The sequence below is a fragment of the Stenotrophomonas sp. 1278 genome (assembly GCF_029892765.1).
GTDB classification, from domain to species: Bacteria; Pseudomonadota; Gammaproteobacteria; order Xanthomonadales; family Xanthomonadaceae; genus Stenotrophomonas; species Stenotrophomonas indicatrix.
In genome coordinates, this window is record NZ_JARXWD010000003.1 from 1 (window position 1) to 55389 (window position 55389).

At 66.5% G+C, this 55389-nt stretch carries 57 protein-coding genes, 1 tRNA gene and 1 pseudogene (1 of these 59 only partly in view); 25 read left to right on the forward strand and 34 right to left on the reverse strand.

The features are described 5' to 3' along the window. The first annotated feature begins 227 nt into the window (after window positions 1-227). From fabD to M2299_RS03920, 10 genes are all read left to right on the forward strand, one after another. Entirely contained in the window at window positions 228-1172 is a 945-nt protein-coding gene (gene fabD, locus M2299_RS03875; RefSeq protein ID WP_105163530.1) for an ACP S-malonyltransferase, read from the forward strand. Between the two features lie 82 nt (window positions 1173-1254). Continuing rightward, on the forward strand, window positions 1255-1998 hold the full coding sequence (gene fabG, locus M2299_RS03880) for a 3-oxoacyl-ACP reductase FabG (protein ID WP_025874078.1): 744 nt from the start codon (window positions 1255-1257) through the stop codon (window positions 1996-1998). A 152-nt stretch (window positions 1999-2150) separates the two neighbouring features. After that, window positions 2151-2390, forward strand: coding sequence for an acyl carrier protein (acpP, locus tag M2299_RS03885; RefSeq protein WP_025874077.1), 240 nt, complete (start codon window positions 2151-2153; stop codon window positions 2388-2390). Window positions 2391-2535: 145 nt separating this feature from the next. Continuing rightward, window positions 2536-3798 carry a beta-ketoacyl-ACP synthase II gene (gene fabF / locus M2299_RS03890; protein ID WP_025874076.1) on the forward strand — a complete coding sequence of 421 codons (1263 nt, stop codon included), beginning with the start codon at window positions 2536-2538 and terminating at the stop codon, window positions 3796-3798. A gap of 92 nt (window positions 3799-3890) precedes the next feature. After that, window positions 3891-5255 carry an aminodeoxychorismate synthase component I gene (locus M2299_RS03895; protein ID WP_280883912.1) on the forward strand — a complete coding sequence of 455 codons (1365 nt, stop codon included), beginning with the start codon at window positions 3891-3893 and terminating at the stop codon, window positions 5253-5255. 129 nt (window positions 5256-5384) lie between these two features. Continuing rightward, a complete protein-coding gene (gene mltG / locus M2299_RS03900) occupies window positions 5385-6446 on the forward strand; it encodes an endolytic transglycosylase MltG (RefSeq protein ID WP_223484770.1) in 1062 nt (353 codons plus the stop codon). After that, window positions 6443-7108 carry a dTMP kinase gene (gene tmk, locus M2299_RS03905; RefSeq protein WP_280883913.1) on the forward strand — a complete coding sequence of 222 codons (666 nt, stop codon included), beginning with the start codon at window positions 6443-6445 and terminating at the stop codon, window positions 7106-7108. Before mltG ends, tmk begins: the two co-directional genes overlap by 4 nt. Further along, window positions 7105-8061 carry a DNA polymerase III subunit delta' gene (locus M2299_RS03910; protein ID WP_025874072.1) on the forward strand — a complete coding sequence of 319 codons (957 nt, stop codon included), beginning with the start codon at window positions 7105-7107 and terminating at the stop codon, window positions 8059-8061. Before tmk ends, M2299_RS03910 begins: the two co-directional genes overlap by 4 nt. Next, window positions 8058-8411, forward strand: coding sequence for a PilZ domain-containing protein (locus M2299_RS03915; protein ID WP_025874071.1), 354 nt, complete (start codon window positions 8058-8060; stop codon window positions 8409-8411). The genes M2299_RS03910 and M2299_RS03915 overlap by 4 nt, the downstream gene beginning before the upstream one ends. 133 nt (window positions 8412-8544) lie before the next feature. Beyond that, window positions 8545-8619 (forward strand) — tRNA-Val (locus M2299_RS03920). A 54-nt stretch (window positions 8620-8673) separates the two neighbouring features. Here M2299_RS03920 and M2299_RS03925 read toward each other — a convergent pair. Then, the gene (locus M2299_RS03925; RefSeq protein WP_099783038.1) at window positions 8674-9102 is read right to left on the reverse strand and encodes a hypothetical protein; all 429 of its coding nucleotides are present in this window, start codon (window positions 9100-9102) and stop codon (window positions 8674-8676) included. Between the two features lie 560 nt (window positions 9103-9662). Here M2299_RS03925 and M2299_RS03930 point away from each other — a divergent pair. Then, a complete protein-coding gene (locus tag M2299_RS03930) occupies window positions 9663-10043 on the forward strand; it encodes a tautomerase family protein (RefSeq protein WP_108266915.1) in 381 nt (126 codons plus the stop codon). A gap of 82 nt (window positions 10044-10125) precedes the next feature. On the opposite strand, the gene M2299_RS03935 is transcribed toward M2299_RS03930, so the two are convergent. From M2299_RS03935 to M2299_RS04050, 24 genes are all read right to left on the reverse strand, one after another. Continuing rightward, the gene (locus M2299_RS03935; protein ID WP_280883914.1) at window positions 10126-11199 is read right to left on the reverse strand and encodes a contractile injection system protein, VgrG/Pvc8 family; all 1074 of its coding nucleotides are present in this window, start codon (window positions 11197-11199) and stop codon (window positions 10126-10128) included. Beyond that, window positions 11190-11405 (reverse strand): tail protein X, encoded by a 216-nt coding sequence (locus M2299_RS03940; protein WP_099842002.1) that lies wholly within the window; start codon window positions 11403-11405, stop codon window positions 11190-11192. The genes M2299_RS03935 and M2299_RS03940 overlap by 10 nt, the downstream gene beginning before the upstream one ends. Continuing rightward, a complete protein-coding gene (locus M2299_RS03945; protein ID WP_105163537.1) occupies window positions 11389-11856 on the reverse strand; it encodes a phage tail protein in 468 nt (155 codons plus the stop codon). The genes M2299_RS03940 and M2299_RS03945 overlap by 17 nt, the downstream gene beginning before the upstream one ends. 2 nt (window positions 11857-11858) lie before the next feature. Further along, a complete protein-coding gene (locus M2299_RS03950; protein ID WP_099842004.1) occupies window positions 11859-14300 on the reverse strand; it encodes a phage tail tape measure protein in 2442 nt (813 codons plus the stop codon). Between the two features lie 120 nt (window positions 14301-14420). Next, complete coding sequence (locus M2299_RS03955; protein ID WP_280883915.1) at window positions 14421-14711, reverse strand: phage tail assembly protein; 291 nt, start codon at window positions 14709-14711, stop codon at window positions 14421-14423. 83 nt (window positions 14712-14794) lie between these two features. After that, window positions 14795-15298 (reverse strand): phage major tail tube protein, encoded by a 504-nt coding sequence (locus M2299_RS03960; RefSeq protein ID WP_099842006.1) that lies wholly within the window; start codon window positions 15296-15298, stop codon window positions 14795-14797. 2 nt (window positions 15299-15300) lie between these two features. After that, complete coding sequence (locus M2299_RS03965) at window positions 15301-16503, reverse strand: phage tail sheath C-terminal domain-containing protein (protein WP_099842007.1); 1203 nt, start codon at window positions 16501-16503, stop codon at window positions 15301-15303. 106 nt (window positions 16504-16609) lie between these two features. Next, window positions 16610-17269 (reverse strand): hypothetical protein, encoded by a 660-nt coding sequence (locus M2299_RS03970; RefSeq protein WP_100435884.1) that lies wholly within the window; start codon window positions 17267-17269, stop codon window positions 16610-16612. Between the two features lies 1 nt (window position 17270). Continuing rightward, window positions 17271-19043, reverse strand: coding sequence for a tail fiber domain-containing protein (locus tag M2299_RS03975; protein WP_280883916.1), 1773 nt, complete (start codon window positions 19041-19043; stop codon window positions 17271-17273). 205 nt (window positions 19044-19248) lie between these two features. Continuing rightward, window positions 19249-20028: a phage tail protein I gene (locus M2299_RS03980; protein ID WP_345782454.1), complete on the reverse strand. Its 780-nt coding sequence runs from the start codon at window positions 20026-20028 to the stop codon at window positions 19249-19251. After that, window positions 20021-20917, reverse strand: coding sequence for a baseplate J/gp47 family protein (locus M2299_RS03985; RefSeq protein WP_099842010.1), 897 nt, complete (start codon window positions 20915-20917; stop codon window positions 20021-20023). Before M2299_RS03985 ends, M2299_RS03980 begins: the two co-directional genes overlap by 8 nt. 2 nt (window positions 20918-20919) lie before the next feature. Beyond that, window positions 20920-21258 (reverse strand): GPW/gp25 family protein, encoded by a 339-nt coding sequence (locus M2299_RS03990; RefSeq protein ID WP_089239202.1) that lies wholly within the window; start codon window positions 21256-21258, stop codon window positions 20920-20922. A gap of 52 nt (window positions 21259-21310) precedes the next feature. Beyond that, window positions 21311-21901 (reverse strand): phage baseplate assembly protein V, encoded by a 591-nt coding sequence (locus M2299_RS03995; RefSeq protein WP_099842011.1) that lies wholly within the window; start codon window positions 21899-21901, stop codon window positions 21311-21313. Then, the gene (locus tag M2299_RS04000) at window positions 21898-22452 is read right to left on the reverse strand and encodes a hypothetical protein (protein WP_280883917.1); all 555 of its coding nucleotides are present in this window, start codon (window positions 22450-22452) and stop codon (window positions 21898-21900) included. The genes M2299_RS03995 and M2299_RS04000 overlap by 4 nt, the downstream gene beginning before the upstream one ends. A 119-nt stretch (window positions 22453-22571) precedes the next feature. Next, window positions 22572-22850, reverse strand: a complete 279-nt coding sequence (locus M2299_RS04005; protein WP_157804327.1) for a hypothetical protein — start codon at window positions 22848-22850, stop codon at window positions 22572-22574. Then, window positions 22825-23181, reverse strand: coding sequence for a hypothetical protein (locus M2299_RS04010; RefSeq protein WP_280883918.1), 357 nt, complete (start codon window positions 23179-23181; stop codon window positions 22825-22827). Before M2299_RS04010 ends, M2299_RS04005 begins: the two co-directional genes overlap by 26 nt. A 17-nt stretch (window positions 23182-23198) precedes the next feature. Beyond that, the gene (locus tag M2299_RS04015) at window positions 23199-23684 is read right to left on the reverse strand and encodes a glycoside hydrolase family 104 protein (protein WP_099842014.1); all 486 of its coding nucleotides are present in this window, start codon (window positions 23682-23684) and stop codon (window positions 23199-23201) included. Then, the gene (locus M2299_RS04020; protein WP_093817511.1) at window positions 23681-24031 is read right to left on the reverse strand and encodes a hypothetical protein; all 351 of its coding nucleotides are present in this window, start codon (window positions 24029-24031) and stop codon (window positions 23681-23683) included. Before M2299_RS04020 ends, M2299_RS04015 begins: the two co-directional genes overlap by 4 nt. Further along, entirely contained in the window at window positions 24028-24456 is a 429-nt protein-coding gene (locus tag M2299_RS04025; RefSeq protein WP_238379047.1) for a Mor transcription activator family protein, read from the reverse strand. The genes M2299_RS04020 and M2299_RS04025 overlap by 4 nt, the downstream gene beginning before the upstream one ends. 361 nt (window positions 24457-24817) lie before the next feature. Beyond that, a complete protein-coding gene (locus tag M2299_RS04030; protein WP_223484784.1) occupies window positions 24818-25201 on the reverse strand; it encodes a hypothetical protein in 384 nt (127 codons plus the stop codon). Between the two features lie 167 nt (window positions 25202-25368). After that, window positions 25369-25905, reverse strand: coding sequence for a hypothetical protein (locus M2299_RS04035; RefSeq protein WP_099842017.1), 537 nt, complete (start codon window positions 25903-25905; stop codon window positions 25369-25371). 41 nt (window positions 25906-25946) lie between these two features. Next, entirely contained in the window at window positions 25947-26174 is a 228-nt protein-coding gene (locus M2299_RS04040; protein ID WP_099842018.1) for a hypothetical protein, read from the reverse strand. A gap of 76 nt (window positions 26175-26250) precedes the next feature. Further along, window positions 26251-26520 carry a hypothetical protein gene (locus M2299_RS04045; protein WP_280883919.1) on the reverse strand — a complete coding sequence of 90 codons (270 nt, stop codon included), beginning with the start codon at window positions 26518-26520 and terminating at the stop codon, window positions 26251-26253. After that, window positions 26520-28856 (reverse strand): VapE domain-containing protein, encoded by a 2337-nt coding sequence (locus tag M2299_RS04050; protein WP_280883920.1) that lies wholly within the window; start codon window positions 28854-28856, stop codon window positions 26520-26522. Before M2299_RS04050 ends, M2299_RS04045 begins: the two co-directional genes overlap by 1 nt. 487 nt (window positions 28857-29343) lie before the next feature. Here M2299_RS04050 and M2299_RS04055 point away from each other — a divergent pair, with 487 nt between their 5' ends. The 5 genes from M2299_RS04055 to M2299_RS04075 all read left to right on the forward strand — a co-directional run bounded on the left by M2299_RS04055 (window position 29344) and on the right by M2299_RS04075 (window position 34271). Further along, window positions 29344-29568, forward strand: a complete 225-nt coding sequence (locus M2299_RS04055; RefSeq protein ID WP_280883921.1) for a hypothetical protein — start codon at window positions 29344-29346, stop codon at window positions 29566-29568. An 11-nt stretch (window positions 29569-29579) separates the two neighbouring features. After that, on the forward strand, window positions 29580-29834 hold the full coding sequence (locus tag M2299_RS04060; protein WP_089239227.1) for a hypothetical protein: 255 nt from the start codon (window positions 29580-29582) through the stop codon (window positions 29832-29834). Between the two features lie 183 nt (window positions 29835-30017). Beyond that, window positions 30018-30407 carry a DUF2946 family protein gene (locus M2299_RS04065; protein WP_099842022.1) on the forward strand — a complete coding sequence of 130 codons (390 nt, stop codon included), beginning with the start codon at window positions 30018-30020 and terminating at the stop codon, window positions 30405-30407. A gap of 118 nt (window positions 30408-30525) precedes the next feature. Continuing rightward, complete coding sequence (locus M2299_RS04070) at window positions 30526-32664, forward strand: TonB-dependent receptor (protein ID WP_280883922.1); 2139 nt, start codon at window positions 30526-30528, stop codon at window positions 32662-32664. 11 nt (window positions 32665-32675) lie between these two features. Next, on the forward strand, window positions 32676-34271 hold the full coding sequence (locus M2299_RS04075) for a PepSY-associated TM helix domain-containing protein (protein WP_280883923.1): 1596 nt from the start codon (window positions 32676-32678) through the stop codon (window positions 34269-34271). On the opposite strand, the pseudogene M2299_RS04080 reads toward M2299_RS04075, so the two are convergent. After that, window positions 34187-34549 (reverse strand): annotated as a pseudogene (locus M2299_RS04080) (MFS transporter); the annotation flags it as partial. The gene M2299_RS04075 and the pseudogene M2299_RS04080 sit on opposite strands and share 85 nt — an antisense overlap. A 154-nt stretch (window positions 34550-34703) precedes the next feature. On the opposite strand from M2299_RS04080, the gene smqnr reads away from it, so the two are divergent. Continuing rightward, the gene (gene smqnr / locus M2299_RS04085) at window positions 34704-35351 is read left to right on the forward strand and encodes a SmQnr family pentapeptide repeat protein (protein WP_025874060.1); all 648 of its coding nucleotides are present in this window, start codon (window positions 34704-34706) and stop codon (window positions 35349-35351) included. 15 nt (window positions 35352-35366) lie between these two features. Here smqnr and M2299_RS04090 read toward each other — a convergent pair whose 3' ends face one another. Continuing rightward, a complete protein-coding gene (locus M2299_RS04090) occupies window positions 35367-36050 on the reverse strand; it encodes a class I SAM-dependent methyltransferase (RefSeq protein WP_100435895.1) in 684 nt (227 codons plus the stop codon). Between the two features lie 117 nt (window positions 36051-36167). Here M2299_RS04090 and M2299_RS04095 point away from each other — a divergent pair, with 117 nt between their 5' ends. Beyond that, window positions 36168-36641, forward strand: coding sequence for a hypothetical protein (locus tag M2299_RS04095; RefSeq protein ID WP_280883925.1), 474 nt, complete (start codon window positions 36168-36170; stop codon window positions 36639-36641). Between the two features lie 11 nt (window positions 36642-36652). On the opposite strand, the gene M2299_RS04100 is transcribed toward M2299_RS04095, so the two are convergent. Both M2299_RS04100 and M2299_RS04105 read right to left on the reverse strand, forming a co-directional pair. Further along, a complete protein-coding gene (locus M2299_RS04100) occupies window positions 36653-37354 on the reverse strand; it encodes a hypothetical protein (RefSeq protein WP_280883926.1) in 702 nt (233 codons plus the stop codon). A 73-nt stretch (window positions 37355-37427) separates the two neighbouring features. Then, window positions 37428-38816 (reverse strand): PLP-dependent aminotransferase family protein, encoded by a 1389-nt coding sequence (locus M2299_RS04105; RefSeq protein ID WP_280883927.1) that lies wholly within the window; start codon window positions 38814-38816, stop codon window positions 37428-37430. Between the two features lie 133 nt (window positions 38817-38949). Here M2299_RS04105 and M2299_RS04110 point away from each other — a divergent pair, with 133 nt between their 5' ends. The 3 genes from M2299_RS04110 to M2299_RS04120 all read left to right on the forward strand — a co-directional run bounded on the left by M2299_RS04110 (window position 38950) and on the right by M2299_RS04120 (window position 41701). Then, a complete protein-coding gene (locus tag M2299_RS04110; protein WP_280883928.1) occupies window positions 38950-39813 on the forward strand; it encodes a DMT family transporter in 864 nt (287 codons plus the stop codon). Between the two features lie 79 nt (window positions 39814-39892). Continuing rightward, window positions 39893-40774: an SDR family oxidoreductase gene (locus M2299_RS04115; protein ID WP_049467249.1), complete on the forward strand. Its 882-nt coding sequence runs from the start codon at window positions 39893-39895 to the stop codon at window positions 40772-40774. 39 nt (window positions 40775-40813) lie between these two features. Next, entirely contained in the window at window positions 40814-41701 is an 888-nt protein-coding gene (locus M2299_RS04120) for a LysR family transcriptional regulator (protein WP_099783056.1), read from the forward strand. A gap of 541 nt (window positions 41702-42242) precedes the next feature. Here the strand turns inward: M2299_RS04120 and M2299_RS04125 are convergent. From M2299_RS04125 to M2299_RS04135, 3 genes are all read right to left on the reverse strand, one after another. Further along, entirely contained in the window at window positions 42243-44336 is a 2094-nt protein-coding gene (locus tag M2299_RS04125; RefSeq protein WP_280883929.1) for a TonB-dependent siderophore receptor, read from the reverse strand. Window positions 44337-44434: 98 nt separating this feature from the next. After that, entirely contained in the window at window positions 44435-45820 is a 1386-nt protein-coding gene (locus tag M2299_RS04130) for a HAMP domain-containing sensor histidine kinase (protein ID WP_218788817.1), read from the reverse strand. Beyond that, a complete protein-coding gene (locus tag M2299_RS04135) occupies window positions 45798-46481 on the reverse strand; it encodes a response regulator transcription factor (RefSeq protein WP_025874050.1) in 684 nt (227 codons plus the stop codon). Before M2299_RS04135 ends, M2299_RS04130 begins: the two co-directional genes overlap by 23 nt. A 152-nt stretch (window positions 46482-46633) precedes the next feature. Between M2299_RS04135 and M2299_RS04140 the strand changes: the two genes are divergently transcribed. Beyond that, window positions 46634-47800 (forward strand): efflux RND transporter periplasmic adaptor subunit, encoded by a 1167-nt coding sequence (locus M2299_RS04140; protein WP_345782457.1) that lies wholly within the window; start codon window positions 46634-46636, stop codon window positions 47798-47800. A 4-nt stretch (window positions 47801-47804) separates the two neighbouring features. After that, window positions 47805-50906, forward strand: coding sequence for an efflux RND transporter permease subunit (locus M2299_RS04145; protein WP_025874048.1), 3102 nt, complete (start codon window positions 47805-47807; stop codon window positions 50904-50906). A 275-nt stretch (window positions 50907-51181) separates the two neighbouring features. Here the strand turns inward: M2299_RS04145 and M2299_RS04150 are convergent, their stop codons facing one another. After that, on the reverse strand, window positions 51182-51586 hold the full coding sequence (locus tag M2299_RS04150) for a GFA family protein (RefSeq protein ID WP_032977314.1): 405 nt from the start codon (window positions 51584-51586) through the stop codon (window positions 51182-51184). A gap of 164 nt (window positions 51587-51750) precedes the next feature. Between M2299_RS04150 and M2299_RS04155 the strand changes: the two genes are divergently transcribed. Beyond that, window positions 51751-52728 carry a DUF4105 domain-containing protein gene (locus tag M2299_RS04155; protein WP_280884005.1) on the forward strand — a complete coding sequence of 326 codons (978 nt, stop codon included), beginning with the start codon at window positions 51751-51753 and terminating at the stop codon, window positions 52726-52728. Then, window positions 52725-54767 (forward strand): alpha/beta hydrolase, encoded by a 2043-nt coding sequence (locus tag M2299_RS04160; protein ID WP_280883931.1) that lies wholly within the window; start codon window positions 52725-52727, stop codon window positions 54765-54767. Before M2299_RS04155 ends, M2299_RS04160 begins: the two co-directional genes overlap by 4 nt. Before the next feature lie 55 nt (window positions 54768-54822). Here M2299_RS04160 and M2299_RS04165 read toward each other — a convergent pair whose 3' ends face one another. Next, a protein-coding gene (locus tag M2299_RS04165) for an MFS transporter (protein WP_180831483.1) crosses the window boundary here: on the reverse strand, window positions 54823-55389 show its end. Its footprint extends 795 nt past the window's final position; the window shows 567 of its 1362 coding nt (coding positions 796-1362); its start codon lies beyond the right edge, outside the window — the gene reads right to left on this strand; it ends in the stop codon at window positions 54823-54825.

The following is a 55389-nucleotide window of genomic DNA, read 5'->3' on the forward strand; positions in this document are numbered from 1 at the left end:
GGGGGGGGGTGTGTGGGGGGCGGCGCGGGCCCCTCCGCACGCCCCCCGGGGGGGGGGGGGGGGCGGGGGGGCGGCCCCCCCCCCCCCCCCCCGGGGGGGGGGGCCCCCCCCCCGCCGGACCCCGTATCGCGGCACTGTCCATACGCCGTGCATACGCGCACGTACAGACGACACGGCATGTTCCCCCTTATCATGGCCCGCTTCGATTGCAACAAGCGGATGACCGCGTGACCGTATCCACCCTCGCTTTTGTCTTCCCCGGTCAGGGCTCGCAGTCTGTGGGCATGCTGGCCGAGCTGGCCGAACTGCACCCGCAGGTGCGTGAGGCCTTCACCGAGGCATCCGATGGTGCCGGCGTTGACCTGTGGGCGTTGTCCCAGGGCGGCCCGGAGGAAATGCTCAACCGTACCGAATACACCCAGCCTGCCCTGCTGGCCGCCAGCATCGGCGCGTGGCGCGCCTGGAGCGCCGTGGGCGGTCCGCGTCCGTCGGTTCTGGCGGGCCACAGCCTGGGTGAGTACACCGCCCTGGTCGCCGCTGGCGCCCTCAGCCTGCACGACGGTGCGCACCTGGTGCGCCTGCGCGGCCAGCTGATGCAGGACGCCGCTCCCGCAGGTGTCGGCGCCATGGCCGCCGTGCTCGGCGCTGAAGACCAGCTGGTGCTGGACGTCTGCGCAGAAGCTGCCGGCAGCCAAGTGGTCGTTCCGGCCAACTTCAACTCGCCGGGCCAGATCGTGATCGGCGGCGACGCTGCCGCGGTCGACCGCGCGCTGGCGCTGCTGGCCGAGAAGGGCGTGCGCAAGGCGGTCAAGCTGGCCGTCAGCGTGCCCTCGCACACCCCGCTGATGCGCGAAGCCGCCAACCGTCTGGCCGAAGTGATGGCCGGCCTGTCCTGGCAGCTGCCGCAGCTGCCGGTGGTGCAGAACGTCGACGCCAAGGTGCACGACGGTGTGGACGCGATCCGCGCCGCGCTGGTGCAGCAGCTGTACCAGCCCGTGCAGTGGACCGGCTGCGTGCAGGCGCTGGCCGCCCGTGGCGTCACCCGGATTGCCGAGTGCGGCCCGGGCAAGGTGCTGACCGGTCTGGTCAAGCGCATCGACAAGGCCATCGACGGCCGTTCCCTGGCCACCCCGGGCGACTTCGAAACCGCCCGCGAGACGTGGTCGGCCTGATTGCCCCTGTTCCTGCCGACCGTGCCGGTGGCCGCTGCAAGCGGCGCGGGTGCGGCGGCCGCCCCAGCCTGAGGAAAACATCATGAGCAAGCCCCTGCAGGGTGAAATCGCACTGGTTACCGGTGCCAGCCGTGGCATTGGTGCCGCCATCGCCGATCTGCTGGCCGCCCAGGGCGCCACCGTCATCGGCACCGCCACCACCGATTCCGGCGCCGCCGCGATCGGCGAGCGCCTGGCTGCCCACGGCGGTCACGGCCGCGCGCTGAACGTCACCGACGCCGCTGCGCTCGATGCCGTGCTTGACGGTATCGCCAAGGAATTCGGCCCGATCTCGATCCTGGTCAACAACGCCGGCATCACCCGCGACAACCTGCTGATGCGCATGAAGGAAGACGATTGGGCGTCGATCATCGACACCAACCTGACCAGCGTGTTCCGTACCAGCAAGGCCGTCATGCGCGGCATGATGAAGGCGCGCAAGGGCCGCATCATCAACATCGCCTCGGTGGTGGGCGTGACCGGCAACGCCGGCCAGGCCAACTATGCCGCCGCCAAGGCCGGCATCATCGGTTTCTCCAAGTCGCTGGCCAAGGAAATCGGCTCGCGCGGGGTCACCGTCAACGTGGTCGCGCCGGGCTTCATCGACACCGACATGACCAAGGCGCTGCCGGAAGAAGCGCGTACCGCGCTGATCGGCGACATCGCCCTCGAACGCCTGGGTTCGCCGGAGGACATCGCCCATGCGGTGGCCTTCCTGGCCAGCCCGGCTGCCGGCTACATCACCGGCGAAACTCTCCATGTGAACGGCGGCATGTACATGCCGTAAGCAAGGGGCGCAGGGATCGCGCCGCAAGTGGTTGATCTGCGAGGATTTTTGCTGCAATGCAAGGTCACGCCGGTTTCCACTACACTATCCCACGGCCATCGCCTTTGATGGCGACCACTTTTGAACCACTACTCCATCTGGAGCGATATCCCATGAGCACCATCGAAGAACGCGTCAAGAAAATCGTCATCGAACAGCTTGGCGTCAAGGAAGAAGAAGTCACCAACAGCGCATCGTTCGTCGATGACCTGGGCGCTGACTCGCTGGACACCGTCGAGCTGGTGATGGCGCTGGAAGAAGAATTCGAGTGCGAGATCCCGGACGAAGAAGCCGAGAAGATCAGCACCGTGCAGGCTGCGATCACCTACATCACGGCCCACGTCAAGGCCTGATGCAGGACGTCAGTGCGCGTGCGGGCGTTGAGTCCGGCGCGCACGACACCCCATGGGGCCGCTGTTTGCGGCCCCGTGTGTTTGCGCACCACACCGAAGTAAACCGCGTTACCCGCAAAGAACGTTCGGGTCAGGAGAATCAGCAATGAAGCGTCGCGTCGTCGTAACCGGCCTGGGTATGGTCTCGCCGTTGGGCAATGATCTGGCCAGCAGCTGGGAAGGCATCACCCACGGTCGTTCGGGCATCGGTCCGCTGACCAACGTTTCTGATGCCTACCTGGAACGGTTCACCACCAAGATCGCAGGTGAGGTCAAAGGCTTTGACATCACCGCCGACAACGAACTGTTCGGCAAGTACCGGGTCAGCGGCAAGGATGCCAAGAAGATGGACCCGTTCATCCATTACGGCCTCGGTGCCGCCTTCATGGCCCTGCATGATTCGGGCCTGGAGATCACCGACGCCAACGCCGACCGCATCGGCGCCATCGTTGGCGCCGGCATCGGCGGCCTGCTCGGCATCGAAGAGCAGACCATCGAATTCCACGAAGGGAAGAAGATCTCTCCCTTCTACGTTCCCAAGACCATCATCAATATGCTGCCGGGCCAGCTGAGCATCATCAGCGGCCTGAAGGGCCCGTCGTTCTCGGCGGTCTCGGCGTGCGCCACCTCCAATCATTCCATCGGCACCGCCATGCGCATGATCCAGTACGGCGATGCGGACGTGATGGTGGCCGGCGGTGCAGAGCGCGGCTCCTCGCCGACGGCGCTGGGCGGCTTCTGCGCGATGAAGGCGATGAGCACCCGCAACGATGCTCCGGAACAGGCCTCGCGCCCGTGGGACAAGGACCGTGACGGCTTCGTGCTTGGCGACGGCGCCGGCATCCTGATCCTGGAAGAGTACGAGCACGCCAAGGCGCGTGGCGCGAAGATCTATTGCGAGCTGGCCGGTTTCGGCGCCAGCTCCGACGCGTACCACATGACCGCGCCGAGCGAGAACGGCGAAGGCGCTGCGCGCTGCATGACCATGGCCATGAAGGACGCCGGTGTCACCCCGGAACAGGTCGGCTACCTCAACGCACATGGCACCTCGACCCCGCTGGGCGACCTCGGTGAGACCATGGCGATGAAGACCGCCTTCGGCGACCACGCCTACAAGATGATGGTCAGCTCCACCAAGTCGATGACCGGCCACCTGCTCGGCGCTGCCGGCGGCGTGGAAGCGATCTTCTCGGTGCTGGCAATGCGTGACAACGTGATTCCGCCGACCATCAACCTGCAGCAGCCGGGCGAAGGCTGCGACCTGGACTACGTGCCCAACGAAGCACGCCAGGCCAAGGTCGACGTGGTGATGTCGAATGGTTTTGGTTTCGGCGGCACCAACGGCACGCTGATCTTCAAGCGCGTCTGATCGCACCGGTAGGGTCGAGCCATGCTCGGCTCCGCCAACCACGAGGCCGCCGCAAGGCGGCTTCCGTGTATCCGTCTCGCGAACTGGCTGCCATGACCCACGCCCCGCTGATCCACCCGCTGCCGCACCCGATCGACCTGCTGGCCCTGCAGCAGCGCGACCCGGCGCGTTTCCCGCTGCTGATGGAGTCCACCGCCTCGGGCACTGCGCAGGGCCGCTGGAGCCTGCTGCTGGCCGCGCAGGGCGACACCCTGCAGCTGGACGCCGATGGCCAGGTGCGCGACCAGCACGGTGCGGTGCAGCCCGGCAGCTTCCTGCAGGCGCTGGACCGCGCATGGCAGGCACAGCGCCTGCCGCACGACGGCGGCCACGCGTTGCCGTTCCGCGGTGGCTGGGCGCTGATGCTCGATTACGAAGTGGCCAGCCAGGTCGAACCGGTGCTGCCGGCGCGCGCGCGCGATGACGGCCGGCCGACCGCACTTGCCCTGCGCTGCCCGGCCGCCGTGCTGCATGACCACCAGGCTGACACCAGCTTCCTCGTTGCCGAAGCGGGCGAGCAAGCGCTGCTGGACTCGCTGGTCGCGCTGGTAGCGGGTGAACTGCCGCCGGCCGGGCAGGGCTGGCAGCCGCCGCAGTCGGTCAGCGAAGACGAGCCACAGCGCTTCACCGAGGGTGTGCGCCGGGTGATCGACTACCTGCGCGCCGGCGATGTGTTCCAGGTGAACCTGTCGCGGCGCTGGAGCGCGCACTTCGCAGCGCCGGTCAGCCCGCAGGCGCTGTACGCGCAGCTGCGGCGGGCCAATCCGGCGCCGTTTGCCGGCCTGTTCAGTGCGCACGGCCGGCATGTGGTCAGCTCGTCGCCGGAACGGCTGGTGTCGGTGCAAGGCGGCCACGCGCAGACCCGCCCGATCGCCGGTACCCGTCCGCGCTTCGAGGGCGACGACGATGCCGCGCGCATCCAGGAACTGGTCGGCCATCCCAAGGAGCGCGCCGAGCACGTGATGCTGATCGACCTGGAGCGCAACGATCTGGGCCGCATCTGCCTGCCCGGCACGGTCGTGGTGGACGAGCTGATGACCGTGGAAAGCTACGCCCACGTGCACCACATCGTCAGCAACGTCAGCGGCCAGCTGCGCGCGGACGTCACCCCGGGCGAGGTGATCGCCGCGACCTTCCCCGGCGGCACCATCACCGGCTGCCCGAAGGTGCGCTGCATGCAGATCATCAGCGAACTGGAGCAGGTGCCACGCGGCGCGTACACCGGTGCGTTCGGCTGGCTGAACCGCGATGGCGACCTGGACCTGAACATCCTGATCCGCACCGCCGAGGTGGACGGCAACGAGGTCAGCTTCCGCACCGGAGCCGGCATCGTGGTCGATTCGGACCCGGACAAGGAACTGGACGAAACCCGGGCCAAGGCCCGCGGCCTGCTGCGGGCGCTGGGGCAGCAGGGTTGATCGATTGCCGCCGCAGGGCACGGCTTGTGGGTGCCGACCGTTGCTTGGCACGGACGCGTGCCCCCGGTCATGACCCCGCCCCACCGGGCACGGTATCCTGCACGACGGAATCGAGTTCAGAGGTAGTCCATGGCGGGAGCCAAGCGCGGGTGTCTGTTGGTGGTAACGCTGCTACTGGTGCTGGCCGCCATCGTGGCCGGCGCGGGCGCGTGGTTCTTCTACAAGCAGAGCCAGTTTGCCGACGTGCCGTTGACCCCCAGTGCGGACAGCGTGGTCATCGCCAGCGGCGATGGCATGAACAGCGTGCTGCGCAAGCTGCGCGAGGCCGGCGTGGACGAGGGCCAGGACACCCAGTGGCAACTGCTGGCGCGCCAGCTCGATGCCGCCGGCAAGCTGAAGGTGGGCGAGTACGCGCTGAGCAATGACCTGACCCCGCGCGAGCTGCTGCTGCGCATGCGTGCGGGCAAGGTGCTGCAGCACCGCGTCACCATCATCGAAGGCTGGAACATCCGCCAGCTGCGCGCCGCGCTCAAACGCGCTGATCCGCTGCTGCACACCACCGACAACCTCGATGACGCAGCGCTGATGGACCGCCTCGGTTTCGCCGGCCAGCATCCGGAAGGCCGGTTCCTGCCGGAAACCTACGTCTACCAGCGCGGCGACAGTGACCTGGACGTACTCAAGCGCGCCCACGGCGCGATGGAGAAGGCGCTGGACGAGGCCTGGGAAAGCCGCGCCCCGGATCTGCCGATCAACACGCCCTACGAGCTGCTGACGCTGGCGTCGATCATCGAAAAGGAAACCGCGCTGGCCAGCGAACGACCGCAGATTGCCGGCGTGTTCATGCGCCGCCTGAAGATCGGCATGCGCCTGCAGACCGATCCGACCGTGATCTACGGCATCGGCGCGGCGTACGACGGCAACATCCGCCGCCGCGACCTGACCACCGATACGCCCTACAACACCTACACCCGCTCTGGCCTGACCCCAACCCCGATCGCCATGCCCAGCCGCGACGCGCTGATGGCCGCTGCACAACCGGCACCGGGCGATGCGCTGTACTTCGTCGCGGTGGGCGATGGCAGTGGCGCGCACGTGTTCTCGCCCAGCCTGGACAAACACAACGCCGCCGTAGCCCGCTACCTGCAGCAGCTGCGCCAGCAACGCACCCAGGAGACTCCGGCGCAATGAGTTCCGCGCTGCTTCGCCATCCCCGTTTCGTCAGCCTGGAAGGCGGCGAGGGCGCGGGCAAGACCACCGCCATCAACGCCATCCGCGAGTGCCTGCGCCGCCACGGCCATGAGGTCGTGTTGACCCGCGAGCCCGGTGGCACGCCGCTGGCCGAGCGCATCCGCTGCCTGGTGCTGAAGCCCGATGCCGAGATTGCTGCCGAGCCGCTCAGTGCCGAGGCCGAACTGCTGCTGGTATTCGCTGCGCGCGCGCAGCATGTGCGCCAGGTGATCCAGCCGGCGCTGCAGCGCGGCGCCTACGTGCTCAGCGATCGTTTCACCGATTCCAGCTACGCCTACCAGGGCGGCGGTCGCGGCCTCGACCCGCAGTGGATCGCTGACCTGGAGCGCCGCGCCGTTGGCCTGCTGCCCGGCTTGACCCTGCTGCTGGATGTGGACGTGGCCATCGGCCGCGCGCGTGCCAACGGCCGCGACCTGTGGCCGGACCGCATCGAAAGCGAACAGGACGATTTCTTCCAGCGCGTGCGCGAAGTGTTCCGCAGCCGTGCGCAGCAGGACCCGCAGCGTTTCGCGCTGGTTGATGCAGGCCAGGTGCAGGAGCGCGTGGCGGCCGATGTGGTTGCACGTGTCGAGCGCTGGCTGCAGCAAGGGGAGGGCGCATGAGTACGTTCTCGCCCTGGCAGCAGCGCGCGTTCGACCAGACCGTGGCTGCACTGGATGCGGATCGGCTGGGCCACGGCCTGCTGATCTGTGGCCCGGCCGGGCTGGGCAAGCGTGAGGTGGCCCTGGCGCTGGCCGACCACGTGCTGGCACGCGGGGATGCCACGCATGCCACCCGCACCCGGCAGCTGATTGCTGCCGGCACGCATCCCGACCTGCAGCTGATCAGCTTCATTCCCAACAAGAGCGGCGACAAGCTGCGCACCGAGATCGTGATCGAACAGGTGCGCGAGATCAGCAACAAGCTGGCGCTGACCCCGCAGTACGGCGTGGCGCAGGTGGTGATTGTCGACCCGGCCGATGCCATCAACCGTTCGGCCGCCAATGCGCTGCTGAAGACCCTGGAAGAACCGCAACCAGGGCGTTACCTGTGGTTGATCAGCAGCGACCCGGCGCGCCTGCCGCAGACCGTGCGCAGCCGCTGCCAGCGCCTGGAATTCAAGCTGCCGCCGCACGAGGAAGCGCTGGCCTGGCTACAGCAGCAGGGCCACAGCGAAGCGGCCGCGCATGAGGCACTGGATGCAGCACGCGGCCATCCCGGGCAGGCCGACAACTGGCTGCGCGAAGATGGCCTGAGCCTGCGTCGCGAGGTCGGCCGCGAGCTGGAACAGCTGGCCGCCGGCAAGACCGGCGCAGTGGAGCTGGCGCAGAAGTGGTGCGCCGATGACAACGCGGCGCTGCGCCTGCGCTTCGCCGCCGACCTGGCGCTGGCCCAGGCCAGCACCGATGCCTTGACCACGCCGGAGCGATTGCACAAGCTTGCAGCCTGGTTCGATGCGGCCAACCGCACCCGCGACCTGCTGCGCACCACCGTGCGCGCAGACCTTGCGGTGGTCGAGTTGCTGCTGGCCTGGAACAAGGTGAACGAGCGGCCTGCCGCAAGGGGAAATCGATGAGTGCCAGCAACGCCCGCCAGGGCATCCTGTCCCTGGCAGTGAAGGACAAGGCCGCGCTGTACAGCGCGTACATGCCGTTCGTGAAGAATGGCGGCATCTTCGTGCCCACGCCCAAGCGTTATTTCCTGGGCGATGAGGTATTCCTGCTGCTGACCCTGCCCGATTCCAGCGAGCGCCTGCCGGTGGCCGGCAAGGTGATCTGGGTGACTCCGGCCGGTGCGCAGGGCAACCGCACCGCCGGCATCGGCGTGCAGCTGGCAGATGGCCAGGAAGGCGAGACGGTGCGCCACAAGATCGAAACGATCCTGGCCGGCCTGACCGGTTCGGACAAGCCGACGCATACGATGTGAGGTTGCGGATTGGCCTGCCCGGTGGGGCCGGGCCATGCCCGGTTGATCGGGGAATTGGGCCGGGAAAACAGGATGTGAAAAGGTGTTGACGCCCTGAAAAACCGCCCTATAATGAGCGGCTCAGCAACACACCGGGCGGTTAGCTCAGCGGTAGAGCATTGCCTTCACACGGCAAGGGTCACAGGTTCGATCCCTGTACCGCCCACCATGTTGCAGAACGAAAAAAGCCTCCAGCGATGGGGGCTTTTTTGTTGCCCGTGATTTACCCGGGCTTGTTTGCCACCGCTGTGATCGCATCGCCGAGACCTGTCTGCGCGGCATGCGCGATCTGGCGCGCGGCCAGCAGCAGACCATTTCGATGGAAGTCGCCGATCTGCCCGTCGGTACTTCCGTCCACGCGTGCGCGCTCTGCCGCGTGCAGAAGATCGAGCACGGCGGTCAGTGCGGACAGTGAACGGCCGAGGGAGGCGAGGGTCTGTGCGTTGAGCATCTGCGTGGTGCACGGCTGGCCGTCTTCGCCCTCTCCCCTGCGGATCGCATCCAGGAAGGTGAAGAACATCGGCTGCGCGGGAGGGAACTGCTGCTCCTTCAGTGCGCACTCGATCTCGCGTGCGAGGTCTTCGGGAACGTTGCTGGCGATGTCGCCGATCAGAGCGTGCAGGCGCGGAATGAGGACGGTGTTGTTGGTCATGGTGGAACCCTCACTGGCATAGGGCCACCTTCCAAAGAGAAGGTGGCGGACGGTGCGGGTTGGCGTGCCAAGGCAGAAAAGCTCACTGGGAGAAAAGGCCTGGCGGATCTTGCGATCCCCACACACCGCCCGCCATTGAAGGCAGTCGGTGCATTCTCATTGCTGCGATAGAAATCGCAGCATCCAGTGAGCCTGTTCGTTTATTCGAGACGCCAATCCCGGCCAAGGCAACCTGCCTCGGCCTGGCGATCATCGAGTCGAACAATCACACTGGTCTGTAAGGAAATTTCGCAACTGCACCCGGGCGTACCGCGAGTTCCCCGATCCGTGCGTGACAGCACCCGCACGACGTGCGGCGCATCACTGATGGCGTGATCCACCGGCCGCGCTGACCCTGCGCCTGGCGTCACCCTGCATGCACGAACGTGGCGATCACGTCACTCCGCGCGGCGCATGCCATCGATGGAAGCAGAGGGTTCCATCCGTGCGCTGTCCCGCCGCCCTCGGCGGGCGTAATCTCGGCCCATTGCCGCGTCCCCTCCCATCCCTGGAGTGCCACCATGCCGCTCGCCCGTATCGATCTTCGCAAAGGTAAATCCGTCGAGTATCGCCAGCGTGTCGGCGAAGCAATCTACCAGGCCATGCGCGCCGTCGGCGTGCCGGAAAACGATCGCTTCCAGATCTTCCAGGAGCACGACGCCGGCACGCTCGTGTTCGACCCGGGTTATCTCGGCATCGCCCGCACCGATGATTTCATCTGCATCCAGATCACCTGGAACGAAGGGCGCACGCTGGAGCAGAAGAAGGCGCTGTATGCCGGTATTGCCGATGGACTGCACGCGGCGGTGGGGATCCGCCGCGAGGATGTGTTCATCAATCTGGTGGAAGTGAAGAAGGAGAACTGGTCGTTCGGTAATGGCCAAGCGCAGTACGTGAGCTGATGCGCGAAGAGCATCCACGCATGGCGTGGATCTACTGCGGGCAGCGCAGGGGCTAGGAGGCCAGTCCACGCATGGCGTGGATCTACACTTCGCTGCCCACCTGCGGGGTCTGCTTGACCGCTGCGCTGCTGGCCGCCTTCACCGATTCGGCGCTGTTGGGTTGCTCGCATTCGATGCTGGTGCGATAGCCGTCGCTGCCGATGCTGTGTTCGGCGCGCTTGACCAGCCACTCGCCATCCACGCCATCGCGAAAGCCCTGCATGATCACCGTGGCCTCGGCCATCAGCGTCTCGCGGCCTGGAAGGCTGTAGCTCAGCGTACGCGTCTGCCGCGCCTGCTCGCGGTGCTTGGCGCGCGCTGCGGCTTCGGCGGTTTCGCGGTCGGCATAGGCCATGCGCAGGCGCACGATCGGTTCGCCGCTGCCCACCTTCACCTCCTGGCGCTGCGCGCCACGCACATCGCGGTAGTAGGCGATGGTGGTGCCGGCATCGTCGCGGGCGGCGATGGTGACGCGGTAGCTGCTGCCATCGGCCGGCGTGAGGGTCACCTCCGGAATGCGCTCGCCACTGGCGGTGGTCGATTCGCCACGTTTGACCAGCATCAGCCGGCCACCGCCCGGTTTGGCGATGGCGTCGTGCTGCTTGGCCAAGCGCAGCAGCAGGTTCATGTCCGACTCCTGCGATTGCACCGTCAGCGGCAGCACGATGGATGCCAGTGACGCACTTACCGCAGCGGTCAGGCCGTGTTCTGCGGCCATCCGCTTGACCATGTCGCCAATCGTCGTGCCTTTTTTCCACGTGCGCGTTTTCTGCGTCTGCAGATCGTTCTTGCCGCCTTTGCTGGTTTCAAACGGCGCGGCACGTGCGCGCAGAGTCATGCTGCCGGGGTAGCCTGAAATCTCCACCTCGTCGCAGACGTACAGGCCCATGCGCCGCACTTCGCCGTCGTAGCCGATGAAGGCCTCCAGCTCCGCGCCCACCGGCGGCAGCTGGATCGGATCGTTCGGATCGTGGTCAGCCAGCTGCAGCTCCAACGTGTCCGAGCTGTTGCCGGTCTCGTCGGTGATGCGCAGTGACTTGAAGCGCGACATGATCTTGTCGGTGATGTCCTGGCTGTTGGCCACCACGCGGAACGCAGGTGCGATGTTCAATCCCACAGCGATACTCCCTTGCGTTCCTTGGCGGGGCGCTGCACGTCCGGCAGGACAATCGCCACACCAGCCGTGAGCACCGGGCCGCGCGCGGCCAGGCCGGGGTTGGCATCGAACACCGCGCGCAGGATCGCCGGCGATTGTTCGCCATAGTGCGCGTAGGCAACGCGGTCGACGACATCGCCATCGCGGGTGTTATACGTTCGTGCCATCGCTGTGCTTCCGGAGAGTGAGTGTGAAGTCCTGCTTCTGGATCTGGCTGTCGACGGTGAATTCACTGGAGGTGACGTCGATTTTCTCGATGACCCACAGACCCAGGTTGCCGCCCTTGCCGGTCAGCAGACGCTGCGGCTTTCCCTGGCTGGCCAGCTTGCGCAGTTGCGACATCTCGTTGCCGGCGCCACGGAACAGCGGGTAGACAACGCCCGGCAGTGTCATGGTGGCCGAACCCGGGCCGGTGTACTGCAGTGCAGGCATCTGCCCGACGCGATCCTGGGCCTGCCAGCGGAAATCGTTGGACTGCTGGATCTGCTGGAATACGGCCGTGTTGAGGCTGAACTTGAAGCCGCCCAGCATCAGCAGCACCGGCGCGTTGCCGGAATCATTGCCCTTGAATTGCGACAGCAGCTTGTCCACTGCGCCGGTTACGAACTCGCGCTTCATGCTTAGTTCCTGTCTCCCAGGGTGGCGCGGGCCTGCACGGCCTGCTGGTGCTGCAGGGCGTTGGCGGTACGCCGTGCCAGCGCCTCGCTGGATTCACCCGGTTGCTGGTGGATGGTGATGTTGTTGGTCTGTTGCTGCTGCACCGTGGTGGGGGTGCGTGCGGTGGCAGATGAGGGCATCGGCGGTGCGGCGCGGCCTTGGGACGGCGCAGGCAATCCAGGTGCGCGGCGGTCCACGACGGCGCTGTGCAACCCGCCCACGGCAAGACGCACGGGTGGCATCGCGACCTTGCCATCCCTCACGGCGGCGTAGCCGGCGGCTGCGCCGTCGGCCATACCCACTGCCATACGCGCACCATCCACTGCTTTATCTTTGGCCATGCCCAGGGCGCTACCGACCTTGTCCATCACCCCGCCGACGAAGTTCATCAGCGGAGCCAGCTCGGCCATGATGTAGCCGATCGCCGCCGTTGCCTTTTCGGAGATCCAATCCCATACGCCGCCCAACGTGACGGAGATGAATCCAGCGACCGTGCCGATGACATCACCGAGGAGGGAGATGGCTTCAACCACAACCCCGACCACCTGGATGACCAGACGGAAGTTGGCCAGCAACGCCGTGCCCACCAGCGAGCCGATCTCCGCTACGCGCGAGAGTTCGTTGCCGGTGTACTGCGCGGGAGCCAGCATCTTGGAAAGCCAGTCCCATGCCTGGCCCAGCAGCCCGCCGACTGCTTCCCATGCCGGGCGCAGCGGCTCGACGGCGCGCATCAGTTCGCCCATGGCGGCGGTTCCTGCGCCGCTGAGGCCATCCCAGACGCCGCCGAGGAAGGCCTTGATTGGCTCCCAGTACTTGCGCACCAGCAGGGCGCCAGCGGTGATGGCGGCGATGGCGATGGCGATCGGACCGCCGCCGATGGCACCAACGGCGGTGGCGACCACGCGGAACCCCGATGCCAGGCGCATTGCCGTCGGACCGAACTGCCCCATCTGCGCCAGCAGGCTGCCGCCGCGGAACAGCTCGAAGGCTTTCTGCACCGCCAGGATCGGGCCCTGCAGGAACGTCCACGCATAGCGCACGCCGAGTACTGCAGTGCGCATGCCCATCAGGCCGACCACGACCTGGGTGGTATTGGCGATCAGCTTCGGGTTTTCCTGCACGAACGACGCAACGCCGTTCAGCAGTTCGGTCAGCTTCACCGCCGCCTCACCCACGGCCGGCAGCAGCGCGGCACCGAAGGCCTTGGACAGGTTGTCGACGGCGATCTTCGCGCCTTCGATCTTTTCCGGGTCGGTCTGCAGCTTGGCCGCAAAGCCGCTGTCGGTGGTGCCCGCCGAGCTGTTGAGCGCCTTGTCGCGGATGCGGATGTACTCATCCCAGTTCTGGATCATCGGACGCACGAAGTTCTGCGCCTGTGCATCGCCGAACAGCTTGCCGATCTTCGCCTGGTCACCGGCAGTGGCCTGGATGATCGCCTGCATCGCCGCGTCGAACGGGTTGCCACCGCTGCTCTGCGCTTCGCTGATGATCCTGCGCAGGTCCAGCTTGAAGCCCTTCTTGGCGCGTGCCTGCAGGTCGGGCGAGAGGATGCTGGCCATGAAGCGCTGCATGTTGCCGGCCGCTTCGTCGGCACCACCGGCGCCTTGCCGGGCGACATCCAGCGCAGCGCCCATGGTGGCGGCGGCGGCGTTGCCGTGCATCTGCAGCGACTGGAATGCGTTGCCGAGCACCGGCAGTGCACCGGCCATGTCCTTCAGGCCCAGGCCACCGTTCCTGCCTGCCACCACCAGCACATCAAGCGCCGATTGCAGGCCGGCCGGATTGATCTTCAGTGCCTGCTGCAGTCCCGATGCGGCCAACGTGACATCGTCGATGCTCTCGCCGGTAGCGGTGGTGGTGCGGCCGATTGCACCCAGGCTGGACTGCGCGGTCTGCGCATCCAGGCCTGCGGCGACCAGCTGGCTGACTGCGCGCTGCAGCTCGCCCGCGCCCTGGTGGGTGCGGCTGGATTCGGCAAGGATGGTCTGGCCCAGCGCAGCGACCTGGGCGCGGGTCAGGTTGGCGGCGTTGCCGATGGCCTGATTCTCGCGCGCGAAGCCGGCGGCGTTCTCCACCGGTTTGGCCAGCGTGGTGATGGCGCTGCCGAGCATGCCGCGCGCATCGCCAAACGCCGAGCCCAGCTTTTCGCGCTTCTCAAGATTCGCCGTGCGCTTGTCTTCGATCCGCTGCAACGCTTCCTGGGAAGCGCGCAACGCATCGGCCTCGGCACGCATGCGGGCGAACTGGTTGCTCGATCTGCCCATGACATTGAGCTTGCGCTCGAGCTTGTCGGCTTCATCGCCGAGGCGCTTCAGGCCATCGTTGCTGAAGGACAGTGCGTCCTGCAACGATCGGGAAACCGAGCCACCAATCGTGATCGTTGTCGTTTGAACGTTACTCGCCATGTACCGGCAATCCCTGTATCCACCAGATGAATTTCGACACCCGCAGCGTCATGATCTCGCGCAGGCCCCAGCCGGTATGGCCGGCCAGGGCGAGCGCTCCCTGCCTGATCTGCGGCAGGGTCAGGTGGTAAAAAGCGCGACGCCGGACTGCAGGCGGGCGTAGTCGCGCAGCGGCATCCTGCGCACGTCATCCGGTGCGATCTCGCACAGGTTGGCGATCATGCGCACCTCGCGCTGGGCGTCGGTGCCCTTGTCGTCCTGGTAGCGCTCCATGTCTTCCACGGTCGGTTCGCGCATGCGCAGCACGGCGGTGTTCACGCCATTGACCTGGCGCGGGCGGGAGAGCGTGATTTCGGCATAGCCGTCGCGTTCGATGACGGTGTCGGTGGTGGTCTTGGTCTTGCTGGACATGGATGTGTTCCCGGATGTCGATGGAGTTGCGGTGGATCCGGGGGCGCTGTGCGCCCCCGTGTACGTCGAAGTGGTGCCGGGAATCAGATGCCCAGGGCGCCGCGGATGCCGGCCAGTGCGTCCACGCCGCCCTGGCGGGCGATCATGTTGGTCACGTCGATCTCCTGCACGACCTGCACGCCATGGGTCAGCTTGTAGTAGCTCAGCGCCAGGGAGACCTTGACCGTGCCCTTCTCGCCGACCTTGGTTTCGCCGCGGTCGAGGGTCTTCACCTTGCCGCGCATGTTGTGCACGACCGAAGTGACCGCGCCATCGTCGGCTTCCAGCGCCTCGCGGGCGGTGAAGCCATACTCCTTGCTCTCGATGACGTGGAACTTGGACATGATTTCCGCGTCATCGGAGGCGAAGGTGACCTCGGCGGTCAGCTTGTCGTGGCCGAGCACGATCTCCGTCGGGGCGAGCATGCCGCCGGCCTGGAAGTCCTCGGTCTTCAGCGACAGCTTGGGGGCAGTGAAGGACATTACGCTGCCGGCAAAACCCTTGCCGTCGACGTAGAAGTTGAAGTTCTTGCGGATCTTGCGCGCCATGCTTAGAAGATCTCCGAGACGTAATTGTTGTTCATGTGCATGCGGAAGGTCAGCTGCTCACCCGGGTAGGTCGGGGTGAAGTCGAAGTCCCAGTAGAAGCGGCCATCGGCCACGCTGTCGGCTGCGTTCAGTTCCGGGTCGATCCAGCAGTTGCCGCCCAGGATCGCGCCCTGCGTCTTCAGGCCGCGCAGGAAGGCGTTGACACCCTCGCGCACGTCATCGACGTAGGTCTTGCTGATGCCGCGGTCGACGGCCCACAGGTGGGCAGCCTCCAGGCTGTCGGCGATGATGTCGGCGGTGCGCACCACGCACAGGAACTGCCACTTCGGATCGATGCTGGCGGTGCGGTTGCCCCACAGGCGGAAGCCACCTTCGCGGATGATGGTCGCCACGTTGGCCTGGTTCAGCAGGTTGGCGCGGCTGGTCGCATCGGACAGGCCGAAGTCGATCGCACGCGCAGTGCCGACGATGCCGTACAGCTCCTGGTTGGACGGCGATGCCCACCAGCCGCGTTCGTTGTCGCTGCGGGCGATGGCACCGGCCACCGCACCGGAGGCGTAACGGCTGACGATCGCTTCACCCTGCTGCACCAGCACGGCCGGATCGACCACGTAGACACGCTTGGAACCGGTCAGTGCGGTGGTGGTCTTGGCTGCATCGTCGTTGCTGTTCGGGCCATCCTTGATGATGATCGCGCGCAGCTTGTCGGCGATGCCGAGCAGCTCGGCCACGACCGGGTTGGCCAGAACAGTGTCCGGACTGGCTGGATCGGCCGGGTGCAGGTGGGTGAAGCCCGGGGCGACCAGGATGCGCGGCTTCACGCCGACGATGGACTTGGCAGCCAGCAGTGCATGCACGCCGGAGTACGCGCCGGTCTGTGCGTTCACGCCGCCGAGCACGTTGGCCAGGGTAGCGCTTTCGTTGGCGCCGTTCTCGACGCGGATCACCACCACGACCGCCGACGACTGGTCGAAGATTGCGTCCAGCGCGCCGGGCAGGGTGCCGGCTTCGGTGCCGGTCTTGGCCGACAGTTTGGCGGCCTGCGAGGGCGAGGTCACCAGGACAGGCGTGTTGATGGGGAAAGCGTCGGCGTCGGCCAGCGGCGCAGTGCCGACGATGCCGATGACGCTGGTGGATGCAACAGCGATCGAGCGCGCACCGGTGTCGATGTTGACGACCTGTACGCCGTGGAGAAATTCGGTCATTCGGAGAGGTTCCTCGGTGTGGTGGTGTGCCTGCAGATGCAGGCGACGTGTATATCTTCGGAAAAGGCGACGACGGCGATAATTGCAGCGGTGGCCCAGTGATCGATCAGACCCAGCCGGAGGCGCTGACGCTGGCGCTGAAGCTGGAGACCTGCGGGTTGCCGCCGGCACGACGCAGGTGAACGTTGATGCTGGTAGAGGCACTTTCAAAGCTGGTGGACCTGGCGGGCACACTGACGGATACGCCTGCCGATTGCGTCGATGCCAGCGAGGCGAACGACGGTGCGCTGTTGCTGAAGTACGCCGCGCCCTGGTTGCTCACGCTGAACTGCACGTCGTACTCGGACACACTGGCGCCGGCCGGAAGCCAGCGGCCGGAGGCAACCACGGTGTTGCTGTTGTTTCCGCCGCCGGTAACACTTCGACGGATGCTGTAGTTGCCATCGGACAGCATGTCGATCGAGACCGATGCCGACGCTGATCCGGTCGAGTTGGTCTTGGCGCTGTTGCCTGCCGAATAACCCTGGCCATGGAATGGCAGGCGATAGCTGGCGCTGCCACGCGCCGCCCACAGGTTCGATACGTCCATGCCGCCAATGCGATAACCCACGTCACCACGTTTGCTGCCGTACTGGATGTGGGCGTAGCGACGGCTGAGGTCGGTGCCGCCCACGCGCAGGCCGGAGTCCTGTGCAACGGGGCCTTCCACGTAAGGATCGAACAGGTCGTCGAAATCAACGCCTGCCGAGCGATATCCGCTGGCCATGTCAGCGCTCCGCCTTCAGTGCGCGCACTTCTGCGGCCAGTTCCTGGATGGCTTTGGCCATGACCGGCAGCAGCTGGTCGAGCTTGACCGTGGCGACGCGTTCACCGTTGAATTCCACGCCCTCGAGATCTACGGCTTCCGGCACCAGACTGGCCAGCTGCTCGGCTACGAAGAACAGACGGCGACGGCCATCGTCGTTGTACTCGGGCTTGTATCGGCCGGCCGCCAGTTCCATGCCTTCGACGGCCGCAAGCCCGTACATCACCGGGCCGTCGATGTCCTTGAGCTTCCGCGATGAACCCAGGTCGTAGCCGCCTTGGGTCCACATGACGCCACCGCTGTTTACAGTAACTTTGTCGCCATCGCTGGAGCGATTGAGACCAGTGACGCCGCCTTGGCAGTACCACGCCCAATCATTGCCTCCGCTACGATCAGCGAACCACAGCGCGGCGTTGCCTCCGGATGTCTTGATGCTGTCGCCAGCCGTGATGGTGGCTTCAAAGATCGCCCCCCCATTGTCCTTGCTGAATGCAAGCGTGCGGATCGCATTGCCAGGTGGATAGCGCCAAAGGGAATAGTGTCCGCCCGCATCAAGTACGACACGCCACCGCAAGGAACCTCCTGTGTACCCGTAGTCGTGCATGACCTGCTGCGATTCCGCAGCACCGAACATGTGACCAAGGGTGCCTGTCATCGTTCCGCCTGCCCTGCCGATCTTCTCGGACGGATCGAAGTTCCCACTGGTCCAGATGGACCCGCCGGTGTTCAAGGTGGCGTTGAAACCTCCTTCTGCATTCTTGAAAGTGAACGCTGCGCCCGACTTGAACAGATAGCTGTCACCCGAGCCAAAGTAGATGACGCCATCGGTTGCAACGCTCCCCCAGCCCGAAACGCGCAGGGAATTGTTCTTGATGGTTACGCCACCGGTGAACGTGCCGCCCGCCACATCGATCTTCGACTCCGGCGTAAAGTTGCCGGCATGCCACATTGCAGCGCCGTTCCAGCGCGGGCTGTCGCCGTGCTTGATGGTGATTTCACTACTGGCCGCGCGGTCATTGCTCCATACCCGCCACAGGCCTGCGTTGGCCCAGCCGCCGATGAAGGATTGCTCTGCACCCTGGGCGCCAAAGCCCACCAGCGGATACGTCCCGCCGACAAACTGCTGATCGGTGAAACTATTGGTTCCCTTGACCGCCTTGGCATCCAACACTCCCTGCAGCCCGGTCACATCCGCGATGACATGCTTGTGGCCGACAGTAGCGAAGTCACCCGCCAGGGCGAACGCGGATGCGTGCTTGCCATCCAGGGTATCGGCATCCAAGCCGTTGCCATGGCCAGTGTCCTTCAGTGCGGCGCCCTTCAGCTCCAACGCGGTGCGTGCGGCGGCCGTGGTTGCGGCAGACAGCAGGGTCCTGGCCAGTGCAGTGGGCGCGGCCGCGCCAAAGCGCTTGTCGGTGAATGCACGCAGGCCGCGCGGAGTCACCGCGCGCTGGGTGTCAGCCGCGTCTTCCGCTTCGGTGTTGGTGGCCAGCTCGACCACACCCAGAACCTCGGTGGTGGCCGGCGGGTAGATGAACTCGGCGTTGCCGAACTGGATCTGCGTGATGTCCATGTCGGTGAAACGCGCATCGGTGGCCAGCAGCAGCATCGACGCAGCCGATTTTTCCATGATCGGATCGGTCTGGCCGTAAGTGGCGAACAGCGTGCCGTCAGCCAGGTACAGGCCGAATCCGCGCAGCGAATAGGCGGTGGCACTGTCGTCGCGGATGGTCACGTGCAGCGTGTCATCGCCCACGGCTTGGCCGCCGAAGGTCGCGACCCGCTTGATCTCGCCTGGCAGCGCAGTCAGGTCGCCCGAAGGTGCGAATGCCGTGGACGTCAGGCCGATCTGGGTGATCAGAACGGCATTGGTGCCGGTGTTCGGCGGATTGACCAGCTTGGCGAAGCCGGCGTCGGTGATTTTCAAGCGCATGCGGGGTTTACTCTCCGATCAGTTGGATGCGGCGGAAGGCCGTGGCGTGTGCGGCTGCAAGCGCGCCGATTGCTGCGTCGGCCTGCATGCCCTGGGTGAAGGTGAAGTGCGATCGCACCGGCTTGGTGCGGGTGATCTCGCCGATGACGTCGTCGACGAAGATGGCGGTGGCCGACGTGCCGCCCTGGTTGGCGATGGTCATCACCGCTTCGAAGGTGTGCGGTGGTCCCTTCGGTTGCAGCTGCCACCACTCGCGGATCAGTACAGAACCACCGAACGCAGCAACCACATCGCGGACGCTGCCCGCCGTGCCCTTGCGGCGCTGGATGGCGATCGCCGCACGCACGCGGGCGCGTTTGACCGGTTCGGGCCAGTACGCCTTCCATTCGTCCACCGAGAGCGCCCATGCCAGCCAGGGCAGCAATGCGGCCGGACAGCGATCGGCATCCCACAGCGCGGTGATGTCCACCGGCAGCGGGCGGGCAACGATCGCCTGCGACAATGCACGCTCGGCCTGGGTGGCATTGGGCGGCAGCAGGTTGGCTGAGGCCGGCACCCGGACCTGTGCGTCGCCGTCGATGATCACGCCAGGGGCAGGCGCGGTTGCGAGCGTAATCACGCCACCGCTGATGGAAACATCGTCCACGCGCCGGCGCCCCTGCGCATCCGTGCGATATACCGCCTGCACCGTTGCCAGCATGCCGCCGGGATGGCGGAATACCTGGTTCTTCCCATCAACCGCGCCACGCAGACGCGCATTGACCAGGCGCGTGGTGACCTCACTCATCGTTGCCACCATGCGCCAGCGTGACGGCGGTGCAGTACGTGGCCTGGGTGCGGTCCACCACCACGTCCGCGGCGGGACTGTCGATCACCACGCGTTGTACGCCTTCGGCATGCAGTGCTGCGAACAACCCGGAGCGGGTCACGTCCCGGCCGAGCCGATGCGATTCGACGATGTAGCGGTCCAGGCGCGTGCGCGCTTCGGCCAGCACGACCTGCGAGTCGGGTCCAGCGAAGGTGTACAGCGTAGCGGCGACGGCGTACTTGATGACTGTCGCCGGTTTTACCAGCACGTGATCGGTCAACGGGCGCACGTCATCCGCGCTCAGCTTCGCCTCCACCACATCGAGCAGGCCCTGGGTGGCGGTGCCGTCGGCTTCACGCGACAGCACCGACACCACCACTTCGCCAGGCGTGCTGCTGGTGGCGCTGGCGTCCAGCACGCGCGGATCCGCGCTCAGCGCATGGAACACATAGGCACCTTCCGGTCCTGCCACGCTGAAGCCTTCCGGCCCGAGCTGGATGCGGCGACGGAAGTCCTCGTCGTTCTCGTAGCGGGGAAGGATGCCTTCCTGTGGCTTGCCCGGATCGAGCACCAGGCGTGTGATGCCGAAGATTGCCGCCAGCTGATCCAGGTCGCTGCCCACCGCATAGGCGAGCATGACACCGCGCGCGGCATCGTTGACGCGCTGGCGGTCGAGCAGGCGCAGGTAAGTGCAGACTTCGAGGATCTTGAAGGCGGGGTCCGACGGCAGCAGCGCGTCGAACGTGGGGTCCAGGGCCTGCAATGCCGTCAGCGACTCATCGAACATGGCTTCGAAATCGAGCACTTCGATGACCGCCGGGGCCGGCAGCTGGGAGAGATTGACACTGGTGAACGAGCCGGATGCCACGGTTAGCGAACCTCGATTCCTTCGATGGTGATGGCCTCGCCATCGGGCAGGTGGATCCCGGTTACTGCCAGGATCATCACGCCGGGGGCGGGGAGGGAGACGTCGACGTTCTCGACGTGAAGCCGCGGCTCCCATCGCGCGAGTGCGTCGACGGTGGCCGCGATCAGGTCCATGCGCAGCGAGCGGTTGGTCGGCGCATCGATCAGTTCGAAGATGCGCGAGCCGTACTCGCGACGCAGGACGCGGGAGCCAAGGGGTGTGGTGAGAACGTCACGCACGGACTGGTGCAGATGGGCCAGCCCATCTAGGGATTTGCCGGTGTTGGCGTCGATTCCTCGCATGGTCTCTATCGTCGTGGAGTACGGGTTTTCAGGGCATTGCAGCGATGGCCCATCACGGCTGTGCAGGCGTGGTGGGTGCGGTCGGGCCCTGGGCGGTGTGTTTGTGCGACTTCAGGCTGATGGCGCCGGCTTTGACGTCGGCCGATGTGCTGATGTCCTTGCCCGCTGTGATCGCACCGGTGACGTCCAGATCGCCGGTGGCCTTGACCGCCGGCGTGTCGAGCAACACCGATTCGCTGGCATGCACTTCTGCGTTTGCGCAGTTGACGATGACCTTGCCGCTGCCGACGGTGATGGTCAGCGTGGTGGTTTGGCGGTCGTACTCGACGAGGCTGCCGTCGGCGTACTGCGTGCGCTGCAGCTGGCGTGTATCGGCCGGTGCGGGAAAGCGATCCTGGTACAGGCTGCCGAGCACCAGGGCCTGGCCGGGGTCGCCATACGGGCATGCCAGCACCACCTGTTCACCGGGCTCCGGCGCGCACCAGCTGCGCACGCCGGGTCCCGCGCGGCGTTCCAGCCAGGGAATCCAATCGGTGAGCATGCCGTCAGCATCGACGCGCACGCGGCCGCCGGCTTCATCAAGTTCGCGCACGACGCCGATCATCAACAGGTTGCCGATCAGCCGGGCGTGTTCGGCGCTCATGGCGTGTCCTCCGCGAGCGGCTGGTAGCGCCGCTCATGGGCCCGGCCGATCTCCGGTGCGAAGCTGTAGGACGCGTGCGGTACCACGCCATCGCCGTCCTCCCAGGCATTGCCGCCCAGCACGATGGGCACTGACCATTCCACGATCCACGTGCGCAGGTCGGGCTGCGCCGCTGCGGCATCCTCTGGAAGCGCTGCGATTACCTCGATCGCGCCACTGGGCGCACCGGGAAAGCGGCCGAGCTGATGCAGCCAGGTGGCGAGGTTTACAGCGATCCGGCGCAGCTGCAGGGCAGAATCGGCTGCCGCGGACTGCACGGAGATGCGTGCTTCAAAGCGCAGCACGGCCTGCAGTTGGCCGCTGCCATCATCGCTGTCCTTGCCGCGATCACAGCGGGTCATCGCCAGCAGGCAGGCGGGCGTGGGTGGCGCACCACTGTTGGCGTCGCGATAGAACTCGACGGTGGCGAAGTCCGCAAAGCGTGTTCGGATCGCCGCTTCGATGGCGGCGTGCAGCGTGTCGAAGGTGGAGGAAGGGGTATCGGTTGCCATGTCAGCTCATGCGATGAATGGAAGGAAGAACGCGACTGGCCGCAGCACGCGCTTTCTGCAAGCAGTGTTGCCATTGCCCGGGGCGCGGGACATTGCACGCGTGGCCGTGACTGGCCCGCTCAGTGCTCGTGTGGGCCGCGATGTCTGGTGTTGCCCGCGGGGATGCAACCGGCAGGCGTCAGCGGTGCTGCACCATTGATGGTGAAGCCGTGCTGGCTGCCGAGGCTGCACAGCAGGGCGCGCATCTGGTCGGCCAGTTCGTGGTACTGGCGCGCCACCGCAACGTGGTTGCGCAGCAGCGCGTCGTCGTCGGCAGCCTGCAGATCGGGCAGTTCCTGCGGCGCGCGCAGTTGTGCCGGTGCAATGCTGAGGTCAGGGATGAAGAGGGCGGCCGGCATTGGCTTCGCGCCAGATGCGCACGAACTCAGCATCAGCATCGCCGCGGTCGCGGCCAGGGTTCTTGGCATGGGTGTCGATGTCCTGTTGCAGGGTGATGAACTGCTGGGTCCGCCCGGACTGCATGGCCAGGCGCTGTGATTCAGCCTGTGCACCGGCCTGTGCGTTGGTGTGGTCCTGCTGGCGCGCGACGAGCGCGGTGTCGGCACGACCGGTCTCCTGCGCGGCCTGTAAGCGCATGGCGGCGAGATCCGCGTTGCGGTCGCGCAACTCCCAGCCCAGCCAGGTGCAACAGGCGTGGCTGGCAACCAAGCCCAGCAGGGCGATGCGCAACCTCAGCGGTATCGGCATCACTGCAGGAGCCCGCCAGCGGCGCGATAGGCGGCGCGCAGCGTTTCCAGCGCATGTTCCTTCTGCCCGTAGCCGGCGCCCGGCAGCGACGCCCAGATGCGCCGGGCGGCGGCGACAGCAGCATCGAATCGGCCCAGGCGGATCAGATCGTAGGCGCCGCATTGCCTGAGCAGCGCCACCGCCGCGCGGTCCTGCGAGACCGGGCCGAAGTCCGGCAGGTCCAGGCGTGCACGCAGGTCGTCCCAGGTGCTGCGCAGGAACTGGTAGCGGCCGGCGGCGCTGGACTTGATGCCGTAGCGCGGCAGCGACACCAGAACGCGTGGATGGTCGCGATGGTCATTGAACAGCTGGCCGCCGACGATCACGTCGTAACCACGATTGCGGGAGCGCTGGGTGGGAATGTCGGTGCCTTCGGATACGGCCAGCATGTCCAGGAACGCGGCCACGTTGGCGCCGCCGAGGGCGCTCGCTGCGGCGGCGGTCATGCGGCTGCTCCCGACCGTTTACGCACCAGGTCCAGCAGCGCATCGATCTGCACGCTCTGCTGGGCGATCTGTGCGCGCAGGGCGCTGACTTCACCACGCAGCTGGCCGATCTCCTGGGCCATGGCCTCGCGTTCGTGCATCAGCCCATCGGCGCGTGTGCGTTCGGCAGACAGCTGTTCCTGCAGGGTGCGCAGGGTGTTGCTGGTGGCTTCATCGGCGGTGCGGTCGACCTTGGCCGATGACAGCCATTGCCGCAGCCACAACGAAACTGCGATCAATACCCCGGAGGTGCCGCCGAGGTACTTGGCCCAGTCCGGTACGCCGGCCAGCAGGTCGGTCTCGTTCATGCGCGCGCGTATCCCTTCAGCAGGGCCGGATGGACGGCCGGGGCCGGCGTGGAGCGGGCACCGCGCACGGCGCGCTTGATGGTGGTCTGCGATACACCGAACTCCTGCGCGACGTGTTCGCGGGGCATGCCGCTGGCTACCGCCCGGGCAATCTGCTCGCGGCGCTCATGTGCACTGGCGGCGAAGCAGGACGCCAGGAACAGCAACTCACCGCCGAAGTGCGCGACCAGGCGCTGGGCCGTCTCCACGCCAAGAATGTCGATCAGTCGATGCTGATCGGGCAGGGTGGAGGGTACGTAGACGATGACGCGGTGGCGTCCGGTGGTGCTGGAGGTGGTCGGCGGCCATGCACGCACCAGCGTGAGGGCTGCGGATTCGCCGATGACCTCGGCAAGGGTCTGGATGCTGTCGGGCAGGGCGTTCATGGCAAGGTTGGTCAGTGGCATTGGTATCCACTGTTGCCATCCCGTCGATCACGTCAACACCTTTCATCTACTTTCAGAGCTTGCGACTGAAGACATTCAGATGCGTGCGCGAGGACCGGCGAGTACCTGCATGCGCAGGTCTGCGATGCGGCCCTGTCATGCCATCCGGCCTTGCCTGTGGTTTCGCTGGTTCTCCCGTACTCCTTGTCCTCACCTGCTGGAAACGGAGACAGGGCAATAGGGGACGGCAGGTACAAGGTGAGGACGGCCACGGTGTTGATGCTCTTGCCGGGCGCTTGGGTGCCTGAAACGAAAAAGCCCCGGACGATGCCGGGGCTTCAGGACTGCAGGTGGTGCTGGGTCAAAGGTCGAACACCAGGTTGCCGCCGGTCTTGCGCGGAATGTAGCCGGCATCACGCAGCCAGCGGGCTGCATTGACCTGGTCCATGCGCTTGACCGGGAAACGGTTGGCGAACATCAGGAAGCGCGCCACGGTGATCGACTCGCCCTTGCCCTTGAGCGCGGCCAGCGTCTCGATGAACCACGGAGCGGGGGGCTGCTGGTTGCCGGGGCGGGCGGTGGTACGTGCCTGCTTGGCGGCAGTAGCCTCGGGCTGGGCGCTGGCCAGCGAGCACAGCGAAATGAAGATCGCATCCAGACTCACGATGTCCTTGCCACCCTTGGGCTGCGACTTGAACAACGCGATGGCCTTCTGGCGTGTCGACGTGAACTGTTCGACCTCCATGACATTTCCTCTTTGCGAAAGCGGTTGGGGATGCAGGGTGACGGCAGGTGCCGTCATTGATGGGGGACGACCTTACATCATTTTCGCCGATGATGGGCCGGAACCTGCGTTATGGATGAAGAAGCAACGGTCCGGCCCGTCGCACGGCGGCGGCTCCGGCAGGCCGTTCAGATCACGCCACGGCACATCAACTGGTCCAGTGCCATGCGCACCAGATCGGCCGCGCTGCGGTCGTTGTGCAGCTCGAAATCGATCAGCGCGGCGGGCAGCGGCTGGCCGCCGGCATGCAGGTCCACGCTGTCGTGGCCGGGGCGGGTGATGCGGATCACAGCGCCACCCTGACGGCGGATGGCGCGGGCCTCGTCAGCGGAATGGACATCGGGAACCAGGCCACCTTCGGGCAGGCGCGAGAACAACGAGCGTACCCAGAGCTCCGGATGGACATGCTCGCGACGACATTCGGCGCTGGCACGTGGCCGCACCGGGGCCGCGAAGGTGTCGCAGCGCAGGGCCAGCGCCGAGGCCAGGCCGTTGGCGAGGGTGTCCTTGCCCACGCCCTTGGCACCGGTGATGCCGATGTACAGCGGCGGCCGCGTCAACGGGGCGGATCGCAGCGGCACGCTGCCAAAGGCGGAACCGCAGCGGAATGCGGCCAGTGTGTCGGCGATCATGCGCTGGCTGCTGTCGAGCGAGGCGGGGATCATGCGGTAAGTACTCCTGGGGGAAGGCGCAGGCGCGGCGGCAGTCAGCACTCGCTGCCGGTGATACTGCGGGCGCGGAGGATGCGCTGGGTGATGCGGCCACCGCGTGCTGCGGCGGCGATCGGGTCGAAGCACAGCATGGCCGTGGAAGTGCGGCGGCCGGCGGCGAGGTGGTCGCGGATGGTTCGCTGCGATAGAACCGGTACGCGTTGATGGATCTGCTGCACGGTCAGCTGTTCGCCTTCGAAGGCGTGCAGGCGGGCGCGAGGCATGGCTGGGCTCCTGGAAGGTGGCGTGGCCGTTACCCATATCTTGCCTTTGCAGCCTCTTCTAGTCAACACCTTTCATCTACTGTGATCCATTGCCAGGGCGCGGGGCTGCTGCGTCCCATATCCGCAGCGCAGCCGCTGCCAGCCGATCGCGCTCGGCAAGGCCACGTGCTGCCTGCACGCGCTGAAGGTACTGCTGGCGGTGCCGGCGAGGCCCGATCTTCATCCTGCGTCCGCGCGCATCGATGCAGTGGTAGCCGTCCAGCCCCAGCAGGTGTCGTGCCTCGCAGTCCAGGCGCCAGTCGGCGCTGCCGCTGCCGACATCACGTCCGTCGTGGGTCCGGGGCATCAGAACGGTCCGGCGGTGTGCTCGGCAACGCTGCGGCTGCGCGGTGGCATCAGCCACACTTTCGCCCGTTCCTTGCCGATCAGCCTGGTGCGTACGTCATGGCGCTTGACCACGTAGGCTGCCGCCTCGTTGACGTCACGGCGGTTGGGCTTTTCGATGCCCACTGCAATGGCGATCTCGGTGGCGCGATAGGGCACGCTCCGCTGCTCGACAGGCAGCGACCAGTCGAAGTGACGGTCGATCAGTTCGGCAATCGGCGAGATCGGCTCGTGTTCGCTGTTGGTGGCGTTCAGCGCGTCCAGCTCATCGCTCGCCAGATGCCAGGTTTCGCCGTTGCAATAGAGCGCGTGCGCTTCGGCCCAGACCTGCTGCATGTCGATCCGGGCAGGCTCGCCCAGCGCCACAGCGTGCACGGTCCACCAGCGCGTATTGCCGGTGGCATCGCGCAGGAAGCGTTCGTCGTTGACACTGGCAAACAGGATCGTGCGCCGCGCATAGCGCGATTCGGTGCGCGCATAGGGCCGCCGGATTTCATCATGGCTGCGGGAGATGAATGACTTCAAGGCGGCGATATCGGTGCGGCGGAATGTGGCATCTACCTCGCCCAGCTCGACGATCCACTTGGAAATGACCTGCTTGACGCTGTCCTTGTTGGCGGGGTCGAGCACCACGCCGTCGGCGATCAGCTGCAGCTCGGCCGGTGCCAGCTGCCGCGCCCAGCGCGTCTTGCCCAGGTTCTGCTTCGACACGAAGGTCAGTACGCCGCGGGCGACCACGCCATCGGGCTCGAATGCGGCGGCAACGCCGGAGATCAACCAGCGTCGCATCAGGATCTCCTTCAGTACGCGGCCATCGGCCATGCGTGTGGGCTGGGCTTCCTGCACCGTGTCGAAGAACGCCTGCAGGCGTGATTGTCCATCCCATGGCCGTGAGGTGATCCAGCTGGCGACCGGGTTGTACGGATTGGCCTCGGCCACCTGGCACAGGTTGGTCTCGAAGCTGGCGACGGCCATGCCGGCGCGGTGCATGCAGTCCATCACTTCGCCGGCGGCGACCTCCTTGGCGTTGTCCACGGTGGTCTGCAGGCCGGGAACGAGGATTTCCAGATCCTTGCGGATGACGTTGTAGCGCACGATCACGCCGGTGCGCCGGCACAGTTCGGCCAGGTTGCGCGCGGTCGGCAACGGCCGGCCACGCGCGCTGCAGTCGGGGAACGGGGTGAAGGTGTCGAAGGCGGAGAGGTTGCCAGGCACCAGATAGCGCGCGGCGGCCACTGCCGGCGCCTCATCTTCCGTGGCCGCTTCATCGGCGGTGGCGGCAGGGGCCGGCATCAGCTGCGCACGCAGTGCCTCCAGGCCTTCGCGCAGATGCAGGTCGTTGAAGTCGGTGGGGCGGTCATCCTCGTCATGCAGAACGGCGAACTCCGGCCATACCACGCGTGCGTCGATGTCCGCAGCGGCATGCGTTGCCTGGGCGACGCCGGGGTTGTCCAGCGGTTGCCGGGTCCATTGGTCATTGTCGGCGCAGATCACCAGGCTTGCGTCCGGCATGGCGGTGCGCCATGCGCGTGCGACCGCGGCCAGGTTGCCGGCGTCCCAGGCCACCACCACGCACCAGCCGGTCGCCTGATGGATGGAATCCGCCGTGGCGTAGCCCTCGGCGATGGCGATGGGCTGGCCGGACAGCGGCTTGCCGATGACATGGAAGCAGCCTTGTTTGCGGCCGCCCGCCAGGAAGTCCTTGTCGCGACCGAGCGCCAGGTCCATGCGTGGAAAGATCGCCTGCAGCGAGACGATTCGGCCCGCGGTATTGGTCACCGGGACCAGCAGTGCGTTGTCGATGTGCCGGAACACCAGACCATCGCTGTTGCGCACCGGCCACGCCGCTACGCGCAGCCCGTGCGCCTGGATGCCCTTGCGCACAAGATACGGGTGGCTGGCATCGGCAGGCACTGCACGGTTCCACAGGACATTGGCCGCCTTGGCCGCCGCGTCCTCGCGTTCGCGCTGCTGTCTTTCCCGCTCCGCGCGGGCGGCATCCTGGCGCTGCCGGATCGCGCGTTGTTCGGCGGCGGTCAGGGAGGTCGGCGACTTCGCGCACCAGCCCTGGCGCAGGCCGGTACGCCAACTGCCGAACTCGCCGGCGGGCACGTCGTCGCCGAACAGCACGGCCCAGCCATTGCGGGTGCCGCGGCGATCCCCTTCGACGTGGAAGCGTACCAGCGTGCCGTCCGCATTGAGTGCATCTCGGCCACGCGCATCAGGCACGATGCCGTGTGCGTGCATGGCCTGCAGGAATGCGGGAACGATGTCCTGCACTGGGTGCGGTGTATGCATTCGGCGGGGTCCCCTTGAAGCGTGGTTCGGTTCACAGCGGCCGGTTGCGGCCAGGGTGCTGTGTGCTGCCCGTTGAACGCGGGACATGCGGCGGCTGCCCGGCGCAACGTGGCCAGTGGGTGATGGAAGGTGGTGACGTCATCATGGTGTCGGAGCGGGCTTGTTTTTGCAACACCTTTTGACACCTTGCATCCCCGGCCTCGCATGGCGTCCTTGTCAGCGAGGGATCTGCGATGACAGTCGCAGATCGTCCTCATCGCGACGATGCGTCGCAGCCGGCGAGAACGCATTTTCCGATGATGCCGTTGCCGTTCGATACGGCTCTTCGCCCTCTCTCAACGCCCAACCCGGGCGCCATGCACAAGGAGTCCGCATGTCTGAAAACGAACCCGATGAAGCAGGCCTGTCCGATGCCGTGCTGATGCCGCGCACGACGGTCGCGACGTTCTCAATCGGTGCGACCACCTCCCGATAAAATACGACTGGCATGACGGACACCATCGACGAAGCGCAGGAACTGGAAGCGCGCTACCTGCAACGCGCCTTGGCCCAGCACGCAGTGCGGGCCGGCAACGTTGTTTCTCTCATACCTGCTGGGGAATGTCACAACCCGGACTGCAGCGAAGACTTCGAAAACGATCCGGCCAGACTGTTCTGTGGGCCTGCCTGTGCCGAGCGTTTTGAAGCCATCCATCAACACCGCAACGCATAGGAACAGGGGACATGTCTCTGAACAGCAACGACGCTGGCTTCACCGAACGCATCGCCGGGGTATCGGCCGAGCTCGCCGTATTGATGAGCCTGGTGGAGCACCATATCCATCTGCAGTTGGCCGACCTGGCTGACTCCGGGGATGTGGATGCACAGGAGCGGTTCGCGGTAGCCGATCCGGAGCGCTGGTTGGAGAACGCCCGCAACAGCCTGCAGGCGGGCGTCATGTTCCTGGAACGCGCTGTGCAGCAACCGGCGCGGTTCTAGCGTTGCCGCCAGGGGAGGGAAGGGGACGCTCACACCAGGCGCCCTTCCGTCCCCTGCGACACAATGTCGCAGGACCGGGGTGGCAACCCTGATCGTGGTCCAAGGTTGGCCCCGGGCTCGTAGAATGGCTGGGTGCGCCGCTCCGTTCTCCACCGCCGGTTCCAGACCCTGGCATGGCTTGCCATGCTGTTGGTGCTGTTCGCGCCTCTGGTGAGCCGCTGGCTGGTACATGGGCACGTTGTTGCGTCTGCCGCACCGGTGGCGGCCATGGACCACGCCGCACACACCCAGCACGCGATGGAAGGGCATCACGACCACCACGCGATGGCAATGCAGCATGGCGAAGCGACACCGAAGCCGCCGGCCGATCCACACGCCGACCACGAGATGGGCGTGGACTGTGATTACTGCCTGATTGCCGCACGACTGATCACCCTGCTGGTGGCGGCGCTGCTGTTGATGATTCTGCTGGCACCGGTGTGCCGCGCGCTGCGCGGTTCGGTGCAGACGTTGCCGCAGCGGATCTGCGGCACGTTGGGGGCGCGCGGGCCACCGGTGCTGCTGGCCGTCTGAGCGCTTTGCGCACGCGCTGATTGATTTTCCCGGGTTGCCAGGCGTGGCCCGGCACTACCGCGTGCGCCTTTCTTTCTGCTGCCTCGCAGTGCGGGGCGGTCTTGCATGCCGTGAACACATGAAAACCACCCCCAACTTCGCCCCGCTGCGCTGGGCGACGCTGCCCGCGTTGTGCGCATCCTTCCTTCAGGCGACGCCTGCGCTTGCTGCAGATGCCGTGCTGCCGACAACCCTGGATACCGTCCGCGTGGTCGATACCCGCAGCGGTTCGCTGTCCTCCACCGCCAATACCGGTTCGGCGCTCGGGCTGAGCGTGCTGCAGACGCCGGCCAGCCTGACGGTGATTTCACGCGGGCAGCTGGAACAGCGCGGCGATTCCAATCTCAACGACGCGATCACCCGCGCCGGCGCGATCAGTGCCATGCCCCATCCCGGCAACGGCCTGAGTGCGCTGTCCAGCCGTGGCTTCACCGATGGCGCCTCGGTGATGCGCCTGTACGACGGCCTGCGCCAGTACGGTGGTGTGGGCATCACCTTTCCGTTCGATACCTGGTCGATCGGGCGCATCGAGGTGTTGCGCGGGCCGGCCTCGGTCATCCACGGCGATGGCGCCATCGGCGGCGTGGTCAACATCGTGCCGAAGAAGCCTTCGCGCGGTGCCATCGAGAATGAGGTCAGCGTGACCCTGGGCAGTGAGGACACTGCGCGCCTGGGCTTCGGCAGTGGTGGCGCACTTACGCCCGAGTTGGCCTACCGCGTGGATGTCAGCGGCAACTACAGCAGCGGGTGGGTCGATCGCGGCCAGAACGGCGATGCCACGTTCTCTGCTGCGCTGCTATGGCAGCCACGGACGGACCTGCAGTTCACGCTGACCCATGCGCAGGGCTACCGGAAGCCGATGCACTACTTCGGTACGCCATTGATCGATGGGCGGCAGCTGGACGCGCTGCGCCACGAGAACTACAACGTGGCCGACAGCGTGATCCGTTTCCGCGACCGCTGGACCCAGCTCGATGCGGCCTGGACGCCGAACGACAACGTGGAATGGCGCACGCGCGTCTACCAGATCGACAGCCAGCGTGACTGGCGCAACGCCGAGGCCTATGTCTACAACGGGCGCACGGGCCTGATCGACCGCTCCGGCAACACCCAGATCACCCACAACCAGGACCAGACCGGACTGACCTCCACGCTGCGCCTGCTGGGCAATGCAGGTGGGCTGCCGAACAGCTTCGCTGTCGGCTTCGATGCCAACCGTGCGCATTTCAAGCACACCAACAACACCTATGCGGGCAGCTCGGGGCCGGTGGATCCCTTCAACCCGGTGCCCGGTGGGTTCAGCAGCGATGCTCCCAACCTGCCGCGCTACCGCAACAGCGCCGAACAGGTCGCGTTGTTCGTGGAAGACCGGCTGGAACTGAGCGAGCGCTGGTCGGTGCTCGCTGGCTTGCGCCACGATCGCGCCACGATCGACCGCAACGACCTGATCAGTGGCGAGCGTGCGTTCTCCAGGACCTACAACAGCACCGGCTGGCGCGCGGGCACGGTCTTCGCGGTGCAACCAACATTGACCCTCTATGCGCAGTACTCGCAGGCGGCCGACCCGGTCAGTGGCCTGTTGATGATCAGCCCGGCCAATGGCGTGTTTGATCTGGCCACGGGCAAGCAGGTCGAGGTTGGCATGAAGCAGGCCTTTGACGGAGGCGAGTGGACGCTGGCGGCCTATCGCATCCGCAAGACCGGCCTGCTCAGCCGTGACCCGTTGCAGCCCGACCGTCGGGTGCAGGTGGGGGCACAGACCTCAAAGGGAATCGAAGCTTCGTTGAACTGGAACTTCGCCCCGCAGTGGTCGCTGGATGCCAACGCGACCGTGCTCAAGGCCGGGTTCGAGGACTTCCTGGAAGCCACCGGCACGCCGGCGGTGATCGTCTCGCGGGATGGCAACGTGCCGCCGAACGTGGCCGAGCGCCTGGCCAACGTCTGGTTGAGCTGGCAGTTCCAGCCCGACTGGAGCGTGGCCAGTGGCGTGCGTTACGTGGGCAAACGCTATGCCGACAACGCCAACACGCTGCAGCTTCCGGGTTACGCCACCACCGACCTGGCCCTGACCTGGCAGGCCGCGCCGCGCACACGGCTGACCGCGCGCGTGTTCAACGTGTTCGACAAGGCGTACTACGCCACGGCGTACTACACCAGCACGCAGTGGCTGCTGGGCGCAGACCGGCGCGTCGAGTTCAGCCTCGACCATCGCTTCTGAGGACGCAGGCCATGTCGTTGCGATCCACCGCCAAACGCTGGACCTACCTGACGCATCGCTGGCTGGGCATCGGCGGGTGCCTGCTGATGCTGCTGTGGTTCGTCAGCGGCATGGTGATGCTGTTCGTCGGCTACCCGAAGCTGACGCCAGCGGAGCGGTTGGCCGCGCTGCCCGCATTGGCCGACGCGCGCGGTTGGCAGGCACTTTCCGTGTTGCCGGAAGCCGTTCGACAGGCGCCTGAGCGGGTCGTGTTGACGACGCTGCGTGGCGAGCCCGCCTACGTGGCGCGCTCCGGCGCGAACGCGGGCGCGTGGTCGGTTCTTACCGGACAGGCATTGCCGCCGGTATCGGCGCAGTTGGCCGAGGTTTCCGCCTCGCAGTTCGCCGGCGGCCCTGCCTTCGTTGGCGCCATGCCGCTGGATGAAGACCGCTGGACGCATTCGCGCGCGCTGGATCCGCATCGACCGCTGTATCGCGTCGGCGTCGGCGGCGCACAGCCCGGTGATGTCTATGTGTCCTCGCGTACCGGCGAAGTCGTGCTGGATGCGCCGCGTCTGCAGCAGCGCTGGAACTATGTGGGTGCGTGGTTGCACTGGCTGTACTTCCTGCGCATGCAGTCGGTGGACCCGGTATGGACCTGGACGGTGATCGTGCTGTCGGCGCTGTGCACGGTGGCCGCAATCAGCGGGATCGTGGTCGGCATCTGGCGCTGGCGGTTTCGCGGGCAGTACCGGTCCGGGTCGAAGACGCCGTACCAGGAGCCGTGGATGCGCTGGCATCACCTGATCGGCTTGATGGCGAGCGCATTCGTGTTCACCTGGATCTTCAGTGGATTGATGTCGATGAATCCGCTGGGAGTGTTCAGCAGCTCTCGTGCCTCGCTTGACGTTGCGCGCTATCAGGGCGTGGTGCCGGTGGATACAGGTGTCATTGCGCAGCCGGCTGCGCTATTGGCTGCAGTGCACACGCCGCTGTTCGTGCCGGTCGAGATCCAGTGGCGACGCATCGGGGGTGAACTTTTCGCGGTGGTGCTCGATGGCAATGCCGATTCGCGCGTGGTCAGGGAGCGGGGCGACGCACTGCAGGTGTCCACTGCGTTCGGTGCAGAATGGTTGCGGGGCAGGGTCGCGGCGATGTCCGACGCGCGGCTGCGCGGATTCACCATTCTGCAGGCGCCCGATGCCTACTTCTACCCACGCGCTGCAGAGGCGATGAACGGCGCCGCGGTACGTCGCTTTCCGGTGGCGATGGCTGATTTCGGTGACGCTGAGGCAACCCGCGTCTATGTCGACCTGGCTACCGGCGATCCGCTGTTGACGCTGGGCACGCGCGAGCGCGCAGGTCGCTGGCTGTTCTCCTTCCTGCACAGCTGGGACTTGCCGGCAATGCTGCGGCAGCACAGTGCGCGGCTGGTCGTGCTGCTGCTGCTCAGCCTGGCAGGCACCGCGTTATGTGCAACGGCAACCGTCATCGGCTACCGGCGGTTGCGCATGACATTCCGGCACAAGCGCCGCCATGCGCATCACGCCCGCAGCCAGCGCGTCGACACCGCCACCAGCAACAGCGCCATCGCCACACCGACAAAGGCGGCGATGAGGCCGAAGTGATTGGCGGCGAAACCGATCAGCGCCGGGCCGGCAAGAATGCCGGCAAAGCCGAGGGTGGACACGGCGGTGATGGCGATCGCCCGCGGCATCCGGTTCTGGCCGCCAGCCAGCGAGAACAGCGCCGGTGCGATGGTGGCGCAGCCCAGGCCGGCCAGCACATAGCCGACCAACGACACCTGCCATGGCGTGACCAGGGTGAGCACCAGCACGCCGGCGCAGGCCAGCAGCGCACCGGTCAAGATCGCCCTCTGCCGGCCGATGCGCTCTACCAGGTTGTCTGTGCGTTAATGTGCAGTATCTGGCGTTGGTGGCGGCTCGTAGGGACGCCTGTACACACTGCGGCTGCAGCGCTGGTGAATCGCGCGCGAGTTGGTGCTGTCCATCGCCTTTCCAGCGCGGCATCATGGCAAGGCACCCGGCACGGAACCCTGCATGCCCTCCACTGTTCACCATAAGCTGCGCATCGGCGCCGATCAGTTCACCGGCCAGAAGGTGGTCGACCAGCAGTTCCTGGAATGCGATTTCTCCGGCGCTGACCTCACCGCCACCGAGTTCGTGAACTGCGTTTTCTACGATGCCGACACGCGCACCGGGTGCCGTTTCAGTGGTGCCACGTTGAAGGAAGCCAGCTTCTGCCAGTGCGACATCAGCATGTGCAATTTCAACTTCATCAAGGCGCTGGGGCTGGAAATCAGCGAATGCCGCGCACAGGGTGCCGATTTCAGCAACGCCAGTTTCATGAACCAGATCACCACGCGCAGCTGGTTCTGCAGTGCCTTCATCAAGAAGAGCAACCTGCGCTATGCCAACTTTTCGCGGGTGACGCTGGAGAAGTGCGAGCTGTGGGAGAACCGCTGGGACGGTGCCAACGTGAGCGGCGCCAGTTTTGCAGGGTCGGACCTGTCCGGCGGCCAGTTCGATGGCGTCGACTGGAATTCCGCCAACTTCACCGATTGCGACCTGACCAACTCCGAACTGGGCGAATTGGACCTGCGCAGCACCAACCTGCGTGGCGCCACGCTCGATGTGCAGCAGGTCGCGCTGCTGATGCAGCGGATCGGCATCACCGTGGTGCCATGAGCGTGCGTCGCGGCGCTACACCGGTGTGGCCGGCGCATGTGCCACCCAGCCCTTGAAGCTGAAGCCGGCGTAGAACAGTTCCACGTTCTCGAAGCCGGCCTCCTGCAGCAGCGCCACTTCCTGTTCGGGTGAGAGCAGCGGCAGGCGCTCGGCGATCGCCTCGGCTGCGCGCTGTGTATCGGCACGTGGAATGCCGGAAGCCTCGGCGAACGCGGCGTAGCGCTGCAGCCAGCGATGCTTGCCTGCCGCGTCCTGCGGCACGCTGTGGTGGGCCACCACCAACGGCGCACCTGCGCGCAGCCGTTGCCGCAGTTCGCGCAGGGTGTGCAGGCGCTGTTCAACGGTGAGGAAGTGCAGGGTCAGCAGGCAGGTGGCGCCGTCGAAGACGGTGCGCGGGGCATCGTCGATGTAGCCTTCCAGCAGCGTCACCTGGGCCATCAACGGCCCCAGGGTCTGTTCGGCCAGCGCGAGCATTGGCGCGGCAGGATCGACGCCGAGCATCCGCCATTGCGGGTGCGCTTCTGCGAAGGCCTTGAGCTCCAGACCGCCGCCTGCGCCGAGCACCAGCACCTGGCCATCATCGGGTACGTGTTCGGCCAGCAGCAGGTGGCTCATCTGCTGCAGTCCGAGGAAACCGGGTACCTGCCGTAGTGGGCCCTCCGCGTAGCGGGCCACGGCGTGGGGATCGGAGAAGGACATCGGAAGGATTCCTGCGGCAATGGCGAACATCCACTTTACCGTGCTCGGCAAGTGTCGATTGCACAGTGGCCCGCCTTTGCTTAAGGTCTGCGCCTGCATGCATTCAAGAGATCGGGAATGGACCCTCGCAGCCCCGCGATGCCATCGGCGGAAGCCTTCGAACTGGCGCTGACAATGCTGGGACGGGAGGGCGTGGATGAGGAGCAGACCGAGCGGGCGCTGCTCGCGCTCGGCAGCGAACACTGGCAGATGCGCCGCCTGCTGGTGTGGTTGCCTGAAGCCTTCGCCATGGCCCTGATCGGTCATATGGAACTGGGCGTGCAGCTGCCCGGTACCTTCACCGCCTCCGACGCACAGGGCGACCTGCATGAACTGCCGCTCGACCGTGAGCCTGTATTCGCTGCCGGTCTCCAGCGCGCCCTCGTCATGTACCACGAAGGTCCACGCGCCGCATTCCGGGCGATCTGCCAGCGCAGTTCGTCGCTCAATGCGATCGACAACGCCTTGAATGCCGGCGCCGATCTGCAGGGCGCCGCGCTTTCGGGTCCGGAGCTTCTGGACATCCCGGCAGAGACCTACCTCGCCCATTGAGCCCGGGGTTTTCAGGGCGCGGGCTTCATCCCGTCTGCTTCCAGGCGATACAGGCCGGTCAATCGCCAGTCATCGTGTACACGCTGCAGCCGGTACTCATGGATGCGGACGCTGGAGCGGCGCTGTTGCGCGGTACGTATGGACGCTGCGTCGCCGAGGATCTGCACGGCCAGGACCTGTTTCAATTCCGGATCATGCGCTGACTCGACGCTGGGCCGGCGCATGACAGTGCGAGAGGTGCCCGGCAGGGCATAGTGCTCCACCAGCTTCGCGTACGAGGCATCGGCCAACGCCTGGCCGCGCGATGGGCCATGCTCTGCTACCCATGCAAGCGAGGCCTTGTTCCATTCCAGGAAGTCGGACTGGAAGGCGCGCATGCGTACGACCGGCGTGCTGCCGCCCAGATCCAGCGCGCTGCGTTCGAAAACAAGAAGCGGCAGAACCTCGCCGAACCCCACGTCGCGGCCATAGCGGAAGATGCGTTCGGCCTGCAGCCTGCCATTGCAAAGCAGGGCGACGCGACCGGGCCTGCTGGAATGAACCATCAAGTGCCGTTGAAAATAGCCCTGTACCGGCTCGGCTTCCGTGTTGGACGCCCCCGGCGCGGTGATCTGCAGTTGGCAGTTGCCATCCGTGGGCGCATAGCCAGCGATCTGCAGCGAGCCGTCGGGTGGCCCGAACGTGACGCAACCACTGGCCAGCCCGCAGACCAAGGTGATGCCGATCCATCGACGCATGCGGGCGCTCCTTGCCTGGATGGCTGGCAGGATAACGCACTCGGATGCTTCAGCTGTGCTGCTGCAACGCCTTCCCAAGCACCTGCCAGATCTTCGGGTCCTGGCACTGCGACACATTGAAGCGCACGTAGTCGGCAGCCCGCTGCGACTGGCTGAAGGCATTGCCCGGCGCCACCACCACGCCTTCGCGCAGGCACTGCCTGGCCACCGCCGATGCATCACGACCATCGGGCAGCCGGCACCACAGGAACAGCCCTGCATCGGGTTGCAGCCATGGCGTGATGCCGAGCTTCTGCACCTGCCGCAGCGTGTGCTTGCGCGCATCGGCCAGGCGCGTGCGCACCGCCTGCATGTGGCGGCGGTAGCCACTGTCGGTCAGTGCGATCTGCATCAGGTGCGCAGCCAGGTGCCCACCGCCGAAGCTGGTGGCCAGCTTCAGATCGGTCAGTGCCTCGATCCAGTCCGGGCGCGCGGCGATGTAGCCGCAGCGGGATGCCGCGGAAATGGTCTTTGAGAAACTGCCGACATGGATCACCCGCGACAATCCATCCAGCGCCGTCAGCCGCGGCGCCGGGCGCAGCTCGAAGTCGGCGAAGATGTCATCTTCGATGATGATCAGTTCGCTGTGTTCGGCCAGGCCCAGCAGGCGGTGTGCCGTGGTCGCCGACAGCACCGCGCCGGTCGGGTTGTGCAGCCCGGCGTTGGTGATGTACAGGCGTGGCGCGTGTTCCTGCAGCGCGCTGGCAAACACCTGCAGGTCCGGCCCAGTGTGCGTGTACGGTATGCCGATGGCCTGCACCTGATGGGCCTTCAACATCGCGTGGTAATTGAAATAGCTCGGGTCGTCGACCAGCACGCAGTCACCGGGCTTCAGCAGGAAGCGGCAGATCAGGTCGACCGCGTGCGTCCCCGATTCGGCCAGCAGCAACTGCTCCATCGACGCGTCGATGCCCAGCGTGGCAGCGCGTCGCTGCAGTGTCTGCCGCAATGCCGGCAGGCCCAGCGGTCCTGCATAGTCCACCAGCTGCGCGGAGTCGGCGCGGGCCATGCGGCGCAGGCCGCGGCGCAGGCCATCGTGGTACAGCCAGTCGCTGGGCATCCAGCCGCAGCCAGGCTTGAGGTGTCCCGGCGGGGTTTCCAGCGATTGCCGTGATACCCACAGCGGGTCCACCGCGCGATCCAGCCGCGGTTCCATTTCCGCCAGCGCCAGTGGTGCCGCCGGGCCAGCCACGTAGAAGCCGGAGCCGGCGCGCGCGGCGATCACGCCTTCGGCGGCCAAGCGTTCGTAGGCCTCGACCACGGTGGACACGGAAACGCCCATCGCCGTGGCCTGCGCGCGCACCGAGGGCAGGCGGCTGCCCGGGCCATCCAGGCGCGAACTGATGCGGGAGCGGACGGCGTGGATGACGCTGTCGATGCGGCTGGGCGGTCGGGACATGCGCGTGACTGTAAGGGGATTGTGGGCAGTACAGTTACTTGTGACTGTACTGGATTGTAGCTGTGTATCGCCCGTGCCCGGTGGCCCAATGACGGGCACGGCCGGCCATTGCCCGGCATTTCTGGAGCAGGGTGTGGAACGGTCGGCAAGCGGGTGGATCAATGGCTTCATCGGTGTGGTGATCTTCGCCGGCTCGTTGCCGGCCACCCGCCTGGCAGTGATGGAGCTGGACGCCAGCTTCGTCACCGCCGCACGCGCCAGCATCGCCGCGTTGCTGGGGCTGGTGCTGCTGCTGGCATTGCGCCAGCCCCGCCCGGTCAGAAGCGATCTGCCCGGTCTGGTGCTGGTCAGCCTGGGCGTGGTGGTGGGCTTCCCGTTGCTGACCGCGCTTGCCCTGCGCCACGCCTCCTCGGCACACACCATCGTGTTCCTTGGGCTGTTGCCGCTGAGCACGGCGGTATTCGGCGTCCTGCGCGGCGGTGACCGGCCACGCCCGGCGTTCTGGGTGTTCTCGCTGCTGGGCAGCGCCTGTGTGGTCGGCTACGCCGCGCGCAACGGCATCGAAGCCTCACTGCAGGCCGACCTGTTGATGCTGGCAGCGATCGTGGTGTGCGGACTTGGCTATGCCGAGGGCGGCCGCCTGGCCCGGCATCTGGGTGGCTGGCAGGTAATCAGCTGGGCATTGCTGCTGGCATTGCCGGTGATGCTGCCGCTGATGGTGGCGATGCGCCCGGCCTCGTTCACGGCGGTGGCCGCGTCGGCCTGGTGGGCGCTGGGGTACGTGGCGGTGTTCAGCATGCTGGTCGGTTTCCTGTTCTGGTATCGCGGCCTGGCCCAGGGCGGTATCGCTGCGGTCGGCCAGCTGCAGCTGCTGCAGCCGTTCTTCGGCCTGGCGCTGGCGGCGCTGCTGCTGCACGAGACCGTCAGCGCCGGTATGTTGCTGATGACCGTGGCAGCGGTGATCTGCGTGGCCGGTGCCCGCCGCTTCAGCCGATGACGCGCGATAGCGTCGGCGTATCGTGGCGTGCCGCCAACAGTATTGGCCGGGGCCGGCGCGCTTGGTTGAAGCTGTGCCGATGAAACCCAATTCCAGTATCTCGTTCGAAGGCCAGGTGGGCCTGGTAACCGGTGCCGCCGGTGGCCTCGGCCTGGCCTACAGCCGCCTGCTGGCCCAGCGTGGCGCGCACGTGGTGATGCATGACGTGGGCGCCGCGACGGACGGCACGGGTACCGATCCGCAGCGCATCGCCCAGGCGGTGGCAGCACTGCATGCCCAGGGCCTGCCGGTCGAAGCCGCCAGCGGCCCCATCAACCAGCGCAGTGGTTGCCACGCGCTCGTGCAGGACATCCTGCAGCGGCATGGTCGCCTGGACTTCATCATCCACAACGCCGGCTGGGTGGCCTACGCCGGTATTGAAGTGGTGGAAGACGATGCGCTGGAGCAGATGCTGTGCCTGGCGGCGAAGACACCGCTGTGGCTGGCACAGGCGGCATGGCCTGCGATGCGTGCTGCCGGCGGCGGCCGCATCGTGCTGACCACCTCCGATCGCGCGCTGTACCCGCAGTATGCGCAGCGCGGCCTGTGCGGCTACGCGATGGCCAAGCTGGCTGCGCAGGGGCTGGTCAATGTGCTGGCCCTGGAAGGCGCCGAGCACGGCATCGTCGTCAACGCGGTGTCGCCGGTGGCCAAGACCCGCATGTGGGGCATCGACGGGGAACCGGATGAACTGCATCCAGAGGCAGTGGCACCTGGGGTCGCCTTCCTTGCCTCTACGCGGTGCCGGCAGGGTGGCTGGACCCTGCGGGCCAGCAACGGCCAGTTCCATGCACTGCGATTGCAGGAAGCCGAACACGTGGCCTATCCGCGCGACCTGCGTGCGGTGGCAGCGGACAGCATCGAATCGGTGGCCCTGCAGTGGCCGGTCATTGCACGGCCGAGTGTCGACGCACGCGGTTGAACGCGTACCCTAGGCAGGTCTCCACCTGCCTGCGATGAAATGATCGATCTGCGCCTGCTCCGCCAGTTCGTGGCGGTGGCCGAAGAACTGCACTTCCATCGTGCTGCTGCACGCCTGCACATGTCGCAGCCGCCATTGACGGCGGCGATGCGGCGCCTGGAAGACGAGGTGGGTACCGGGCTGATCGTACGCGGCAACCGCACGCTGGGCCTGACCGCAGCGGGGCAGACGCTGCTGGTGGAGGCGCGTGCAACCCTGCAGCACGCCGAACAGGCGCTGCAGCGCACGCGGGAAGCGGCGGCAGGGCAGACCGGCAGCCTGCGTGTCGGCTACGTCGGCAGCGCACTCTATGGGCGCCTGCCGGCACTGATCCGCCAGTTCCGCCATGCGTTTGCGCAGGTGCAGCTGCATCTGCACGAAGCCACCTCGCGGCAGCAGCAACAGTGGCTGCGCGAGGGACGCATCGACCTGGGCATCCTGATTCCGCCGATCATTTCCGCAGAGCTGCATCTGCAGGCGTTCGACCATGATCGACTGGCCATTGCCCTGCCGCGCGCACATCGGTTGGCCGCACGGCTACGGCTGGATGTCGCCGCGCTGGTGGACGAGCCGTTCGTTTCATGGCCGTCGGCCGAAGGCATCGGCTTCCACGCGCAGGTGCTGGGCCTGTGTACTGCTGCCGGCTTCACGCCACGGGTCGTGCAGGAAGCGCAGGGCATGCACGCAGTGCTGTCGCTGGTGGCCGTGGAAGCGGGCGTAGCGATCGTGCCGGCCAGCATGGCCGGGTTCCGTCCCGAAGAAATCGTCTATCGACCACTGGATGGCGGCAACGCTGCGTTCGAGTTGCAGTTCTGCATGCGCCCGGAATCGCCTGCGCCGGTGCTGCAGAATTTCCTGGCGATGGCAGCGCAACCGGTAGTGTCGTGATTGCCAGCTGAGCATCTGTGCTGCGTGCAGTGGCGGCACGCTGATCCGCGGTGAGTATGCCTGCGGAGTGTGACTCTGCCTGCAGTTCTGCCCTTGGAAATCGCACCTGCGGCAAGCCTGAGGCGCGGGCGCGGACAACCCCTGCATACCACCCCGGCGACAGCAATCAGCATGTCCCCGTCGGCCATCATCGGCCGGCTGGGATTGGCGTCCCATAATCAACTCTGGCACGTGATCGGCAGGCGCACGGATGGCGCCTGCGGATCTCGTGACCTGCTGTCCGTGGTGGGCGATGTGTGGGGATCACAATGATCCGCCGGTCAGTCCCAGAGTTGTCCTGTACGCCAACCCGCATCGCCCGCCGCCTGTTCGTGGTCAGCCACGAATGCGCTGATGGCGCTTGCCTCGGGGGTGGCAATGCGCGTCGTGCATGGGGAGCGGCGGCGGGCGGTGCATCTGCGCACCTGCGTAACGTGTGGCCAGCACGCCAGCAATGGGGTGCTGGCTGTGCTGCTGCGGCGGTCGTTGGCCGTTGCCGTGCTCAGAACCGATAGCTGATGGTGCCGGTGACCACGCGCGGGTAGCCGGCGAAACAATCGCCGAAGGTGCGGCACGGCGCGTAGTAACGCTTGTCGGTGAGGTTGGTGATGTTCAAGGCCCAGGTCCAGTTGGTCACCTGCACTTCCACCAGCGCATCGGCCAGGGTGTAGCTGGGGGTGATGACGCGGCCGCCGTTGCCCAGCGACACCGTGTTGCCGACATGGCGGACACCCAGGCCGAGTTTCATCCGTGCGGCGTCATCCAGCTGGAAGCCCTTGGATACCCAGGCCGAGGCTAGGTCCTGCGGGGTGTCGTTCAGGCGTTCGCCCACTTCCAGTGCGAAGTTGCTGCGGCTGACTTCGGCTTCGTTGCGCGCGTAAGCCGCAGTGACCGTAAGGTCGTTGGCGAACTGGAACTGGCCCTCCAGCTCCACGCCCTTGGAACGGATCTGGCCGGTCTGGACCACGTTCAGCACGTTGTCCGGATCGTTGGTCTGGCGGTTGGTCTCGGTGATGCGGTAGGCGGCCAGGGTCAACAGCATGTTGCGGGCCGGCTGCCACTTGATGCCACCTTCGGCCTGGCGTCCGCGCATCGGCTTGAAGGCATTGCCGAACAGATCCTGGCCGGACACCGGCAGGAACGATTCGCTGTAGCTCAGGTACGGCGATACGCCGCCGCCGACGTCGCCGATCAGGCCGGCGCGGTAGGTGGTGGCATCGTCGGTCTGGCTGGGCTGGCCTTCGGTCTTCGAACGAGCATGGTCGCGACGCGCACCCAGCACCAGCGACACGCGATCAGCCCAGCGGATCTGGTCCTGCACATACACGCCCAGCTGGGAAGACTCCTGGTCCGGCTGGCGCTCCCAGCCACGTACCGTCGGGGCGGTCGATACCGGTGCGTAGACGTCGATGGGCGTGCCGGTGGCATCCAGCCGCTGCAGCTGCTCCTTGTACTGGCTGTAGTCCACGCCGGCCAGCAGCAGGTGCTGGAAGGCGCCCGTGGCGAAGTCGAACTGCACCGCGTTGTCGGCGCTGATCACCTGGATGTCCGGCTGCGTGCCGTAGGCGGTGCGGTTGACCACGCGCCGGTCGGCATCGATGAAGGGGTTTTCCGGGTTGCTGTAGCTGTCCACATACAACTGCTGCAGGGTGGTCTTGCCGTCGATGTAGCGCATCGCCGAGCGCAGGCTGACCGCATCGTTGAAGCGATGATCGAACAGGGCGGTCAGGCTGTACACGCGCGAATCGATGCGGTCGAAACCGGCATCGCCGATGAAGGTGGTCGGATCCAGGCGGCGACCGGGCGCTGCGTGCAGGGTGGCGGCCAGCGGCAGGAACTGCTGGCTGGAGCCGGTCTTGTCGTGCTGGTAGCTGGCCAGCAGGGTCAACGTACTGCGTTCACCGCGCCAGCTGATCGAGGGTGCCAGATACACGCGGTCGTCCTTGAGGACATCGGTCTGCATGTTCGATTCGCGGACCAGACCGACCAAACGCCCGGCAATCGTGGCGTCGTCATTCAGCGCACCGCCGATGTCGCCCTGCAGCTGCCGTCGATCGAAGCTGCCCAGCTGCAGGCCGACGTCACCGCTGGCGGCGCCGAAGGTCGGACGCTTGCTCATCGCGTTGATGATGCCGCCGGTGGCACCCGCTCCGTACAGCACCGATGACGGGCCGCGCAGCACTTCCACCCGTTCCAGGCCGTATACCTCCGGGCGTGCCAGCGGGCTGAAGCCGTAGCTGCGGCGCAGGCCGTCCTGGTACTGCACCGGGTCCAGGCCGCGTACCGAACTGGCGTCATTGCGGGTGTCCAGGCCCCAGGCTTCAGCGGTGACACCGGCGCTGTAGCGCAGCACTTCCTGCAGGTTGTGTGCGCCGCGATCGGTGAACAGCTGCTGGGTGACCACGCTGATCGCCTGCGGCGTCTCGGTCAGGGCGGTGTCGGTCTTGGTCGCGGTGCTGGCGCGCTCGGCCACCACGGTCACCTTGTCCAGGGTCCGGGCCGCAGTGCCGTCCTGGGCCTGGGCGATGGCCGACGCCAGCAGGGTGGGCAGGAACAGCGTGTACAGCAGCGGGCGGCGCGACGTCAGGGCGGGCATCGTGGGGAATCCGGGGAGGGCGGTGACGGCGGATTATCCGGATGCTCGCTCCCAAATACAAATGATTCCCAAATGCACTTGGCGGTGATGAGCCCGCTTCAGGGCAGGCCGTCTGCGGCGCCGCGGATGCTCATCCAGGCGCCGCCGCCGGGCGCGCTGCCGGCGCGGACACGGAAGCCGTGCAGCCCGGCAATGGCGGCCACGATCGACAGCCCCAGGCCAAAGCCGGGCCCTTGCCCGGCACTGCTGCTGCCGCGGAAGAAGCGCTGGTAGATCAAGGTGCGGTCCTGCGGCGGGATGCCCGGCCCGTTGTCGATCACATCGATCCGGGGCGCGCCGTGGTCGTCCACCGCGCGCAGCAGGATGCGCCCGTGCGCAGGCGTGAACTGCAGGGCGTTGGACAGCAGGTTGGCCACCGCTTCGAACAGCAGTTCGCGGTCGCCGCGCAGCATGCCGATCTGCGGCGCCACCTGCAGCTGCAGATCCTGTTGCTTCTCTTCGGCCAACGGCAGGTAGAACTGGTGCAGCTCCTGCAGCAGGTCGGCGATGTCGACCTCGTCAAAGGCCGAACGGCGCTGGTGGCTTTCCAGCTCGGACACGCGCAGCAGGGCGGCGAAGCGCGCCATCAGCATGTCGGTCTCCGCCAGCGCCTTGTCCAGCGGGTCCGCATGCGGGTCGTGCTCGTCCAGGCCCACGCGCATGCGGTAGAGGTGTGCACGCAGGCGCGTGAGCGGTGTGCGCAGGTCATGCGCGATGCTGTCGCACACGCCTTTGACCTCGGTCATCAGCTGTTCGATGCGTTCCAGCATGGCATTGACGATGCTCGACAGCCGATCGATCTCATCGCGTCGGTTGGATACCGGCAGGCGTTGCCCGAGGTCGCCGGCAATGATGCGGTTGGTGGCCGCTTCGATCTGCTGGATCCGCTTCAGTGGGCGCCGGCGCAGCAGATGCCAGCCCACCAGCCCGGGGATGACGGTCAATGACACGCCCCACAGCAATGCATCGAGGATGATGCTGTTGACCGCCATCAGCTTGCCGTTCTGGCGCACGAACACCAGTGTCCGGCCATCCCGGGTCACCACGCCGAGCGCGCTGCCACCGCTCTCGTGGCGGCCATCAACCAGCGTCCAACCCGCTACCTGATGCGAGTTGCCATCCAGCGGCAGTCCTTCGGGGATGGCCGTCAGCGGGCCCGCCATCGCCACGCCGGCCTTGTCGAACAGCCCGTACGTATACACCTGGTGCAGGTCGAAGCGCTGGCTGTCGCGCAGCGCGTCATCCAGCGCCGGGCCGTCGAAACTCATGAACAGATGGGCGCGCTGCTGCAGGCCCGATTCGGTCAGGTCGTTCAGGTAGTCCGAGATGCGCCAGTACATCACGCCCAGCAGCAGGCTGGACCAGGCCACGAACAGGATGCAGTACAGGCCCAGCAGGCGGCTGCTGGATGAGCGCCAATGGTCAGGATTGCGCGTCGAAGACATAACCGGTTCCACGTACGGTCAAGATCGGCTGCGGCCGGCCGGGTTGTTCGATGCGTTTGCGCACCCGGCCGATATGCACGTCGATCAGGTTGGTGCCCGGGTCGAAGTGGTAGCCCCAGACTTCCTGGAACAACATGGTGCGGGTGACCACCTGGCCGGCATTGCGGACCAGGAATTCCAGCAGCTTGAACTCGGTCGGCAGCAGGTTGATCTCCTGGCCGCCACGGCGCACCGAGCGGCTCATCAGGTCCAGTTCCAGGTCGCCAGCGCGCAGCACCTTGTCGCTGGCAGCGGCCTGGCCCTGGCGCCGGATCAGCACTTCCACGCGCGCGGCCATTTCATCGGAGGCGAACGGCTTGGTCAGGTAGTCGTCGCCACCTGCACGCAGGCCACGCACGCGTTCATCCACGTCCGACAGCGCACTGATCATCAACACCGGCGTGGCGATGCCTTCATGGCGCAGCGTGGTGACCAGGGCCAGCCCGTCGATGCCGGGCAGCATGCGGTCCAGAGTAATCACCGCGTAGTCGCCTGAACGTGCCAGCGCCAGGCCACTGCTGCCGTCGCTGGCCAGATCCACCTCGAAGCCGTGGCTGCGCAGCTCGGTGGCGATTTCCTCCGCGGTGACAAGGTCGTCCTCGATGGTGAGTACGCGCGGCATGGGCCACTTTGCAGATTGGGACCTGCGCATCCTCGCAACCGTAGGCGTGCACTGCAAATGAAAAATGTTTCATGCGTTTTTCGCTGGATCGCAGCGCGCTGTCTTCTATATTCGGCGCCGAACGCTCCCCCCGCGCGTGGAACCTGCTGCCGATGACCCTTCCGTACTTCTCCCTGCCTGCCGCGGGCTGGCGCCGGCCGCTGCTGGTGCTTGTCCTGGCTACCCTGCTGGCCGGCTGCGGCAAGGACGCGCCCAAACCGGGCAAGGCGACGCCGGAAGTGACCGTGCTGACGCTGCAGAACCAGACGCTGGCGCTGCAGCAGGAACTGCCGGGACGCACCATTGCCTCGCAGGAATCGGATGTACGCCCGCAGGTGGACGGGGTGCTGGTGAAGCGCCTGTTCGAGCAGGGGCAGCTGGTGAAGGCCGGGCAGCCCCTGTTCCAGATCGAGCCGGCGCTGTACCAGGCCGCCCTGAACGAGGCGCAGGCCAACCTGAAGACCGCCGAAGCGGCCGCCGTGACCGCTCGCCTGCGGGCGCAGCGGATGCAGGCGCTGGGCAAGGACCAGCTGGCCGCGCGCCAGGACGTGGACGATGCCATCGCCAGTGGCCAGCAGGCGGCTGCGGCCGTGCAGGCTGCGCAGGCAGCGCGCGATACCGCCAGTACGCGGCTGGGTTTTGCCACGGTCACCGCACCGATTGCCGGTCGCATCGGGCGTGCGCTGTTCACCCCGGGGGCGCTGGTGACATCCGCCCAGGCCGATCCGCTGGCGCGGATCCAGCAGGTCGACCCGATGAACGTGGACATCACCCAGTCCAGCAACGAGTACCTGGCGCTGCGTCGCGCCATTGCCGAGGGGGGCGTGCAGGCCAACAGCGCGCCGGTGCGGCTGCGCCTGTCCGATGGCACCGACTACCCGCTGCCGGGCACGCTGGAATTTGCCGACATCGATGTGCAGCAGGAGACCGGCAGCATCACCCTGCGCGCGCAGTTCCCCAACCCCGAGGGACAGCTGTTGCCGGGCATGTACGTGCGCGCGCAGGTGGGCCAGGGCACGCAGCAGCAGGCGCTGCTGGTACCGCAGTCGGCGGTGGACCGCAGTGCCAAGGGCGAGGCGCAGGCCTGGCTGGTCGACAAGGAGGGCAAGGCGCGGCTGCGTACCTTCCGCACCGCCCGCGCGGTCGGCAACCAGTGGCTGGTGCTTGATGGCATCAGCGCTGGCGAGCAGGTGGTGGTGGCGGGGGCGCAGGGCCTTGCCGACGGCATGCCGGTGCGTATGAAGCCCGCGCCCGTGGCTGCGCCGGCCGGAAAGGACTGAGCGCATGCTGCCGCGCTTCTTCATCCACCGCCCTGTATTCGCCTGGGTACTGGCGATCTGCATCATGGCGTTCGGCACGATTGCGGTGACCCAGCTGCCGGTCGAGCAGTATCCGGACATCGCACCGCCGCAGGTCAACATCACCGCCAACTACACCGGCGCGTCTGCACAGACGGTGGAAGACAGCGTCACCCAGGTGATCGAACAGCAGATCAAGGGCATCGACCACCTGCTGTATTTTTCCTCCACCAGTTCGTCTTCGGGACAGGCGCGGATCACGGTCACCTTCGACCAGAGCGCCAACCCCGATATCGCCCAGGTACAGGTGCAGAACAGCGTCAACCAGGCCATCAACCGCCTGCCGCAGGAAGTGCAGCAGCAGGGCGTGACCGTGGCCAAGTCGCAGGGCGACTCGCTGATGGTGGTTTCGCTGTACGACACCAGCCGGCGCATGGAGCGGGTGGACGTTTCCGATTTCCTGGTCAGCAACGTGCAGGACCCGATCAGCCGCATTGCCGGCGTCGGCGAGATCAATGTGTTCGGTTCGGCCTATGCGATGCGGGTGTGGCTGGATCCGCACAAGCTGCGTGCCTACGACCTGATGCCGTCGGATGTGCGCAGCGCGATCCAGGCACAGAACACCCAGGTCACTGCCGGCGAGCTGGGGGCGTTGCCGTCCAGTGCGACGCAGAGCCTCAATGCCACCGTCACCGCGCAGTCGCGCCTGCAGACTCCGGAACAGTTCCGCGCGATCATCCTGCGCACGCTGCCCAGCGGCGCGGCGGTGCACCTGGGCGACGTGGCGCGGGTCGAGATCGGCGCGGAGAATTACCAGACCAGCAGCTTCCTCAACGGCTATCCGGCTGCGGGTTTCTCGGTGACCCTGGCCTCCGGCGCCAACGCGCTGGCCACTGCCGATGCAGTACGCGCGGAGCTTGAACGGCTGCGGCCTACGTTCCCGCCCGGGCTGCAGGTGGCCTATCCACGCGACAGCACGCCGTTCGTACGGGTCTCCATCGAAGGGGTCATCCACACCCTGATCGAGGCGATCGTACTGGTCGTGGTGGTGATGTTCCTGTTCCTGCAGAACCTGCGCGCCACCCTGATTCCTGCGATCACGGTGCCGGTGGTGCTGCTGGGTACCTTCGGCGTCCTTGCGGTGGCCGGTTTCACCATCAACACCCTGACGCTGTTTGCGATGGTGCTGGCCATCGGCCTGCTGGTCGATGACGCGATCGTGGTGGTGGAGAACGTGGAACGCATCATCCACGAAGAGCATCTGCCGCCACGCGAGGCAACCGAGAAGTCGATGGGCGAGATCACCGGTGCGCTGATCGGCATCACCGTGGTGCTCGGTGCGGTGTTCCTGCCGATGGCGCTGTTCGGCGGTTCCACCGGCATCATCTACCGGCAGTTCTCGATCACGATTGCATCGGCCATGGCGTTGTCGGCGCTGGTCGCGCTGACCCTGACACCAGCACTGTGCGCGACCCTGCTCAAGCCCTCGTCGGCGCAGAAGCCACCGGGGCGCTTCTTCGCCGCGTTCAACCGTGGCGTCGAACGCAGCCAGTCGGCCTACCAGGGCAAGCTCGGTGGCGTGGTGTCACGTCCGCGGCGCTGGATGGCGTTCTACCTGCTGCTGGTGATCGCCATGATTGCCTTGTACGCACGCATGCCCACCGGCTTCCTGCCGGTGGAGGACCAGGGCCAGGTGACCTTCCAGTTCTCCACGCCGGAAGGCACGCCGATGGCGCGCACCGAGGCGCTGGGCGAGCAGATCAGCCGTTACTTCATGGAGCACGAGAAGCAGAACCTGGACGTGGTGTTCGTGGTGGTCGGTCGCAACAACGCCGGTACCGGCCAGAATGCGGGGCAGGGCTTCCTGGCACTCAAGCCCTGGGACGAGCGCAAGGGCGACAACACCGCAGCGGCGATCATCGCGCGCGCCAATGCCTATTTCCGCAAACTGCCCGATGCCAAGGTCAACGTGCTGGCGCCGCCGGCAGTGCGCGGCCTCGGGCAGTCCAGCGGTTTCGAACTGTGGCTGCAGGACACCAGCGCGGCCGGACGCGTGGCGTTGCAGGCCGCGCAGGAGCAGGTGGTACGCGCGGCCGGCGAAGACGACGGACTGACCTCCGTGCGATTGAACGGGCTGGGCGACAAGGCCGAGCTGCGGCTGGACATCGACCACGCCCAGGCCAGCGCGCTGGGCCTGGCACAGGCCGACATCAATTCCACGCTGTCTGCGGCCTGGGGTGGCAGCTACATCAATGATTTCCTGGATCGCGGCCGGGTCAAGCGTGTCTACATGCAGGGCGACCAGCCTTACCGCAGCGTGCCCGACGACATCGGCCAGTGGTACGTGCGCGGTGGCAACGGTCAGATGGCCTCGTTCGCCAGCTTTGCCAGCAGCCACTGGGCGCGTGGGCCGCAGCTTCAGCAGCGCTTCAACGGCCTGCCGGCGATGCAGATCCAGGGCAGCGCGGCCGAGGGGCGCAGCTCGGGTGAAGCGATGCAGCGCATGCAGGCGCTGGTGGCCGATCAACCCGGGTTCGATCTGCAATGGAGCGGGCTGTCCTATCAGGAACAACTGGCCAGCAACCAGACGCTGTACCTGTACGCCGCTTCGATTGCCTTCATCTTCCTGTGCCTGGCCGCGCTCTACGAGAGCTGGACGGTGCCGGTAGCGGTGGTGCTGGTGATTCCGCTGGGCGTGATCGGTACGGTGCTGGCGACCACGGCTGCGGGCTTCGTCAATGACATCTACTTCCAGGTGGGATTGCTGACCACGATTGGATTGTCGGCAAAGAACGCGATCCTGATCGTGGAGTTCGCCGAAGCACGCTACCGCGCCGGCAGTTCAGCGGTGGAAGCGGCACTGCAGGGCGCGCGCCTGCGCCTGCGGCCGATCGTGATGACCTCGCTGGCCTTCGTGGCAGGCGTCATCCCGCTGGCGTTGGCCACCGGCGCCGGCGCGGTCAGCCGGCGTGAAATCGGCATGAGCGTGATCGGCGGCATGCTCTCCGGAACGGTGCTGGCGGTGGTGCTGGTGCCGCTGTTCTTCGTGCTGGTACGGCGGGTGGGCAGGGCGCGGCCGGTGCACTGAGGGCAGGGGCGTCGGCTGTCACCTTCCTGCCGCAACGCCATCACCCGGTCTTGGCCCGGGCATCGGTAGGGTTGATCGTCCCCGTCCCCACGGAGACCTGCCATGTGGTTGCTTGACCGACTCTGGCCCTCACGCCCTGCGCTGCCCGCCGCGACGCTGCCGCCTGCAGCGGACCTGCCCGCGCGTCGAACGCCGTTGAAGCGTCCGTTGCGCGTCGGCCGGGCCAGCATGGCCCCGTGGCAGAAGGTCGCGCCGCCGCCCCGGCGCAGCCGCCACTAACCGGTGCGGTCGGCGGGGTGGTTCACCCCGTCATTGACCGGAATCGTTCCCAGCGCGAACGGATCGATGCCTTCCAGGCAGGCCACGTTGTAGCCGTACTGGTCCGGGTTGGAGCGGCGGCGGTGGTGCGTGTAGATGCCACAGACGTCGCAGAAGTAGTGCTCGGCCACGTGGGTGTTGAACTGGTACAGGCGCAGATGGGCCTGGCCACGCACGATATGCAGCCCGTCTTCGGCCACGCTGGCGGCGATGGCGCCGCGGCGCCGGCACATCGAACAGTCGCAGCGGCGCGGGTCGACGATGCCCTCGGGCAGGTCCAGCAGCAGCTCGACGGTGCCGCAATGACAGCTGGCCCGGTGCTGCGCCTGCACGGCGACGCCGGCCACGGTGGTAATGCCCATCCTCGCTCCCTGTATACCCTTGGTGGACGCCAGTATGCGCCCGCCGGCGCCAGCCTGAACCGTCGTAGATGTCGCCGTGAGGCGGCTTGTGGCTAACTATGCCGCCCCGGGACCCCGACAGGATGCCAGTGAAAGCCGCAGGACGATGGATGACAGGATGTGTGATGGTGCTGCTGGCGCTGTGGGTGGCCGGTCTGCTGACCTACCAGATGCCCGGGCCAGGCTGGCTGGGCGTGACCGCGGCGATGCTGTGGCTGCTGGCCGCCGCCTGGGCGGCCTGGCAGGTGGCGCGCGGCCGTGGCACGCGCCGGCTGTGGGCGGCCTTTGCCGGCGCTCTGGCGCTGGCGGGGCTGTGGTGGCTGCTGCTGGCCCCGCGCCAGGACCGCGACTGGGCCGATGACGTGGCGCAGCGCCTGCACGTGGAATCCTTCGATGGCCGCCACGTGGTGCTGGACAACGTGCGCGATTTCACCTGGCGCACCGAGACCGACTACGACGCGCGCTGGGTGCGCCGCAGCTACGACCTGGACCAGCTGCGTTCGGCCGACCTGGTGCTGTCGTACTGGATGGGCCCGGCGATCGCCCACACCCTGGTCTCGTTCGGATTCGAGGACGGGCGCCATCTGGTGTTCTCGCTGGAAATCCGCAAGGAGCGTGGTGAATCGTTCTCCGCACTGGGCGGCTTCTTCCGCAAGTTCGAGATGACGCTGGTCGCGTCCGAAGAAACCGACATCATCCGCACCCGCACCAACGCGCGCGGCGAGGATGTCTACCTGTACCGCCTGCACGGCATGGACCGCAACCAGCTCAAGACCCTGTTTGCTGCCTACATCGACCAGGCACGCCAGCTTGATGCCACGCCCGGCTTCTACAACACGCTGGCCAGCAACTGCACCACGATCGTCTTCGACCTGGCGCGGCATATCGCCCCGCGCCTGCCGCTGGACTACCGGTTGCTGGCCTCGGGCTACCTGGCCGAGTACGCGCAGGAGGTGGGCGCGCTCACGCCTGGCGTGCCGTACGCCGAACTGCATGCCAAGGGCCGCATCACCGAGCGCGCGCTGAAGATGGCACCCGACGATGATTTCTCCACCGTGATCCGCCAGGGCATCCCTGGCACCGAGCAGGACCCGCAGCAATGACCCCGATGTTCCTGTTCCGCTGGCAGCGCGCGCTGCCGGCGTTGTTGGCTGCTTTCCTGCTGCTGGGCGGCAGCGGCTGCGCGATGGTCACCGTCAAGCAGGTGGCGTCCAGCGATTACCTGGTCAACAAGCGCGCCGATGTGCTCAACACCGGCAAGCTCAGCCCCGCCTCGCGCGAGACACTGAGTGCGGCCGGGCTGGACGAATCACAGTGCGAGAAGGACTTCCTGGTCTGCCGCAGCACGCTGTTGATGACCGATGACCTCAACGTCGAGCAGCGGTTGTCGACGCTGTCCGAGCTGTGGGTGAAGGCCGCTCTGGCATTGACGCCGAAGAAGCAGGCGGCCAACGAACCGCCGATGAGCGATGCAGCGTTGGATGCGTGGCTGGAGGCGGCGCGCTATGGCTATGCCTATCTGTTCTACAGCGGGCGCTCGCCCTCCGATCGCGCGTTCGAGGATCGGCAGACGCAGGTACGCGATTACTACAACTATGCTGCCGAGAAGGCCGCCGTGGTGTTGTTCGCGCGTGCCCGTGCCGCGGCATTGGCCGGCGAGGACTACACCAAGCCGGTGTCGGCGGGCAGCTGGACGCTGGCTTCCGATTTCCAGCGCCTTTCATTGAAGAGCATCCCCAAGCAGCTGGTGCCGGCGGGTACCGTCAGCTTCGTCGGCATGCGCAGCACCTATCGCCGCGATGGTTTCGGCGCCGAGCTGGTGATGGTGATGGACCCGCCGAAGCTGGTGGTGCCTGCCGTCGCCGCGGAAGGGGCCAAGGCCGAAACGGCACAGGCGCAGGCCACCAAGGACGAGCAGGAGGAGGGCGTCCGCCGCGGACGCCGCCACCAGCACGATGATTCGGTGCCCGAGTACAGCGAGATGTCCTCGATCAACGTCACGGCATTGCTGCGTTTTGAAGGCAACACGCTGGAAGACGTGATGCGCACCCGCCAGGTGCTGCTGGATGGCTATTCGCCCGAGGCCACCGAGCGCATCACCCTGCATGGCGAAGAGGTGCCGCTGGCGGGCAACTTCACCGCCGCCTACGGTCTGTGGCTGGCGCAGAGCGGGTTCGCCACGCAGTCGCTGCGTACCTTGTTCGGCATGAGCGAGGGCATCGGCGAGCCGCACATCTACCTGATGCAGCCGTGGGACCCGAACCGCCGCATCATCTTCATGCTGCATGGCCTGGGCAGCAGCCCGGAAGCGTGGGTGAACCTGGCCAACGAGATCATGGGTGACCCCGAACTGCGCCAGCAGTTCCAGGTCTGGCAGGTGTACTACCCGACCAATGCGCCGATCGCGCTGAACCGCTACGAGATCGCCAACGCATTCAACGACACGTTGCAGCACTTCGACCCCAACAGCAGCACGCGCGCCTCGAAGGACATGGTCTACATCGGCCACAGCATGGGTGGCGTGCTGGCGCGCTTGCTGGTCAGCGATTCCGGCGATGTGCTGTGGAATGATCTGCTCGCCAACTACAACCTGAAGGGCGAACGCCTGAAGCGGGTGCAGTCCAAGCTGGGTCCGTTGCTGCACTTCAAGGCCGAACCGAACGTGGAGCGTGCGATCTTCATCGCCGCCCCGCACCAGGGCACGGACATCGCCGGCAACAAGGTCGGCCGCCTGATCGGCCGCCTGGTGCGCCTGCCGCTGACCATCCTCGGCAAGTTCGAGGATGTGTTCCTGGCACTGGCACAGGCCGAGCAGCAGGCGGATGGCACGGCCAAGCCGAAGATTCCCAACAGCATCGACAACCTCAAGGCCAGCGACCCGTTCGTGAAAGCCGCTGCGCAGCTGCCGATCACGCCGGGCCTGAAATACCACTCGATCATCGCCCAGCGCAAACCGGAACTGCCTGTGGAAAAGTCCGACGATGGGCTGGTGCCGTACTGGAGTTCGCACCTGCCGGGCGCGCTGTCGGAGAAGGTGATCATCTCCGGCCACAGCGTGCAGGAGACGCCGCAGGCGGTGCTGGAAGTGCGCCGCATCCTGCACCAGGACATCGATGAAGTGGGTGCGGTGGCGCGGCCATAACGGGACACCGCGGTAGTGCCGGCCGTTGGCCGGCAACGTCCGCTATCCGGGGCGTCTACACCCGCCGTGCGATCACCGTGGCGAACACCGCCAGGCCCAGGGTGATGGCCAGGCACAGTACGTAACCGGTATGCGGGGCGCTTTCCACGAACAGTGCGAACAGCGCGCCGGATACCGCCAGTGCGGTGGTCACCGACAATGCTTCGCTCAACTGCAGGGCCGAGGTGTTCGCGCCCTGCTCGTGCGGCGGTGACAACGACAACGTCAGTACCGACAGGCTGGCGTAGATCATGCCCATGCCGAAGCCGGTCAGCGTCCAGCCGACCAGTGCGACCGGCAGTGGCACCGCAGTGAACAGCACCGCCAGCGTCGCGGCGATGCCCACGGTCATCAGCGGCGTGCCCACGCGCAGCAGTTGCTGCCGCGACCAGCCGCGCTGCTGGTGACCCTGCAGCCACGAGCCGGTGAACCAGCCCAGCGCGCCCAGGCTCAGCACGGCACCGGCCCAACTGGGTGACAGCCCACGCTCGCGCTGCAGCAGCAGGGGCAGGTAGGCCTCGCAGGCGAAGAACGCGGCAGCGGCCACACCACGCAATGCGATCACGCTGGGCAGGCCGCGGCG

Bases quoted from the DNA above. Each gene is read 5' to 3' on its own strand.
- M2299_RS04060 (WP_089239227.1), top strand. From the start codon at position 29,580: ATGTCTCTGAACAGCAACGACGCTGGCTTCACCGAACGCATCGCCGGG.
- M2299_RS04145 (WP_025874048.1), top strand. From the start codon at position 47,805: ATGCTGCCGCGCTTCTTCATCCACCGCCCTGTATTCGCCTGGGTACTG.
- M2299_RS03945 (WP_105163537.1), bottom strand. From the start codon at position 11,856: ATGAAGCGCGAGTTCGTAACCGGCGCAGTGGACAAGCTGCTGTCGCAA.
- M2299_RS03925 (WP_099783038.1), bottom strand. From the start codon at position 9,102: ATGACCAACAACACCGTCCTCATTCCGCGCCTGCACGCTCTGATCGGC.
- acpP (WP_025874077.1), top strand. From the start codon at position 2,151: ATGAGCACCATCGAAGAACGCGTCAAGAAAATCGTCATCGAACAGCTT.
- fabG (WP_025874078.1), top strand. From the start codon at position 1,255: ATGAGCAAGCCCCTGCAGGGTGAAATCGCACTGGTTACCGGTGCCAGC.
- M2299_RS04095 (WP_280883925.1), top strand. From the start codon at position 36,168: ATGGACCCTCGCAGCCCCGCGATGCCATCGGCGGAAGCCTTCGAACTG.
- M2299_RS04070 (WP_280883922.1), top strand. From the start codon at position 30,526: ATGAAAACCACCCCCAACTTCGCCCCGCTGCGCTGGGCGACGCTGCCC.
- M2299_RS04040 (WP_099842018.1), bottom strand. From the start codon at position 26,174: ATGCCTCGCGCCCGCCTGCACGCCTTCGAAGGCGAACAGCTGACCGTG.
- tmk (WP_280883913.1), top strand. From the start codon at position 6,443: ATGAGTTCCGCGCTGCTTCGCCATCCCCGTTTCGTCAGCCTGGAAGGC.
- M2299_RS03915 (WP_025874071.1), top strand. From the start codon at position 8,058: ATGAGTGCCAGCAACGCCCGCCAGGGCATCCTGTCCCTGGCAGTGAAG.
- M2299_RS03940 (WP_099842002.1), bottom strand. From the start codon at position 11,405: ATGGCACGAACGTATAACACCCGCGATGGCGATGTCGTCGACCGCGTT.
- M2299_RS04000 (WP_280883917.1), bottom strand. From the start codon at position 22,452: ATGGCAACCGATACCCCTTCCTCCACCTTCGACACGCTGCACGCCGCC.
- M2299_RS04155 (WP_280884005.1), top strand. From the start codon at position 51,751: ATGGTGCTGCTGGCGCTGTGGGTGGCCGGTCTGCTGACCTACCAGATG.
- M2299_RS04045 (WP_280883919.1), bottom strand. From the start codon at position 26,520: ATGCCCCGGACCCACGACGGACGTGATGTCGGCAGCGGCAGCGCCGAC.
- M2299_RS04075 (WP_280883923.1), top strand. From the start codon at position 32,676: ATGTCGTTGCGATCCACCGCCAAACGCTGGACCTACCTGACGCATCGC.
- M2299_RS04030 (WP_223484784.1), bottom strand. From the start codon at position 25,201: ATGGAGGTCGAACAGTTCACGTCGACACGCCAGAAGGCCATCGCGTTG.
- M2299_RS03970 (WP_100435884.1), bottom strand. From the start codon at position 17,269: ATGGCCAGCGGATATCGCTCGGCAGGCGTTGATTTCGACGACCTGTTC.
- M2299_RS04115 (WP_049467249.1), top strand. From the start codon at position 39,893: ATGAAACCCAATTCCAGTATCTCGTTCGAAGGCCAGGTGGGCCTGGTA.
- M2299_RS04035 (WP_099842017.1), bottom strand. From the start codon at position 25,905: ATGATCCCCGCCTCGCTCGACAGCAGCCAGCGCATGATCGCCGACACA.
- M2299_RS04050 (WP_280883920.1), bottom strand. From the start codon at position 28,856: ATGCATACACCGCACCCAGTGCAGGACATCGTTCCCGCATTCCTGCAG.
- M2299_RS03910 (WP_025874072.1), top strand. From the start codon at position 7,105: ATGAGTACGTTCTCGCCCTGGCAGCAGCGCGCGTTCGACCAGACCGTG.
- M2299_RS04025 (WP_238379047.1), bottom strand. From the start codon at position 24,456: ATGAACGCCCTGCCCGACAGCATCCAGACCCTTGCCGAGGTCATCGGC.
- M2299_RS04020 (WP_093817511.1), bottom strand. From the start codon at position 24,031: ATGAACGAGACCGACCTGCTGGCCGGCGTACCGGACTGGGCCAAGTAC.
- M2299_RS04150 (WP_032977314.1), bottom strand. From the start codon at position 51,586: ATGGGCATTACCACCGTGGCCGGCGTCGCCGTGCAGGCGCAGCACCGG.
- M2299_RS04130 (WP_218788817.1), bottom strand. From the start codon at position 45,820: ATGTCTTCGACGCGCAATCCTGACCATTGGCGCTCATCCAGCAGCCGC.
- M2299_RS04090 (WP_100435895.1), bottom strand. From the start codon at position 36,050: ATGTCCTTCTCCGATCCCCACGCCGTGGCCCGCTACGCGGAGGGCCCA.
- M2299_RS04005 (WP_157804327.1), bottom strand. From the start codon at position 22,850: ATGCCGGCCGCCCTCTTCATCCCTGACCTCAGCATTGCACCGGCACAA.
- smqnr (WP_025874060.1), top strand. From the start codon at position 34,704: ATGCCCTCCACTGTTCACCATAAGCTGCGCATCGGCGCCGATCAGTTC.
- M2299_RS04125 (WP_280883929.1), bottom strand. From the start codon at position 44,336: ATGCCCGCCCTGACGTCGCGCCGCCCGCTGCTGTACACGCTGTTCCTG.
- fabF (WP_025874076.1), top strand. From the start codon at position 2,536: ATGAAGCGTCGCGTCGTCGTAACCGGCCTGGGTATGGTCTCGCCGTTG.
- M2299_RS03895 (WP_280883912.1), top strand. From the start codon at position 3,891: ATGACCCACGCCCCGCTGATCCACCCGCTGCCGCACCCGATCGACCTG.
- M2299_RS04015 (WP_099842014.1), bottom strand. From the start codon at position 23,684: ATGACCGCCGCCGCAGCGAGCGCCCTCGGCGGCGCCAACGTGGCCGCG.
- M2299_RS04140 (WP_345782457.1), top strand. From the start codon at position 46,634: ATGACCCTTCCGTACTTCTCCCTGCCTGCCGCGGGCTGGCGCCGGCCG.
- M2299_RS03980 (WP_345782454.1), bottom strand. From the start codon at position 20,028: ATGAGTGAGGTCACCACGCGCCTGGTCAATGCGCGTCTGCGTGGCGCG.
- M2299_RS03960 (WP_099842006.1), bottom strand. From the start codon at position 15,298: ATGGCGCGCAAGATCCGCAAGAACTTCAACTTCTACGTCGACGGCAAG.
- M2299_RS03990 (WP_089239202.1), bottom strand. From the start codon at position 21,258: ATGCGAGGAATCGACGCCAACACCGGCAAATCCCTAGATGGGCTGGCC.
- M2299_RS04105 (WP_280883927.1), bottom strand. From the start codon at position 38,816: ATGTCCCGACCGCCCAGCCGCATCGACAGCGTCATCCACGCCGTCCGC.
- M2299_RS04135 (WP_025874050.1), bottom strand. From the start codon at position 46,481: ATGCCGCGCGTACTCACCATCGAGGACGACCTTGTCACCGCGGAGGAA.
- M2299_RS04120 (WP_099783056.1), top strand. From the start codon at position 40,814: ATGATCGATCTGCGCCTGCTCCGCCAGTTCGTGGCGGTGGCCGAAGAA.
- M2299_RS03995 (WP_099842011.1), bottom strand. From the start codon at position 21,901: ATGAGCGCCGAACACGCCCGGCTGATCGGCAACCTGTTGATGATCGGC.
- M2299_RS03930 (WP_108266915.1), top strand. From the start codon at position 9,663: ATGCCGCTCGCCCGTATCGATCTTCGCAAAGGTAAATCCGTCGAGTAT.
- M2299_RS04065 (WP_099842022.1), top strand. From the start codon at position 30,018: ATGCTGTTGGTGCTGTTCGCGCCTCTGGTGAGCCGCTGGCTGGTACAT.
- M2299_RS03955 (WP_280883915.1), bottom strand. From the start codon at position 14,711: ATGTCCAGCAAGACCAAGACCACCACCGACACCGTCATCGAACGCGAC.
- M2299_RS03965 (WP_099842007.1), bottom strand. From the start codon at position 16,503: ATGACCGAATTTCTCCACGGCGTACAGGTCGTCAACATCGACACCGGT.
- M2299_RS04055 (WP_280883921.1), top strand. From the start codon at position 29,344: ATGACGGACACCATCGACGAAGCGCAGGAACTGGAAGCGCGCTACCTG.
- mltG (WP_223484770.1), top strand. From the start codon at position 5,385: ATGGCGGGAGCCAAGCGCGGGTGTCTGTTGGTGGTAACGCTGCTACTG.
- M2299_RS03950 (WP_099842004.1), bottom strand. From the start codon at position 14,300: ATGGCGAGTAACGTTCAAACGACAACGATCACGATTGGTGGCTCGGTT.
- M2299_RS04160 (WP_280883931.1), top strand. From the start codon at position 52,725: ATGACCCCGATGTTCCTGTTCCGCTGGCAGCGCGCGCTGCCGGCGTTG.